The organism is Streptosporangium sp. NPDC000563 (assembly GCF_040299985.1).
In the GTDB taxonomy this organism is placed as follows: domain Bacteria; phylum Actinomycetota; class Actinomycetes; order Streptosporangiales; family Streptosporangiaceae; genus Streptosporangium.
Genome location: NZ_JBEPDA010000024.1, coordinates 1 through 57,671, shown reverse-complemented (window position 1 = coordinate 57,671; position 57,671 = coordinate 1). Strand labels below are relative to the sequence as shown.

Below are 57,671 nucleotides of genomic sequence, written 5' to 3'. Positions count from 1 at the left end.
GTCGGCCTGGCCGAGGGCGTAGGCGAGGTAGAACAACGAGCCGATGCCGCGGACGCCGAAGAACGCCGCCACGACGCGCTCGCGCGGCCCCGCCCCGCCTCTCAGCAGGGAGAGCCACCCGACCAGCGGCCGGATGACGAGCAGCAGCGACAGGCCGACCACGGCTCCCCGCCAGGTGAGCGCGGACAGTCCCCCCACCGCGACGAAGCCTCCGAGCAGCAGGAGCAGCCAGGCGGTGAACAGCCGCTCGATCTGCTCTATGAAGCCGTGCAGCACCCCGTTGTAGCCGTGGCTGCGCTCGGCCGCCCTGATGGTGCAGGCGGTCACGAACACCGCGATGAAGCCGTACCCGTGCACCAGCTCGGTGAGGCCGTAGGCCAGGAACGTCGCGGCCAGCGCCACGAAGCCGTCGCGGTGCTCGGCCAGCCGCAGGTCGGGCTTCTCGGCACGGAAGAACAGCCGCCCCAGCCCTTTGCCGATCAGCAGGCCGCACACCACGCCCGCGACGCACCGGTAGAGCAGGTCCACCAGCGCCCACTCGCCGATCCAGCCGGTCCCCCCGCTGACGGCCAGCGTGATGGCGGCGTACACCAGGGGGAAGGCCAGGCCGTCGTTGAGGCCCGCCTCGGAGGTGAGGGCGAAGCGGACCTCGTCGTCGGCCTTCTCCGAGTCGACGGGCTCGCCGACCTGAACGTCGGAGGCGAGCACCGGGTCGGTCGGCGCGAGGACCGCGCCCAGCAGCAACGCCGCCGCGAGGGGCCAGCCGAGCAGGCCGTACGCGGCGGCGGCCACGGCGAGGACGGTGAGCGGGAGCGTCCACCCGAGCAGGCGCCAGGTCGAGGACCAGCCGCGCCGCCCGAAGGGCCGGTTGATGGCCAGCCCCGCGCCCATGAGCGAGACCAGCACGCAGATCTCGGTGACGTGCTCGACCAGTGTCCGGTGAGCCACCGGATCGGGATCGGGCAGCTCCAGGGGCAGGGCGTAGAGGACCAGGCCGACCAGCAGGCAGGCGAGGGGCAGCGAGAAGGGGCGGCGGTTGAGAAGTCGCGGCAGTGTGGCCGCGAGCAGCGCGGCAACGCCCGCCACGGCGAAGATGAGGTCAGGATTGCCCATTGTCCGCGTGATCTGCCCTGGACCACGCGGACAAACCTCACGAGCAGCGCGAGGTCCGAAAAATCGGACTACGCGTCGAGCTTCTCCATGACCTCGTCGGAGACGTCGAAGTTTGCCCAGACGTTCTGCACGTCGTCGCTGTCCTCAAGGGCGTCGATCAGCCTGAAGACCTTGCGGGCGCCCTCCTCGTCCAGCGGGACGTTCAGCGTCGGCATGAAGCTGGACTCGGCCGAGTCGTAGTCGATCCCGGCCTCCTGCAGGGCCTTGCGGACCGGGACGAGGTCGGTGGCCTCCGAGACGACCTCGAACTGGTCGCCCAGGTCGTTGACCTCCTCGGCACCCGCGTCGAGGACCGCGACCAGCACGTCGTCCTCGCCCAGCTCGCCCTTGGGGACGAGCACGACACCCTTGCGGTTGAACATGTAGGACACCGAACCCGGGTCGGCCAGCGAGCCGCCGTTGCGGGTCAGCGCGACGCGGACCTCGGAGGCCGCGCGGTTGCGGTTGTCGGTGAGGCACTCGATCAGCACCGCGACGCCGCCGGGGGCGTAACCCTCGTACATGATGGTCTGCCAGTCGGCGCCGCCGGCCTCGAGACCGCCCCCGCGCTTACGGGCACGCTCGATGTTGTCGATCGGGACCGAACTCTTGCGCGCCTTGGTGATGGCGTCGTACAGCGTCGGGTTGCCGTCCGGATCGGGTCCGCCCGTCCGGGCCGCGACCTCGATGTTCTTGATGAGCTTGGCGAACAGCTTGCCGCGCTTGGAATCGAGCGCGGCCTTCTTGTGCTTCGTCGTCGCCCATTTGGAGTGGCCGGACATCGCCTAGAGCTCCCTCACCATCTCAGCGAAATATGAATGCACACCGACATCCCCGGTAAGTTCCGGGTGGAAGGACGTGGCGAGCAACGGTCCTTGACGGACCGCGACGATCCTATCCCCAGGTTCGGCCAGTGCCAGCACTTCGACCTCCGAACCCACCGATTCCACCCAGGGTGCGCGGATGAAGACGGCCCGCGTGGTGCCGCGACCGGCGAAGTCGATGTCGGCCTCGAAGGAGTCGACCTGGCGTCCGAAGGCGTTGCGGCGGACGACCATGTCGATGCCTCCGATCGTCTGCTGGCCTTCGATCCCGCCCTCGATCCGGTCGGCCAGCATGATCATCCCGGCGCAGGAGCCGTAGGCGGGCATTCCCGCCTTGATCCGCATCCGGAGTGGTTCGAGCAGCTCGAAGGTCTCGGCGAGTTTCCACATCGTGGTGGACTCACCGCCGGGGATGACGAGGCCGTCGACCGCCTCCAGCTCGCGGGGGCGCCGTACGGCGACCGCTCTCGCGCCCACCGCCTCCAGGGAGCGAGTGTGCTCGCGCACGTCTCCTTGCAGCGCGAACACGCCGATCGTGGGGACGATGGTCACCGATGGTCCTTCCGGTACGGGTGGGGTGTGCCCTACCAGCCGCGCTCGGCCAGCCGGTGCGGGGCCGGGATGTCGTCGACGTTGATGCCGACCATCGCCTCACCCAGCCCCCGGGAGACCTTCGCGATGACGTCGGGGTCGTCGTGGAAGGTGGTGGCCTTGACGATCGCGGAGGCACGCTCGGCGGGATTGCCGGACTTGAAGATGCCCGAGCCGACGAACACGCCCTCGGCGCCGAGCTGCATCATCATCGCCGCGTCGGCCGGGGTGGCGATGCCGCCGGCGGTGAACAGCACGACCGGCAGCTTGCCGGTCCTGGCGACCTCGGCGACCAGCTCGTACGGCGCCTGGAGCTCCTTGGCCGCGACATAGAGCTCGTCCTCGGGCAGCGAGCCCAGACGCTTGATCTCACCCCTGATCTTGCGCATGTGGGTGGTGGCGTTGGAGACGTCGCCGGTGCCGGCCTCTCCCTTGGAGCGGATCATCGCCGCACCCTCGGTGAGGCGGCGCAGCGCCTCACCCAGGTTGGTCGCGCCGCAGACGAAGGGCACGGTGAACTGCCACTTGTCGATGTGGTTGGTGTAGTCGGCGGGGGTGAGCACCTCGGACTCGTCGATGTAGTCGACGCCGAGCGACTGGAGCACCTGCGCCTCGACGAAGTGGCCGATGCGGGCCTTGGCCATGACCGGGATCGAGACGGCGGAGATGATGCCGTCGATCATGTCGGGGTCGCTCATCCGGGAGACGCCGCCCTGGGCGCGGATGTCGGCGGGCACCCGCTCAAGGGCCATGACGGCGACGGCACCGGCGTCTTCGGCGATCTTGGCCTGCTCGGCGTTGACGACGTCCATGATGACGCCGCCTTTGAGCATCTCTGCCATGCCGCGCTTGACCCGGGCGGTTCCGGTGACGGTCGTCTCGCTGACTTCGGGCGTGCTGCTGGACACGGTCTTCTACCTCACGACGGCTGGCTGCGGACACGGGCCGTCCGAGGACGGCCAGTACGCCTTCCATCGTAGGCGCTGGCGGCCTGCCCCCTTACCCGACGCCTTGTCGTCCTTGGATGATCTTCTTGGACAGTATGTACAGGACGTGCGCGTCAGGGGATGACGGGTTTGGCGGAGGCGAGCACGACCCAGACCTGCCCCGGGGCGAAGTTCATCGGCTCGCCCGTCTCGGTGGTGAAGACGGTGCCGTCCTTCTCGTCCGGCCGCGACCAGCGGGCCTTGAACGCCTGCCCGTCACGGAGCACGATCGCCCTGCCCTTGCCCGTGCTGTGCACCAGCGGGGTGTAGCTCTGGTTCTTGTCGTGGAACTGCGAACGCTCCGTCTTGGTGTACTGCACGACGATCGTGGGCGCGCCGAGCTGGCCGCCCTCGGCCGCCATGTCCTTCTTGCCGTCCTGCCAGACCAGCCACTTGCCCGCCGTCTCCGACCAGCCGAAGGTGAAGCGCGCCGCCGGGTACTTCACGCTGTACGTCTTGCGCGACACGCCGCCCTCGGGGGCCTCGCCGAAGGTGAACCCGATGTCCTTGGCCTTGCTCGCCTTGGGCGCCCCGGCCAGCAGGTCCTTGGTGTTGGCGAACAGGTTGTAGGGGGCGTAGCGTCCCGGCTGGCGGAAGTACGCGCCCGGCTCCCTGCTGTCGGAGACGTCGAAGAGCGGGGCCTCGGCGATGAAGGGGAGCATCTTGGTCTGCGCGCCCGAGTAGGCGAAGGCCGGTCTGCCGAACTGCGGGACGATGTGCAGGTCGGAGATGCGGGCGCTGCGGACCGGGCCGACCTTGGCCGGGATCTTCGAGGAGAAGATCGCCATCAGGCGGGTGAGGCCCGCCTCGACCTGCTCGACGTAGACGATGTCGGCGCTTTTCAGGCCGAGCTGCGGCTTGCCCGCCGAGGTGTTCTCGATCTTCACCGCGAGCACCGCCCGGCGCGCCGCGCCGGGCAGGCCGGTGAAGGGGTGTGTCGGCTCGGGCGTGGGGGTCGGGTCCGCGCTCGGCTCGCCCGCCGCGCCCGCCGGGCTCCCCGGCGAGGCCGGCCCGTCGGAGGAACAGGCCGCGACCGGTGCAAGGACCGCGACTCCCGCCAGCGTGACGGCGATCATCCGGGACACCCGCACGGCTCATCTCCTCAAGTCGGCCACTCGATCACTCAGTCAAGAATCGCCAAGAGCTTACCGGTGTCCGACTTGTCAGATACTCCAGTTTATGTGCGTCTTATTTATCCCTATTCAGCGGCCAGGGCCTTCGGGGGCACGTCGTCGATCTCGAAGAAGGCCGGATACTCGGTGTGCCCCGCCAGCCGCAGCGTGCGGGCCAGCCAGCGGCGCTGCGCCGTCCGGGTGACGCCCACCGCGTTGTTGTAGAACCGGCGGGAGTACAGGACCTTCGCCACCGCGGCGTCCAGCTCCTCGATCAGCTCCGATCCGGCCGGGGTGTCGGCCAGCCGGTCACGGAAGCGCTCCTGGTCGACGACGGCGCGCAGCGCGCGCGACAGGTCGCTCTCGGCGTGCTCGCGCTCCTCGGGACCCGCCGTACGGGCCTCGTGGGCGGCCGCGGCCAGCACCAGGCTCGTCGCCGGGTCCAGCAGCCGGGAGGCCGCCAGCTCCAGGCTGACGGCGGTCCGCCGCACCAGGGCGGCGTCCAGGGACTCGCGGGCCAGCTCCAGCCGGATGTGCAACCGGTCGAGCCGCCCCGCCCGCCAGGAGACGTAGACGGCGAGAAGCACCACGATCGCGCCCGCCACCAGGATCAGCGTGGTCGTCGTCACAGCGCGTCATTCCTCTCGGCCGGCGTACCCGCCGGCTCTCCCCCGGTTCCGACCCCGGCCGGCCCGGCGCCCGCCACCGGGCCTTCCACCGCGCCTTCCACCGGGCCTTCCGCAGGTCCGGTCACAGTGCCCGTCACGGGGTCCTCCGCAGCGTCTTCCACCGGGCCTGCCACCGCGTCCTCCTCGACCCCGGCCGTGCTCGCCACGGTCTCGTAGACCCGCAGGACGTCGCGGGCGACCGTCGACCAGTCGTACTTGCGCACGGCCTGCCGGGCGGCCTGCGACAGCCTGGCCCGGCGTTCGGGATCGTCGAGCAGCGCGGCGGCCTCGCGGGCGAGCGACGCGGCGTCGCCCGTCTCGAACAACGCCCCCGCCCCGCCGTCGTCGAGCACCTTGCGGAAGGCGGGGATGTCACTCGCCAGGATCGCCGCGCCCGCCGACATCGCCTCGGTCAGCACGATGCCGAAGCTCTCACCACCCAGGTTGGGCGCGCAGAAGACGTCGACGGTGTGGTAGGCGCGCACCTTGTCCTCCTCGCTCACCATGCCGAGCAGGCCGATCCGGTCGTGGAAGGCGGCCGGAACCCGCTCCAGCACCTCGTCCGCGTCACCGGGCCCCGCCAGCAGCAGGCGCAGCGACGGCCGCTCGGCGGCGAGCAGGGCGAACGCCTCCAGCAGCACCGGCAGGCCCTTGCGCGGCTCGTCCATCCGGCCCAGGAAGCCGATCACCTCGCCCTCGTCCCAGCCGGGGAGCCGCTCACCCTCGGTGTAGCGGCTCACCGTCACCCCGTTGGGGATGAGCACGGCGTCGCCGCCCATGAACTCGACCAGGGTCTTCCTCGCGGCGTCGGAGACGGCGATCCTGCCGCCGATCTTCTCCAGCGCGCTCATGATGACCGGCACCCCCACCGAGAAGGAACGGGAGTTGCCGTACGAGGCGTGGAAGGTGGCCACGATCGGCCCCCTCGCCACCCAGCAGGCGAGCAGGCCCAGCGAGGGGATCGCCGGTTCGTGCACGTGCAGCACGTCGAAGCGGCCCTCGCGCACCCAGCGGCGCACCCGGTTCGCCGACAGGAATCCGAACGACATCCTGGCCACCGACCCGTTGAAGGGCACCGGGACGGCGCGGCCCGCCGAGATCACGTACGGGGGCAACTCCGCGTTCTCCGCGGCCGGGGAGATCACCGAGACGTGGTGGCCGTCGGCCATGAGCGCCTCCGCCAGGTCGCGGATGTGCACCTGGACGCCGCCCGGCACGTCCCACGTGTAGGGGCAGACGATGCCGATCCTCATGCCTGGGCCTTCCTGGGCTCCAGGTCCTCGAGCCAGAGGCGCTGGAGCATGTGCCAGTCCTCGGGGTGCTCGGCGATGCCCTTCTCGAAGACGGTGGCGAGGCTCTGCGCCACGACGGCCACCTTCTCCTGCCTGCTGCCCTCGGCCGGGATCGCGATCTCCTCGTGGAACTGCAGCCCCCAGCCGTTCTTCTCGAAGTAGGGAATCGCCGGGATGAGGGCGGCCCCGGTGTGCACGGCCAGCAGGGCGGGACCGGCGGGCATCCGCGTGGCCGCGCCGAAGAACTGCACCTCGACCCCCTTCGCGGTCAGGTCGCGCTCAGCGGGAAGGGCGACCGGCAGGCCGGCGCGCAGGCGCTGCGCCAGGGTGCCGAAGGTGTGGCCGTCACCGCCGGTGAGCGGCAGCACCTCCATGCCGAGCCCTTCGCGGAAGGCCGTGTACCGGTGGAACAGCGACTCGGGCTTGAGCCGCTCGGCGACCGTGGTGAACGGATGACCCGTACCGGCGAACCAGGCGCCCGCCTGGTCCCAGTTGCCCATGTGCGGCAGAGCCAGGACCACGCCACGCCCCCTGGCGAGGTTGTCGTAGACGGGCTCGGCCCCGGCCACCCGCATGCGGGAGACGAGCTCGTCGACGGGGATCGAGGGCAGCCGGAACACCTCGTGGAAGTAGCGGAAGTAGGAGCGCATGCCGTCACGGCTGAGTGCCCGGATCGCCGGGTCACCCGGCGAGGTGCCCTTGACCCTGGCGAGGTTGGCCTCAAGTCTGAGCACCGACTTGCCGCGACGCTTCCACAGCCGGTCGGCGGCGACGCGGAAGGCCCAGGCGGTGAGCCTCTCCGGCAGGCGGGGCACGATCGTCCAGCCGGCGCCGAACGCCGCCGCGACGAGACGATCCTGGGGGGAGGGCTTGTCGGTCATCGCTCTTTCCGATCGGCGGAGGGTCAGCGGAGGGTCCGCGGCGGGGTGGAGACGGCCTGCCGGCGCACGTGCAGCAGGCGTTGGCCGACCGTCACCGCGCTGGCGACGGCGAGCAGCCAGAGCCCCGCGGCGAGGATGTAGGGCACGCCCAGACCGCCCAGACCGGCGGAGACCAGGCCCACGACCAGGCGCTCGGGCCGCTCGGCGAGGCCGACGTCACACGTCATGCCCAATGCCTCTGCCCTGGCCTTGACGTACGAGACCACCGCCCCCGCGACGAGGCAGAAGAGCGCGACCCCCGCCAGCACCCGCTGCTCGCTCACGACGAACCAGAACACCAGCCCGGAGAAGATGCCGGCGTCGCCGACCCGGTCCAGGGTGGAGTCGAGGAAGGCGCCCCAGGTGCTTCCTGAGCCCGTCATTCTGGCCATCACCCCGTCGAGGAGGTCGGCCAGCACGAAAAAGGTGATCACCATCGTACCGGCGAACAGCTCGCCCCTCGGGTAGAAGAACAGGGCCGCGGCGACGGTGCCGAGCGTGCCGACGGCGGTGACGGCGTTGGGGCTGATCCCGTGGCGGGTGAGTGCCCTGCCCAGCGGGGTCAAGAGCCTGGTGACGGCGGGGCGCAGAAGTTTCAACATCGCGCTCCGATCGTAGGCCACCCGGCCCCCGCGCGTGCGTCGGCGGTGGGGGCGGCGCGCCCCGGGGAAACGGCGTTCACCGGGGCGGCCGGGACGACCCCGACACTTAGCGATCCGGTCTCACTCTGGCAAGAGGATCCCCTCACCCCTCTTGTGATATTCGCCACATGGGTATTTGGTGAACAGACCGAGTCCACGCGATTTACCTGACTTACCCGACTTACCCGACGCGAGAACCGTGAGCACTCGGTAGCGGACCCCGGGGGTGTGGCCCCACCAGGCCGCGGCCCCTTCGGCAACGACGCGGGAGGCGATGTGGCGGAAAGAGCGACCGGCGGAACAGCGGGAGCCGCGGGGAGAGCACCCACGGCCGACCGGCCGGACATGATACGAAACGTCGTGCTGGTCGGCCATTCCGGCTCCGGGAAGACAACGCTCGTGGAGGCGCTGCTGGCCGCGACCCGGACCGTCCAGCGGCCCGGCAGGGTCGAGGACGGCACGACCGTGAGCGACTTCGACGAGGTCGAGGTGCGCCAGCAACGCTCGGTGAACCTGACCGTGGCCCCCGTGGTCCACAACGACATCAAGATCAACCTGTTGGACACGCCCGGCTACGCCGACTTCGTCGGCGACCTGCGCGCCGGACTGCGCGCGGCCGACGCGGCGCTGTTCGTCGTCTCGGCCGTCGACGGCGTGGACGGCCTGACCAGGATGATCTGGGACGAGTGCGCGGCGGTCGGGATGCCCCGCGCGGTCGTGATCACCAAGATCGACCACCAGCGGGCGAACTTCGAGGACACCCTCGGCGCCTGCCAGGACGCCTTCGGCGACGGTGTGTCCCCGCTTTACCTGCCGGTGGTGACCAACGGCAGGGTGAACGGCCTGATCGGCCTGCTGAGCCAGCGGTTCTACAACTACGCGACCGGCACCCGGACGGAGAACTCCCCCGGCCCCGCCTACGCCGACCAGATCGAGCTCTACCGGGGCGCCCTGATCGAGGGCGTCATCCAGGAGAGCGAGGACGAGTCCCTGATGGACCGCTACCTCTCCGGCGAGGAGATCGACACCAAGGCCCTCATCGAGGACCTGGAGAAGGCCGTCGCGCGCGGCGGCTTCTACCCCGTGCTGGCCGCGGGGGCGGGCGTGGGCGCCCTGGAGATCCTGGAGCTCGTCACCCAGGGGTTCCCCTCGCCGCCCGAGCACCCCATGCCCGAGATCATGTCGATCGGCGGCGAGCCCGTCTCCGGTATCACCTGCGACCCCGAAGGCCCCCTCGTCGCCGAGATCGTCAAGACCACCAGCGACCCGTACGTGGGCAGGATCAGCCTGGTGCGGGTCTTCTCCGGCACGCTGCGCCCGGACATGACGGTGCACGTCTCGGGGCACGGCCTGTCCGACCGCGGACACGAGGACCACGACGTGGACGAGCGCATCGGCACGCTCTCCTCGCCGCTGGGCAAGCACCAGCGGACGGTTCCCAAGTGCGTGGCCGGGGACATCGCGGCGGTGGCCAAGCTGTCGCGCGCCGAGACCGGCGACACCCTGTCCGACCGGGACAACCCGCTGCTGATGACGGCCTGGTCCATGCCGGAGCCACTGCTGCCGGTGGCGATCCAGCCCAGGTCCAAGGCCGACGACGACAAGCTGAGCCAGGCCCTGCAGCGGCTGGTCGCCGAGGACCCCACCCTCAGGCTGGAGAACAACCCCGAGACCCGCCAGCTCGTGCTGTGGTGCATGGGCGAGGCCCACACCGACGTGCTCCTCGACCGGCTGAGCCGGCGGCACGGCGTGGAGGTGGAGAAGACCGAACTGCGGGTGCCGCTCAGGGAGACCTTCGGCGGCAGCTGCCAGGCCCTGGGCCGCAACGTCAAGCAGACCGGTGGCCACGGCCAGTTCGCCGTCTGCCACCTGGAGGTCGAGCCCCTGCCGTCCGGCGGCGGCTTCGAGTTCGTGGACAAGGTCGTCGGCGGTGTGGTGCCGCGCCAGTTCATCCCCTCGGTGGAGAAGGGGGTCCGCACCCAGATGCAGCGCGGCGTGCTCGCCGGCTATCCCATGGTGGACGTGCGGGTCACGTTGTACGACGGCAAGGCCCACTCGGTCGACTCCTCCGACATGGCGTTCCAGATCGCCGGGGCGCTCGCGCTGAAGGAGGCCGCGGCCAAGGTGCCCATGCTGCTGCTCGAACCGGTGGACGAGGTGTCCGTCCTGATCGCCGACGACCACGTCGGCGCGGTGATGTCCGACCTGTCCTCGCGCAGGGGCCGCGTGCTCGGCACGGAGCCGGTGGGCGTCGGGCGCACCCTGGTCAGGGCCGAGGTGCCCGAGCTGGAGATCACGCGATACTCGATCGACCTGAGATCCATGTCGCACGGGACGGGGACGTTCCAGCGGGTCTTCCTGCGCTACGAGCCGCTTCCGCCGCATCTGATGGACAAAATCACCGGCTGACAGAGCGGTGACGGGTGTGCCGGACGGTGCCCCACCTCACAGGAAGGGCGCATCGTCCGGCACACGCCTCACATCATGCACTCGTATAACGGAGTCATCACGAAAGGATTTCGTTTTTCCGGTCAGAGCACACCGGTGCTGGTGCCACACTGGGGAACCATGCGAAACGGACGCCCTCTTCTGGCCGCTGCCGCCCTCGCCGTCCTGACCACGGGGGCCGCCTACACCTTCGGTCCCGAGGCCGCACCCGCCCGGCCGAAGGGCGACAAGAGCTCGGCGGCCTCGTCCGAGACGGCCGGCGCGACGACCGCCGCCTCGGCGCGCTGCGACGTCGACGCGAAGTACCCCAAGCGGCAGCTGCGCGGAGTGTGGATCGCCACGGTCAAGAACATCGACTGGCCCTCGCGCACCGGCCTGTCCCCGGCCCGCCAGCAGGCCGAGTACGTCAAGATCCTCGACGACGCGGTCAAGCGGCGGTTCAACGCGGTGTTCGTCCAGATCCGCCCCGCCTCCGACGCGCTGTACAAGTCGGATCTGGAGCCGTGGTCGCAGTATCTGACCGGCACGGTGGGCAAGGACCCCGGCTGGGACCCGCTGCCCTTCCTCGTCGCCGAGGCCCATCGGCGCGGCCTGGAGTTCCACGCGTGGTTCAACCCCTACCGCGCGTCCGCCGACGGCGACCTGTCCAAGCTGCCCGCGAGGCACCCCGCCCGGCTCCACCCCGAGTGGATCGTGAAATACGGGGGTCTGGCCTACTACAACCCCGGCCTGCCCGCGGTCCGCGACTATGTCACCAAGGTCGTCAAGGACGTGGTGACCCGCTACGACGTCGACGGGGTCCACTTCGACGACTACTTCTACCCCTATCCCGTGGCGGGCGCGAAGTTCGCCGACGACGCCGCCTTCGCCAAGTACGGCAAGGGCGCCACGCTCGCCGACTGGCGCCGCGCGAACGTCAACAAGCTGATCGCGCAGGTCGACAAGACCGTGCACGAGGTCAGGAACAGCGTGAAGTTCGGTGTCAGCCCGTTCGGGATCTGGCGCAACAAGGCCGAAGACCCCAGCGGCTCGGCCACCGGCGGCATGTCCGCGTACGACGCCATCTACGCCGACGCCCGTCACTGGATCAAGAAGGGCACGGTCGACTACGTCATCCCGCAGCTGTACTGGCCGCGCGGGCTCAAGATCGCCGACTACGACGTCCTGATGCCGTGGTGGGCCAACGAGGTCAAGGGCACCGGCGTGCACCTCTACATCGGCCAGGGCCTGTACCGTGTCGGCGCCACCGACACGGCCGCCTGGACCAAGCCCGGCGAGATGTCCTCCCACCTCACGCGCAACCGCAAGTACGAGCAGGTCACCGGTGACGTCTACTTCAGCGCCAAGCAGCTCGCCACCAACCCGCTGGGAGCGATCGACCGCGTCGCCAAGGACCACTACAGCCGCCCCGCGCTGCTGCCGCTGATGAAGGACCGCGGCGGCCAGGCTCCGGCCAAGCCCGCCGACGTGCGGCTCCAGGGCACCTCCCTCGGCTGGAAGAGCTCTCCTGACGCCCGGTCGTACGCGGTCTACCGGATCGCCTCGGGCAAGCCCGGAGACTGCGCCATCGCCGACGCCCGCAACCTGGTCGCGGTCGTGCCCGCGGCGGCCGGCGACCGCCAGACCTTCACCGCGACGGGTGGCGGCACCTACCTGGTCACCGCCCTGGACCGCCTGCAGAACGAGAGCGATCCCACCACGGCCAAGAACGGGACCTGAGAACCCGATCCCCGCCGGTCTCCTGACACGCTGGACCGGTGACACGATCTTGCCCTACGGTTCCAGCACCTGGCAGGAGCCTGAAGGGGAGGTCGTTCGTGAAGCGGACGCTTGTCGCGCTCGCGGTGGTGCTGGGCCTGCTGTGGCCGGGGGCCGCGCAGTCCGCCACTCGAGTGGACGGACGGGTGGTGCTGATCGGCATTCCCGGCCTGCGGTGGAGTGACCTCAGCCCCACCGGCACCCCGAACCTGTGGCAGCTCGCCGGGCGGAGCGCGGTCGGCTCCCTCTCGGTCCGCACGGTCGGCAGGGTCACCTGCCCCTACGACGGGTGGCTGACGGTGTCGGCGGGGGTGAGGTCCGCGGTCGGCCACGGCTGCGGACTCCCCCCGCTGCCCGAGCCCGACGCGGCGGGCGCGGTCATCCCCGGCTACGAGTACCTGCACCGGGTCGCCGGCCAGCGCAACGCGGGCGCCCTCGGCGAGGCCGTTCACGCCGCCGGTGAGTGCACGCTGGCGATCGGCCCCGGGGCCGCGCTCGCGCTCGCCGACCGCTCGGGCAGGGTCGACGTGTACGCCCCCTCCCCCGCCCAGATCCGCGCCGACGCGCTCACCGGGTGCCGGGTGATCGCCGTCGACGTCGACGACCTCATCAGGCCGTACCTGACCGGCGACCGGCTGCCCCGGGAGGAGGACGGGCTCACCGCGCGGGAGCGGGCCGCGGCGCTGCGCCTCGCCGACGCCAAGACGGGGGCGGTGCTGAGCATGCTGCCCGAGGACACCCGCGTGCTGCTGGCGGGCCTGTCCGACCACGGCGGCAACCCGCACCTGCGGGTGGCGATGATGCGTGACGCAGACGTCTCCGGCCGCTTCCTGGGCGCGGCCTCCACGCACCGCGACGACACCACGATCCTGCCGGACATCACCGCGACGATGCTCTCCCTGACGGGCGTCGCGGCGCCGCCGGGCGTGATCGGGGTTCCCTGGCAGGCCGCCGAGAGGCGCACCGGCGGCACCGAGACGGCGCGGGTCGCGCTGGATCGGGCCGACGTGGCCGGGGAGACGATCAGAAACGTGGGCGGGATCTTCTTCACCACCGTCGCGGTGCTGCAGGTCGCGTTCTACCTGGTCGCCTTCCTGCTGATGCGCCGCAGGCGAGGGTTGAGCGGCGTCCGCGTCGCCGCGGTCGCGCTGGCCTCGGTGCCCGTGTCGACGTACCTGGTGAACCTCACCCCCTGGCATCACGCGGGCTCGCCGGTGCTCGCGCTGGTCGGCGGAATCACCGGATGCGCGTTGCTGCTGGCCGCGACCGCGCTGGCGGGGCCCTGGCGCCGGGCGCCGCTCGGGCCGCTGGCGGTGGTGGCGGGGGTGACCGCGGCGGTGCTGGCGGGCGACCTGCTGACCGGGACGACCCTGCAGCTCAACAGCGTGATGGGCTACAGCGCCGTGGTCGGAGCCCGCTACTACGGGCTGGGCAACATCCCGTTCGCGCTCTTCGCCACCTCGGTGCTGCTGTTCGCCGCCACGATCGCGCACCGGCTGACGCGCGCCGACCGCGCCGACCGCGCGGACGCGCCGGTGGACCGGCCGGCTCTCGGCGATCACGCCGATGCCCCCGTGGTGGATCGACCCGCGCACGAGGGCGCCACGGTCGCCGTCGTGTCGGCTCACCCGATGGGCGGGAGCCGCGCGAGCGTGGTCGCGGCCGCCGTCGTGGCGGCGCTGGGCGGTTTCGCGATGATCCTGGGCGGCTGGCCGGGCGTGGGCAGCGACTTCGGCGGGGTGATCGCGTTCGTGCCGGGCATCGCGGTGACCGCGCTGCTGATCGCGGGCAGGCGGGTCTCGATCGTCAAGCTGGGCGCGTTCTGCGTGGCGGGCGGCGTCATCGTGATGTCCATCGCCTACCTCGACTATCTGCGTCCCGCGGGCTCGCAGACGCATCTGGGCCGCTTCGTCGGCCAGGTGTTCACCGGGGAGGCCCTGGAGGTGATCGGCCGCAAGTTCGGCGCGATGCTGGGCACACTGCTCAACCCCAACCTGATGCCCGTCGTGATCGCCGCGGTGGCCTTCCTCGTCTACGCGCTGCTCCGCCCGGAGCAGGCGAGCGCGGGGGTGCTGCCCGCCGCGTTCGCGCACTCCCCCGCGCTGCGGGCAGGGCTGATCGGCACCCTGGTCAGCGGGGTGGTCGGCATGCTGGTCAACGACTCGGGGGCCGCGGTGCTGTCCATGGCGCTGGCGCTCGCCGTGCCGCTGACGCTGTCGGCGGGCATCAAGGCGCTGGACGAGGACGTGCCGCGCTACGAGGAGCCGGGCCAGCAGCCGGCGAGCAACTCCCTGGTGTCGCGCAGCAGCTGAGGAAGCACCCTGGTCTGGCCGACGACGGGCATGAAGTTGGTGTCGCCGCCCCACCGGGGCACCACGTGCTGGTGCAGGTGGGCGGCGATCCCGGCGCCCGCCACGCCTCCCAGGTTCATGCCCACGTTGAAGCCCTGCGCGCCGCTCGCCTTACGCAGGGCCACCAGCGCCCGCCGGGTGAAGTCGGCGAGTTCGAAGGTCTCGGCCTCGTCCAGGTCGGTGTAGTCGGGCACGTGCCGGTAGGGGCAGACCATCAGGTGGCCGGAGTTGTAGGGGTAGAGGTTGAGCAGTGCGAAGACCTTCTCTCCCCGCGCGACGACCAAACCGTCCTCGTCACTCATACGGGGGATCTCACAGAACGGGCAGCCGTCCTCGGGGCCGGAACCCGCCGGTTTACCCTCCCCCTTGATGTACGCCATCCGGTGGGGGGTCCAGAGTCTCTGGAACGCGTCCGGTGTCCCCGCTCCGTGCTGCGCCTCCGGCTCGTTGCTCATGGCCGCCAGCATATTGCCACGCCGATTACCGTCGTCTCGCGCCTCCCCCCGGCCTTCCCGAGCCTCCGAGAAGGCCCGCCGGGCTAAAGGCCCGTGGGCGCCTCAGGCCCCCGTGGAAAGTTTCCGAGCCCTCCACGGGAGACCTTCCGCCGCCCAGGGGGCTCAGACCTGGACGCGGCGCTCGATCGCGTCGACGATCTCGGCGATCGCCTCGTCGACCGGCACCCCGTTCTTCTGCTCGCCGTTGCGGAAGCGGAAGGAGACCGCGCCGTTGGCGATGTCGTCGTCGCCCGCCAGGAGCATGAAGGGCACCTTGGACTTCTGGGCGTTGCGGATCTTCTTCTGCATGCGGTCGTCGGAGGCGTCGACCTCGATCCTGATGCCCCGCTCGCGGGCCTTCTTGGCCAGGTCCTGGAGGTAGGGCGCGTGGGCCTCGGCGATCGGGATGCCGACCACCTGGACCGGCGCGAGCCAGGGGGGGAACGCGCCGGCGTAGTGCTCGACCAGGACGCCGAAGAAGCGTTCGATCGAGCCGAACAGCGCCCGGTGGATCATGACGGGCTGCTGCCGGGAACCGTCGGTCGACTGGTACTCCAGCTCGAAGCGCTGAGGCAGGTTGAAGTCGAGCTGGATCGTCGACATCTGCCAGGAGCGGCCGATCGCGTCACGGGCCTGCACGGAGATCTTCGGCCCGTAGAACGCCGCGCCGCCCGGGTCGAGCACCAGCTCCAGCTTCTCGGACTCGGCGACCTCGCGCAGGGTCTCGGTCGCCTCCTCCCAGTCCTCGTCGTTGCCGACGAACTTGACCGGGTCCTTGGTCGACAGCTCCAGGTAGAAGTCGTCGAGGCCGTAGTCGCGCAGCAGGTCGAGCACGAAGCGCAGCAGCGACTTCAGCTCGTCGCGCATCTGCTCGCGGGTGCAGTAGATGTGCGCGTCGTCCTGGGTGAGACCCCGCACGCGGGTGAGGCCGTGCACCACGCCGGACTTCTCGTAGCGGTAGACCGTCCCGAATTCGAACAACCGCAGCGGCAGCTCCCGGTAGGAGCGTCCGCGCGCCCGGAAGATCAGGTTGTGCATCGGGCAGTTCATCGGCTTGAGGTAGTACCTCGCGCCTTCCAGCTCCATGGGGGGGAACATGCCGTCGGCGTACCAGTCGAGGTGACCGGAGATCTTGTAGAGGTTCTCCTTGGTGATGTGCGGGGTGTTGACGAAGGAGTATCCCGCCTCCTCGTGCCGCCTGCGCGAGTAATCCTCCATCACGCGGCGGATCACGCCGCCCTTGGGATGGAAGACCGGCAGGCCCGAGCCCAGCTCGTCGGGGAAGGAGAACAGGTCGAGCTCGGCGCCCAGCTTGCGGTGGTCGCGCTTCTCGGCCTCCTCCAGCAGGTGGAGGTATTCGTCCTGCTTCTCGCGCGACTCCCACGCGGTGCCGTAGATCCGCTGGAGCTGCGGGTTCTTCTCGCTGCCCCGCCAGTAGGCGCCGCCGGAGCGCATCAGCTTGAACGCCGGGATGGACCGGGTGGTCGGCACGTGGGGGCCGCGGCACAGGTCCTTCCAGCGCAGCTCACCGGTCTTGGCGTCGAGGTTGTCGTAGATGGTGAGCTCGGCGCCGCCCACCTCGACGCTCTCCTCCTCGGCCGCGCCGCCCTTGAGGCCGATCAGCTCCAGCTTGTACGGCTCCGAGGCGAGCTCCTCGGCGGCCTGCTCGTCGGAGACGGGCCTGCGGGAGAAGAGCTGCCCCTGCTTGACGATCTCGCGCATGCGCTTCTCGACGCGCTTGAGATCCTCGGGGGTGAACGGGTCCTTGACGTCGAAGTCGTAGTAGAAGCCGTTCTCGACCGGCGGGCCGATGCCCAGCCTGGCCTCGGGGAAGATCTCCTGGACGGCCTGGGCCATGACGTGCGCGGTGGAGTGGCGGACGATGGCGCGCCCGTCGGGGCTGCCCGCGGGAACCGGCTCGATCACGTCGCCCTCGGCCACCGGGGCCGCGAGGTCCTTCAGCTCGCCGTTGGCGCGGGCGGCGACCACCGAGCGGCCGTCCGCCTCCAGCGCCTCTCCGTACGTCGTGCCTCCCGCCACCACACGCGCTGCTCCGGCGATGGTGACACGAAGTTCTGGCACGGCGGACACTGTTGCTCCCTGGGAGAGGTCGACGAATGGTCTGGGAATCGATGCTACCGGTGTCGGCAACGCGATTTCTCAGGCGTCGCGGCTCCGGCGGTAGCCCAGGGAGGTCAGCTCGGCCCGGGTGCCGCGGAAGACGTTGCGGTCGAGGGGCCTGTTCGAGTGCTGGTGGATCGTCCACCTGTCCCACGGCCTCGGCACCTCCGGCCTGCCCCGGGGGTGGTCGGGCGCGGCGATCCACAGCGGATAGGGCTCCAGCCCGGCGCAGTTGCCGCTCCGCGCGAACGACAGGAACGTGTAGATCACCGGCTTGACCCCGGCGAGCGCGACGACCGCCTGGCACCAGACGCGGGCGAACCGCGCCACCCGGTGCGCCGGTAGGTGATCGTTGGTCTCCAGGTCGAGGGCGAGCAGGTCCCCCCTGCGCAGCCCCGCCCGCCGCACGATCCGCAGGAAGTGCACCGCCTGCGCCTCCGGGTCTCCCGCGGGACGGGCGAAGTGGTAGGCGCCGCAGACGATCCAGCTCTCGCGCATGCCGTTCCAGTTGGTGGCGAACCACTTGTCGGTGAAGGTGCTCCCCTCGCTGGCCTTGGCGAACGCGAAGGAGACCCCGCCCCTCGCGTGCGCGCCCCAGTTGACGGCGCCCTGCCAGTTCGACACGTCGATCCCCTGCAACATGGCCGCCAGGCTAACCGCCGGACGGCACGGGGCACACGCCCGACGCTCCCTCGGCGTACTGCCATTGCGGCTGCTTTGGCTAGGCTTGGTCGGCGTGAACGCAGCAGCCCAGACCTCCGGCGCCTACGCGGCCGGCATCGCGACCATCACCTCCGGCGGAACCGTGCTCGACACGTGGTTCCCGTCCCCTCGGCTGGGCGAGCCCCCCTCGCCGGGCACCACGCGGCTGACCGAGCGGGAGGCGGCCGAGGAACTCGGTTCCGAGGTCGCCGCACTCCTCGGCCCCGACGAGGACCGCGGCGTGGAGGTGGTCGCGGTGCGCACCGGCATCGCGAAGCTGTCGGAGGCCCCCGCCGACGCCCACGACGCCTACCTGCGCCTGCACCTGCTGTCGTCGCGCCTCGTCCAGCCGCACGGCCAGAACCTGGACGGGCTGTTCGGCCTGCTCAGCAACGTGGTGTGGACCAACCACGGGCCGTGCGCCGTCGAGGGCTTCGAGCAGGTGCGGCTCCGCCTGCGCGCCCGGGGTCAGGTGACCGTCTACGGGGTGGACAAGTTTCCCCGGATGGTCGACTACGTGCTGCCCACCGGCGTCCGGATCGCCGAGGCCGACCGGGTCCGTCTCGGCGCGTACCTGGCGAGCGGCACGACCGTGATGCACGAGGGCTTCGTCAACTTCAACGCCGGCACGCTCGGCACCTCCATGGTCGAGGGCCGCATCTCGGCGGGTGTCGTCGTGGGCGACGGGTCGGACGTCGGCGGCGGTGCCTCGATCATGGGCACCCTGTCCGGCGGCGGCAAGCAGGTCATCTCCATCGGGAGGCGCTGCCTGCTGGGCGCCAACAGCGGCGTCGGCATCTCCCTGGGCGACGACTGCGTCGTGGAGGCGGGGCTCTACGTCACCGCCGGGACCAAGGTGGCCCTGCCGGCGGAAGGGCCCGAGGGACGGGTGGTCAAGGCGTCCGAGCTCTCCGGCGCCTCCGGTGTGCTGTTCCGCCGCAACTCCACCTCGGGCGCGGTCGAGGCCGTGCCCCGTACGGGGACGAGCGTGGAGCTCAACAGCGTCCTGCACGCCAACGACTGACCGCCTGGTCGTCGGCTCTCGTCCGGGAGCGGCTCCGGGAGCCGCTCCGGGAGCACGGCCCGCCGTCCTCGCGAGGCGCGGGGACGCCTCTCCGGTTCGTCCCGCGCGGGGCTCGCGGATGTTCGTCCGCGGGCCCCTCAGCTGACAGAGTGGCCCCACGGGTCCGCTGGGGCCCGCTTGAGCCACTGGGGCCGCTTGAGTCACTGGGGCAGCCGGGGCCGCTGGGGCCACGACCCTCACGCCCGAACGGGGGCGGTCCGCGCTGGAAGGATTCGGATGACCGGTCAGGGGATGGCGGGCGACGGTGAGATCGGTGGCAGCGGTGGCAGCGGTGAGAACGGTGAGAACACGGCCGGGGCGGTGGCCCGGTGGGTGACCGGGCTGTTCGCGCCGCAGGTGCTGGTCATCGGGCTGCCTCCGCTCGTCGGGCTGATGGCGGACGGCTGGCCCGGTGCGGTCTGGGGCCTGGTGGCCTCGGCCCTGTGCGGCGGGATCCCGGCCCTGGTGATCCTGAACGGGGTCCGTTCCGGACGCCTCGACTCCCACCACCTGGTCGACCGGTCGAGCCGTACGGTTCCGCTGCTGGTCGCGGTCGCCTCGGTGGTCGTCGCGCTGACGCTGCTGATCCTGCTGGGTGCCCCCCGGCTTCTGGTGGCCACGGTGACCGCGATGCTGGCCGCGCTCGCGGTGACGGTCCCGATCACCTTCCGGTGGAAGATCTCCTTCCACGCGGCCGTGTCGGCGGGCACCGTGGTGGTGCTGGCCCATGTGCTGCCCGCCGCGCCCACGCTGGTCGCGGGCGCGCTCGTCGTGGCGACGGTGTGCTGGGCGCGCGTCAGGCTCACCCACCACACACCCGCCCAGGTCGCCGCGGGGACCGCCGTCGGGGCGGGGACGGCGTGGGCGGCCCTGAGCGCCTTCGGCGTCTGAGCGGGACCGCCCCCTACGTGGGTGGCGGGGGAGAAGGAGCCCTCAGAGGATCGGCGTCGCCGACGGCCGCTCGCGGGGCGCCGGGCGGCAGGGGCGTGGGAGCCTTCACAGGAGGCTCTTGAGGAACTCCCGCGTCCGGGTGCCCGGGGAGTACTCGGCGGCGACGAAGTCGGTGACCCCGGCCTTGGCGAGCGCCTCGATCCGCGCCGACACCTCGTCCTCGTCTCCGACGATCGCCACATCCGCGGGCCCTGCGGCGCCCTCCCTGTCGAGCATCGCCCGGTAGGACGGCAGCTGGCCGTAGATCTCGAATCGCTCGGCGGCCAGTGCCCTCGCCGCCTCGGCGTCGTCGGTGACACAGACGGGCAGCGCGCACACGATCCTCGGCTCGGGGCGCCCCGCGGCCCGCGCGGCCTCGGTGACGGCGGGGGCGACGTGCTCGGCCACCGTCTTGGCGCCGGTCATCCACAGCACGGTGCCGTCCGCCACCTCCCCGGCCAGCCTGAGCATCCTCGGGGCCAGGGCGGCGATGAGCACGGGCATGTCCCTCGGCCCCGGCGTGTTCAGGCCCAGCCGTGCCGTGAGGGTCTCCCCCTCGAAGGAGACGTTCTCCCCGCGTACGAGCGGTATCAGGATCGACAGGTACTCGCGCATGTGGCGGGCGGGCCGCTCGAAGCTCATGCCGTAGATGCCCTCGATCACGATCTGGTGCGAGAGACCGATACCGAGGGCGAGCCGCCCGGCGAGGGCGGCGTTGACGGTGAGCGCCTGCTGGGCGAGGACCGCCGGGTGGCGCGGGTAGGTCGGGACGACGGCGGTGCCGAGCTCGATCCCCGGCACCTGGCTTCCGGCCACGGCGAGCGCCGTCAGGGCGTCGAGGTCGAACGTCTGGGACATCCAGACGGAGGAGAAGCCGTCGTCGGCCCCGCGGGCGATGCTTTCCCGTACGTCACCGAGCGCGTCCGGCTTCTGGGAGCCGCTGAGGAACAGTCCGAATCGCATCGTTACCGAACTCCGTTCTAGGAAGTTTCGCCCAGTCTAGATCGCTCGCGGCGAACACACGGCGACCCGGGCACGGCGAGTCGGGGACGCACGGCGCGAGGCCGGGGAGGGCTCACGGGAGTTCGGTGAACCGCTCCACCTGCTCGATCTTGCCCGCGATGACGATGACGTCCCCGTACCCGAGTACGGTCCCCGCGTCGGCGTAGGTGAACTCGTCGTACTGGCCCTTCACGCACACCACGGTCACGCCGTACTTGCGCCGCAGGTTGGACTCGCCCAGGGGCACGCCGACGTACTCGCGGGGCGGACGGGTCTTGACCACCGCGTAGTCGCCGTCCACCTCCATGTAGTCGAGCATCCGCCCGTTGAGCAGGTGGGCCAGCCGCTCCCCCATGTCGTGCTCGGGAAGGATCACGTGATGGGCGCCGACACGCTCCAGGATGCGGCCGTGCTCGCGGCTGATCGCCTTGGCCCAGACGTCCTCGATCTCCAGCTCGACGAGCAGGGACGTGGTGAGGATGCTGGACTCCAGGTCGGTGCCGATCGCGACCACGGCCCGGTAGAAGTCGGGCACCCCCATCTGCCGCAGCGCCTCGATGTCGGTGGAGTCCGCGACGACGACGTGGGTGAGCTTTCCCGCCAGGCTCTGCACCACCTTGGGGCGGTTGTCGATCGCCAGCACCTCGGTGCCCCTGCGAAACAGCTCGACCGCGAGGGAGCTGCCGAAGCGGCCGAGCCCGACGACCACCACCGGGTCGTTCCTTCTGTCAGCCAACGATCGTCCTCTTTCGGGAGTCCGCGGCCACGGGGGTCCGCCAATGCGAGGAGCCCGGAGGCGGACGACAGCCTCCAGGCTCCTCTATGCGTCTCACTGCGCGGGCCATCAGGCCCGAATTCGCCCGATTCTATCTCAGGGGAACTCCAGAAGGGTTTCCTCACCGCCCTCGGACTCCCCCGCGGATCCCGCGAGGGTGTCGAGAACCTGCTCGCCGTACTTGGCCAGCTTGTTCTCCCCCACCCCGCTCACCGTGCCCAGCTCGGCCAGGGACGAGGGCGCCCTGGTCGCGATCTCGCGCAGGGTCGCGTCGTGGAAGATCACGTACGCGGGCACGCCCTGCTCCTTCGCGGTGGCTCCGCGCCAGGCGCGGAGCAGCTCGAACACCGGGACCGCCTCCGGCGGCATCTCGACGGGCTCGGCCCGGCGCGAGCTGGAGGCCGCCGAGGACCGGGAGGCCTTGGCGGCGCGCGGCGCCCTCTCCGGCTCGCGCCGCAGTGGCACCTGGCGTCTGCGGCCCAGGACCTCCGCGCTCGCCTCGGTCAGCACCAGCGTGCCGTAGTCGCCCTCGACGGCGAGCAGTCCCTGCGCCAGCAGCTGGCGGACCACGCCGCGCCACTCGGCCTCGCTCAGCTCCGTGCCGATGCCGAACACCGTCAGCCCGTCGTGGTCGTGCTGGATGACCTTCGCCGTCTTTTTACCGAGGAGGATGTCGATGATCTGACCGGCGCCGAACTTCTGGCGGCGTTCGCGCATGAGCCGGAACACGGTCGACAGGACCTTCTGCGCGGCGACCGTGCCGTCCCACGACTCCGGGGGCGACAGGCAGGTGTCGCAGTTGCCGCAGGCGGTGCCCTCCTGGCCGAAGTAGGCGAGCAGCCGCACGCGGCGGCACTCGACCGCCTCGCACAGGGCGAGCATCGCCTCCAGGTGGGTGGCCAGGCGGCGCCGGTGGGCGTCGTCGCCCTCGGAGGTGTCGATCATCTTGCGCTGCTGCACGACGTCCTGGAGGCCGTAGGCGAGCCACGCGGTGGAGGGCAGGCCGTCGCGCCCGGCCCTGCCGGTCTCCTGGTAGTAGCCCTCGACGGACTTGGGCAGGTCGAGGTGGGCGACGAAGCGCACGTCGGGCTTGTCGATGCCCATGCCGAACGCGATCGTGGCGACCATGACGAGGCCGTCCTCGCGCAGGAAACGCGCCTGGTTGGCGGCGCGGACGCGGGCGTCGAGCCCCGCGTGGTAGGGCAGCGCCTCGATGCCGTTCTGCACCAGGTACTCGGCGATCTTCTCGACCGAGTTGCGCGACAGGCAGTAGACGATGCCCGCGTCGCCCGCGTGCTCGGTGCGCAACAGCTCCAGCAGCTGCCGCTTGGGCTCGTTCTTGGGGGCGATGCGGTACTGGATGTTGGGGCGGTCGAAGCTCGCCACGAAGTGGCGGGCCTCTTCCAGGTTCAGGCGGGAGGCGATCTCGGCGTGGGTGGCCTTGGTGGCCGTCGCGGTCAGCGCGATGCGCGGCACGTCGGGCCAGCGCTCGTGCAGCGCGGACAGGGCGAGGTAGTCGGGCCGGAAGTCGTGCCCCCACTGGGCCACACAGTGGGCCTCGTCGATCGCGAACAGCGAGATCACTCCGCTGTCGAGCAGCCGCAGCGTCGCGTCGACCCGCAGGCGCTCCGGCGCCAGGTAGAGCAGGTCCAGCTCTCCGGAGAGGAAGGCCGACTCGACGGCGCGGCGCTCCTCGAAGTCCTGGGTGGAGTTGAGGAACCCGGCCCGTACGCCGAGGGCGGTCAGGGCGTCGACCTGGTCCTGCATGAGCGCGATGAGCGGTGAGATCACCACTCCCGTGCCCTTCCGCACGAGGGCGGGGATCTGGTAGCACAGCGACTTGCCGCCACCGGTCGGCATGAGCACGAGGGCGTCGCCTCCGGAGACGACATGCTCGATGATCTCCTGCTGGCCCTCCCGGAACGAGTCGTAGCCGAAGACGCGCTGCAGGACCCGCGACGCGTCGCTCGCCTCGGGGCCGTTCTCGGGGGAAGCCATCGGGACAGTGTACGAGGATCTTCCCGCCGGTCGGCGACGAACAGGCCGCGAACGCGGACGTCGCCCGGCACCGCACCAGGCCATACCGGGCCATACGGAACCCGGGGCGTCTGGGTGGGGCGGGCCGTGTGCCGGTTCGGCGGTGACGGAGCGATCCAGCGGGGATGGACCGGTTCGGCAGAGCCAGGGAGCGGGGAAAGGTGCCGCCGGGAGGGTCGGTCCTCCCGGCGGCACCGGCTTGTTTCCCTGCCGTCTTATTTCGGCTGCTTTGTCTCGGCCTTCCTCCGGGTCTCCCGCGGGATCACGGGTTGACGTTGATCGTGAAGGTCGACGTCGTGTTCTTGATGTTCTGGAAGTTGTCGCTCATCCGGAGGTTGTTGAACGTGGCCGAGCCGACCGCCGGCCCCTGGCCCGGCTCGGGCATCTCGTTCGCCCAGACGGCCCAGCCGGACTTGGCGTCGAAGGCGTCGCCGCTCTTCCTGGCACCGGTGATCGAGATGTTCGTGAAGATCGTGTCGGTGACCGGGTTCTGCGGCTGGCCGCCGACGTAGTTGGTCTGGAACATGATGCCGCCGTAGGTCGGGTCCACGATGTCCACGTTGCTCACGCGGATGCCCTGGAAGACCTTGGAGGCGGAGAAGACCCAGATCGCCGGGAAGACCTGCTGCCCCCAGAAGTGACCGCCGGCCCGGACGATCGAGATGTTCTCGAACCTGGTGGGCGGGCTGGCGCCGAAGCCGTTCATCGGGTAGCCGAAGTCCAGCGAGCTGATCGTGATGCCGGAGTAGACGAGCGTGTCGGCGATGTAGATGTTCCTGAAGACGTTGTCGTACCCGCCGTAGACCGCGACGCCCGCGGCCCGCCAGGTCAGGATCGACGTCAGGTTCTCGTAGACGTTGCCGCGCATGTCGGCGCCGCCGGCGTCGATGGCGGAGAACAGCGCGAAGCTGTCGTCTCCGGTGGCGCGGGCCTCGTTGTTGCTGACGAGGTTGTCGGTGCTGCCGTTGGTCATGTTGATGCCGTCGGCGAACATGTTGCGGATGCGGGAGTTCTTGATCGTCACCCGGTCGGTGTTGGCGCCCCAGTAGAGGCAGACCATGTGCTCGTTCCAGATGTTGTCGATCACCACGTCGGCGACGTTGGCGAAGTCGAACACCTTGCCCGGCCCGTCGATGCGGGAGGTGTAGTTGCCGAAGTAGGCGAAGTTCGCGAAGGACGAGCCGTTCGCGCTGGCCTCGGCGCGGAAGCCGATGTCGGTGTTGTCCTGGTTGCCGGGCGCCCGGAACTGGGTGTACCAGGGACCGGCGCCGACGACCTTGACGGCCTTGCCGTAGACCTGGAACTTGCTCGCCGTCTGGTAGGTGCCCGCCGGGAGATAGACGCCGACCAGGGTGCCGGTGGTGTCCATCCGCACCCGGTCGAGGGCGTTCTGCACGTCCTGGTGGGTGAAGCCGGTGGGGGTCGTGTACCTGGCGGGGTCGGGGTTCGCGATCGGCGAGACCTGCTCGGTGTTGATGAAGTCGATCGCGTACGTCGTGGTGTTGGCGGGGTCCTTCTGCAGCCTGATCTTGCTGCCTGCCGGGACGGTGGTCCCCAGCATGACGTTGGCCTCGTCGTAGATGTGCCGCGGCCCGCCGGAGCCCGGCGAGTTGCCGGGGCCGGCCTCGGGACCGTACAGCCAGGCGTACTTGGACGTCAGGTTGATCGGCTTGAGGAAGGTGCCGTTGACGTAGATGTTCAGCGTCGAGTCGATGCCGCCGCCGCCCGGGGCGTCGGGGATGGAGAAACGGGTGACCAGGGTGTTGGTGCTCGCCTTGGTGGTGAACTCGACGTAGCTGCCCGTGCTGTTCAGCGTCACGGCCCTGCGGCCCGACGCCTCACCCGCCACGTCGCCGATGGTGCGGTTGGGACCGACCACCGCGGCCCCGCCGCCGACGACGGCGTCCTCGGCCTCGTACATCTCGTACGGCATGTTGGCGCCACGACCGACGAAGAGCGGCTGGACGGTGGTGTTGTTCGCCCGCTTGACCGGCAGCTCGTTGGCGTCGTCGGCGAGGACGGTCCTGACGGTGTACTTGCCGTTCGCCGCCGTCCAGGTGCCCAGGTTCACCGGGCTCGTGGTGGCACCCGGCGCGATCACGCCGCTGTGGGAGCCGGTCAGGGTACGGACGACGGTGCCCGCCTCGTTGAGCACGGTGAGGGTGATGCCGTGGGCGCCGCTCGCGGAGGCGAGTGTGCCCTGGTTCTTGATCGCCACCGAGAAGGTGACGACACTGCCTCCGGCCGGGTTGCCGGGGGTCCAGCCGGTCGTGGCGACCAGGTCGGAGGTGTCGACCGGCCTGACCACGAGCGGGGCGGAGCTCGTGAAGGTGTTGTTCGACTCGTTCTGCTCGATGACGGTGTCGTCCTCGTCGACCTTGGCGCTCAGCGGGTAGCTGCCCGCGTCGCGGGGACCGGCGGCGGCCGACACCGTGACGGACGCTCCGGCGGCCAGCCCGGCGACCGAGGCGGTGCCGACCTTGGTGGTGCCCAGGTAGAAGTTGACGTTCGTCGCGCCGGAGGCAGCGGAGCCGCCGTTGCGCACCGTGGCCGAGAGCGTGACGGAGTCGGTCTCGACGGGGGACGTGGGGGACGCGGTCACACCGGTGATCGTCAGGTCCGGGTTCGGCGCCGGGGTGCCGATGACCTGGAACTCGGCGACCTGCCCGGCGGGGGCGCCGGTGTTCGAGGTGAACCTGAGCTGGACGTCGGCGTAGGCGCCGCTGACCGGGATCGTCACCGTGTTACCCGAGGCGGGGTCGAAGGTGTGGTTCGCCGCCGCGGCCAGGGTGGTGAAGGTGGTCGAGCCCTGTCCTCGCCCGAGAACCTGGATGTTCTGCGTGCGCGTCGCCCAGACGCTGTCGGGGTTCAGCTTCACCACGACCGAGCTGAGGGTGGCGTTCGCGCCGAGGCTCACGGTCAGCGTGTTGGGGTAGCTGCCGCCGTTGCCCTCCCAGTAGGTCGCCGTGTCGTTGTCGTTGGCGTTGGCGGCCACGAAGGTGAAGACCGAGGAGGAGGCGGTGATCGCCTTGCCGACGGCAAGGTTCGACCCCGGCGGGGTGCTGCCCGCACGGGTGACGGTGTTGCTGTTTCCCGACTGGTTGCCCGCGGCGTCCTTGGCCTTGACGTGGTAGGAGACCGTCGCGGTGGCCGGCTGGGTGTCGGTGTAGGTCAGCACGTTGCCCGCGACGCTGGCGCGCAGGGCGTTGTTGGCGTAGACGTCGTATCCGGTCACGCCGACGTTGTCGGACGAGGCGTTCCAGGTCAGCCTGATCTGGCCCGAGCCCGGCTCGGTGTAGGCCAGGTTCGACGGCGTGCTCGGCGGTGTCGTGTCACCGCCGGAGCCGGGCCCGTACACCTCGAACTCGGAGAGCTGACCGGCGGGCCAGCCCGTGTTCGCGGTGATGTTCAGCCGGAGGTAGCGGGCGCTGGTCGTGGCGAAGTCGATCGTCACCGTGTTGCCGGTCGCCGGGTCGAAGGTGCGGCCGGCGGAACCGGCGACGGTCGTGGTGGGCGTGGCGCTCGTGCCCGCCAGCACCGACAGGGTCTGCGTCCTGGTGTTCCAGGCCGCCGCGGGCGGCAGCTTCAGGACGACCTGGTTGACGCTGGTCACGGCTCCGAGGTCCACCTGAACCCACTGCGGGAAGGTGTTGTTGCTGCTCTCCCAGTAGGTGGTGGCGTTGCCGTCGGTGACGTTGCCCGCGCCGTAGGGGGCGTTGACACTGCTGGAGGAGGCCGCCTTCCCCACCGCCAGGTTGGGGCCGGCCGCCGCCGAGGCCGGTGCGGTGACCGCCCCGGCCAGAGCGAGCAGGCTGGTCGCGGCCGTCGCCGCCATCAGCCGTAACGCCAGGTAGTGCTTTCTCATCGCGTTCCTCTATCTCTCGTCTGGGACGACAGGGTCGGGAGGGAGGCCGCGGCCTCCGCCACGCGACGCGCTCGGCACCCGGGGGTGCCTCGCCCACAAGGCGCCGATACCCGGTCCTCTTGTTCCGGGTCCTCGGAATCCGGCGGGCCGGCCGGATGATCTGTGCCGGCCGAGCCGTGAGCCGTGCCTCGTTCGTCGCTGGGGGGTGCTGGTCGCCGTTACGCCGGAGTCCTTCCTGCGGAGGTGGCCGGCGGGACGAGCGACGGTGAACGTCGGATCTTTCTGTGGGTTCCGGACGGGAGGTGTCCGGGATCGCGGGCCCTGACCGGTCGCGGCCCGGGGCGCTCCGCCGGGCGCGGGCCACGGCACCCTGCCGTCAACGGCCGTCGACTGCCGTCGACTGCCGTTCAGGTCGGCGCGAGGGCGATGAGTGTCGCAACCGGCTGCCAGGGCGGCGACCGGCCGCGCGATGCCGAGGACGACGTCACCTGGGACCTCTCCGAAGGGGTGGGAGAGATGCGCCGAAGCAGCACATCACTGCCGCAAGTTGCGGAGAATAGAGAGAATTTAACGGTACTTTGCAATATTTTTGCACTGCGCTGGCCAAAGGTTACATACGCGCTACGGCCGCGTCAACGGGTCGAGAAGGCCGGTTCACCTTGCCCCGGACCCTTCTGTGCTGCCCGGCCGGCCACCTGTCCCGGACGCCGAAGAGGACCGCCCACGCTGGGGGCGGTGAGAGCACCGCGAAGGCATAGGGTGGCCCACTGGAGTGGTCAGTCGGGCTGAAAGACATCCCGGGTCGTGACCGTGTCGAGTCGTGGCGATTCAAGGACGAGGCGACCGGGCGGTCGCCTCCTCGCGGAGCTGCCGGTTTCGAGGCGGCCGTGGAGGATGCCGACGAGCCGGTGGGCGAGCTGTCGCAGTACGGTCTCGCGGGCCGCTCCGTAAACTCTGATCCTGCCGCGGAGCACTGCCTTTCGGCGGGGCCCAAGGCCACAGGACACAGAGGTGCCCACCCGTCAGACGGCTGCCGACCAGCGAGTCCGCCTACGGCGACCCGCTACGACCGATGAGGACACACGTGCCGGCGATTCGGCGAATCACCACGCGAAATGCTCGGTTCCAGCAGTGGGAGTCCCTGCTCACCAACCGCAACAAGCGGACCCGGGCCCGCGAATTCCTGGTCCAGGGGGTCCGTCCGATCTCGCTCGCGGTGAAACACGGCTGGCCCGTGCACGCGCTCATCCACAACGGGCAGCGCGACCCGTCGAAGTGGCTGGAGGAACTGCTGCGCACGGTGCGGGTCGAGCGGATCGCGATGGATCCCGAGATGCTGGCGGATCTGGGCGAGAAGAACGAGGCACCGCCCGAGGCCGTCGCCGTCGTGGGAATGCCCGCCGACGACCTCGGCCGCATCGCGGTCGGGGACGACTTCCTGGGCGTCGTGTTCGACCGCCCGACGAGCCCCGGCAACATCGGCAGCATCATCCGCTCGGCCGACGCCCTGGGCGCGCACGGGCTGATCGTGACGGGTCACGCGGCCGACGTGTACGACCCGAAATCGGTCAGGGCGAGCACGGGCTCGTTGTTCTCCCTGCCCGCCGTCCGGGTGCCCGCGCCGAGCGACGTGCTCGGCTGGGTGGCCGCGCAGCGTGACCGCGGTAAGCCGATCGTCGTGGTGGGCACCGACGAGCACGGCGACCGCGACGTCTTCGACTTCGACTTCACCCAGCCGACGCTCCTGCTGGTCGGCAACGAGACCAGCGGGCTCAGCGGCACATGGCGCGAGGCGTGCGACGCGATGGTGAGCATCCCCATGGCCGGGGCGGCGAGCTCGCTGAACGCCGCGAACGCGGCCACCGCGATCCTCTACGAGGCGTCCCGGCAGCGGATCACCGCTGCGAGGACCGGCCGGCGGCGGTGAGGTCGGCGGCGGCGAAGAAGGCGACCGCTCTGGTACCGATCCGCATCAGCTGACGGGGGCGGACACCCGCCCCCACGGGCACGCGACGGCCACGGACGGCCACGGCGACCACCGTGTGCGGCGGCAGGACCTCTCCCAGCGCCGCCGTCATCGCCGGCAGATTCTTGTCCTGACGGCCTCCCTGCCAGTTGGTCTGCTCGTCGTAGGGCGGATCGGTGATCACGATGTCCGGCTCGTGACCGTCGATCGCCGCGGCCAGCTGGGCGGGATCGAAGACGTCGGCCCGCCGGAGCCGGTGAGGCACCGGGCCGCCGCCCGCGGCCAGCCGGCGGGCGAGCCGCTCCGCCGCCTCGGCGGCCTGCGCGTAGCCGGGTTTGCCGAAGCGTTCCGCCCGGTCCGCCAGTTCCGCCGCCCTGCTTCGCAGCCCGGTCTCGGTCAGCAGGCCCAGGTTGGCCCGTGCCGTACCGAGTGCGTCCTCGGAGAGGTCGGAGGCGAGCAGCGCCTTGACGCGCGGGCGCTGGAGGAGGGCCAGCACGGTGAGCAGGTAGCCGCTCCCGCAGCAGGGGTCCCACACCACGGCCGGATCCGCGCCACCACGCAGAGCCAGGGCTCGCTGGAAGATCTCGGCGGCGAGCCGTACCGGGAAGGCGGGCATGCCGGGGGCGGAGTGGAGAACGGAGCCGCCGGCGAGGTCGCTGTGATCCACCCGTGTCGTCTCGTACAGGTATGCCAATCCGCCCGTCCTTGTCGTCGAGGCCCTCAGGTTATCCCTGCCGCGCCTTGATCCAGCGGAGGGGAGAACAGCCCGCACGCCCGTTTTCGGCCGTTCCCGCCACTTGGGGCACGAACGGAGGAGCTCGGGGCGCCCACCTGATCGCATGAGGGTCCGGAAGGCCGGAGGCCCGCCCGGGCCATCTCGATCACGGCCCGCCGCGCGGGCCCTTCCTGGACAGAGGAAAGCCCCTCGGCTGGTGTCAGCCGAGGGGCTCTGACCTGCTTCTTGCTAGTGTGGGCGATACTGGGATCGAACCAGTGACCTCTTCGGTGTGAACGAAGCGCTCTCCCGCTGAGCTAATCGCCCGCCCTGTGCGGCCCCTCACGGTGCCGACGTGGAAAACCATACAGCAATCCGGGAGCACTCGCGAAGCGGTGTTCGCCACTAGAATGATCTTGAAAGACGACACGGTCGGGAGGCAAAGGTCTGAGGATGCATCCGGCGGGGGGCTACGGTGTCATAGCATCGTCCTGATCCGTAGAAGCACCGAACGACCCGCGCTCGACCCGAATCACCCGAGACGCCCCGCCGGGGAGTCGACGGTGACCAAAACGAGACGCAAAACCCTTGCAAATACGGCCCTGTTGGTGATGTTTAGCCAGGTAGATGCCCAAATGTCGCGCTGTGATGTGTGTTACAGAAGGGCGTGGAGGCGGAATCTTTCCTACAGGTTTCTTTGTTCCGCGTGGTAGCTCGCGAGGGACGAAGCCGTTCGTAGCAGTGAGAGCAGTGAAAGCCCCGCAGAGGGGACCGACGACGAAAAAGGTTTGGCTGACGATGAACAGCTCCACCGTCTCTGCCGAGCTAGGCCTTCGGCTTGTGGTCCCCGACCGTACCACCGTCCCCCTGCTCGCCGGACTCAGCTATACGGCCGGTGATCCGTACGCGATCAGGATGGCCTTCCACGTGGGCAACGACGAGCCCGTCGAGTGGATCTTCGCTCGCGAGCTGCTGACGGTCGGCATCGTGCGGCGGGTCGGCGACGGGGACGTCCAGGTGTGGCCGGCGCGCGCCGACGGCGAGCGCACGTTGCACATAAGCCTCACCTCGCCGTTCGGCCAGGCTCTGTTCGAGGTGCCGCTGGCCCCGCTCACGGAGTTCCTGCACCGGACCTACGAGCTGGTCCCCGCCGGTCGCGAGACCGACTTCATGGACCTCGACGCCGAGCTCAGCAACATGCTCTGGAGTTCCTGACCCGCGCCCCGCAGGGGGCTGCCCGGCTGTCGGAATCGTCCGCGGCGCTCCGCCCCCAGGCCGGGGAGCACGTCAGGTTCCGGATCTGAGCAGGTCCCGCATCCGGGCGATCTCGATGCCCTGGCCGGCCACGACGTCCTTGGCGGTGGCCAGCATGGCCCGGTCGGCGCCCTCGCGCAGCTGGAGCCCGGCCATCGTGACCGCCGCCTCGTGATGAGTGATCATGAGGGTGAGGAAGAGCGTGTCGAAGACCGGCCCTCTGGCCGCCCTGAGCCGGTTCATCTCCTCCAGCGGGAGAGTGTGCGCGTCGTGGCCGCCGTGTTCGCCCGGAGTCCTTCCCACCGTCTTCAGCCATGAGGTCATGGCCGCGATCTCGGGCCGCTGCGCGGCGGTGATCCGCTCGGCGAGCCTTCGCAGGGAGGGGGACGACGACCTGGAGGGCACCAGCTCCGCCATCTCCAGCGCCTGCCGGTGGTGCGGGATCATGCCCTCGGCGAACCTCACGTCGGCCGCGGTGACGCGCGCCTCGGACTCCCCCAGCCTCTCGCCCGGTCTCGCCGTGCGACCGCTCTCCCCGGGGCCACCAGGAATGATCACGGGCGCGCCGGATTCGGCGACGAGCGGGGCAGGCCGCTCCGATCCGGTCTCCGCGCATCCACCGAGAACCGATGCCACCATGATCATGGCGATAACCTGACTCGGCACACGCATCCTCCGCATAGCTTCAATAATGGGGCAAGTGGACCGACATATTGGGGGCACCGTGCGACCGATCGTGGCATTCGGCCTGGCCGGGTTACTTCTCGTGGCCGGGTGCGGGGCGGACCCGACCCCCGCGGCCTCGCCGCCGTCCGCCGCCACCTCGGCCCCTCCGGCCACGCCGGAGGAGAGCCCGAGTTCCACGGGGCAGACGACCTCCGCTCCCGGCGTCTCCGGTGACGGCATCCACAGCGACAACATCACGCATGTGGCCAACGTGCCTCCCGGCGCCCCGCTCGACGGGCCCCAGGCATGGGGGACCGACCTGGCCTTCCAGGGGGACTACGCGTTCGTCGGCAACTTCGAGGGCTTCACCGTCTTCGACATCTCCGAGCCGTCGAGCCCCTCGGTGGTCAGCCGGGTGCTCTGCCCCGGTGAGCAGAACGACATCTCGGTGAGCGGGGACCTGCTGTTCCTCTCGATCGACTCCGTCCGGGCCGGCACCGAGTGCGACGCCCAGCGCGGAGAGCCGGAGTCCGACGGGTTCGAGGGCATCCGGATCTTCGACATCTCGGACAAGAGCCACCCGAGGTTCGTCTCGGCGGTCCGTACCGACTGCGGTTCCCACACGCACACCCTCGTGCCCGGCAAGAGCTCGGACAAGGTCTACCTCTACATCTCCTCCCCCGGCCCGGAGCCGGAGTCGACGACCTGCCCCGCGCCGCACAACAAGCTCTCCGTGGTGGAGGTGCCCGTCAAGGCTCCGGAGACCGCCAAGGTGGTCTCGAAGCCGGTGCTCTCCGGTCAGCTCCCCGAGGACGGGATCGGCGGCTGCCACGACCTCACGGCCTACCCCGAGAAGGACCTCGCCGCCGCCGCCTGCTTCGGTGACGGGTTCCTGCTGGACATCGCCGACCGGGTCAATCCCAAGGTGCTCCAGCGCGTGAGCGACAAGCAGAACTTCTCCATCTGGCACTCGGCGACGTTCAACAACGACGCCACCAAGATCGTATTCGGGGACGAGCTGGGCGGCGGCGTCAGCGCGACCTGTGACTCCAACACCCCGAAGACCAAGGGCGCCAACGCGGTGTACGACCTCGGCAAGGACAGCAAGCTCACGCTCCGCGGCTACTTCAAGATCCCGAGGGAGCAGGCCGCCGACGAGAACTGCGTCGCGCACAACGGGTCGCTGCTACCGGTGCCGGGCAAGGACATCATGGTCCAGGCGTGGTACCAGGGCGGGGTGTCCGTCTGGGACTTCACCGACGCGGACAAGCCCCGGGAGATCGGCTTCTTCGAGCGGGGCCCGATCCCGGGGCTCGGCGGATCCTGGTCGGCGTACTACTACAACGGCCACATCTACTCGAGTGACATCACCAGGGGCCTGGACGTGCTCCGCATCGACGACCCGCTCACCGATCCGGCCTCCAAGGTCAGGATCAAGGAGCTGAACGCGCAGACCCAGGTGTCCTACTAGCCCCGTTTCCCCCCGCGCCACATCGTCGCGCCTCAGCGGCGATGTCCGATCGACGCGGTCCGATCGACGCGGCGGGTGAGCCCTCGCGTCGATCGGGGGGCGCGTGCGGGACACGGGATCGGCGGGCAACCGGACGACCGGCTCCGGGGAGCGTACGCTCACCGGAGCCGGGACCCGGGACCCAGGGGTCGCTCAGGGGTCGAGGTCGGCGGCGGAGCGCTCGGCGAAGACCCGCATGGCCTTGGCGGTGATCGGGCCGGGCGCGGCGGGCAGCACGGTCTGGTCGACCGCGCGGATCGGCTGGATGTCGCGGGTGGTGGAGGTGAGGAACGCCTCCTCGGCCTCGTACAGGGCCGAGAGCGGGACGTCCTCCTCGATGCCCCCGCACCACTCCAGGGCGAGCGCGCGGGTGACCCCCGCCAGGCAGCCCGAGGCGAGCGTGGGGGTGAGCAGCCTCCCGTCGCGTACGACGAAGACGTTGCTGCCGGTGCCCTCGCAGAGGTCGCCCGCGAGGTTCTCGAAGATCGCCTCGCCTCCGCCCCTGGCCTTGGCGTAGAACAGCGCCTTGGCGTTGTCGCCGTAGGAGGTGCTCTTCACCCCGGCGAGCGCGCCGCGCTCGTTGCGCGGCCAGGGCACGACGGTGACGTCGGCGGTGGCCGGGAACGGCTTCTGCTCGTCGACGATCACCACGGTCGTGCAGCCCTGGTCGCCCCGGTCGGAGCCGAGCGGTCCCGGGCCGCTGGTGTAGGTGACGCGGACGCGGCCGAGCTTCCAGGGCGGGGCCTCGGCCAGGCAGGCGCGGACCCCGTCGGCGATCGCCTCCACGTCGGGGTCGGGCAGATCCATCCGCCGCGCCGAGAGCGTGAGCCGGTCGAGGTGGCGAGTGAGCGCGAACGTGGTGCCGTTCACGCACTTGATGGTCTCGAACACCCCGTCACCGACCATCAAGCCGTGATCGAACACCGAGACGGTGGCCTGATCCGGAGCGACAAGTGCCCCGTTAAGCCATATAGGTACGTTCATCCGACTCCTTCTGAACCTGATGTTGATGCCAGCGCGATGAGCCGGGAGGCCTTCAACTCGGTCTCGTCCCATTCGCGTCGCGGGTCGCTCCCCCAGGTTATGCCCGCGCCCGTACCGAAACGGATCTCGTCGGACGACAACCAGAACGTGCGGATTCCCACGGCCAGGCAGGCCCGCCGCCGGTCGGCGTCGACCCAGCCCACGGTTCCACAGTAGGGCCCGCGCGGCTCGGGTTCGAGCTCATCGATGATCCTCAGAGCCGAGGATTTCGGGGCTCCGGTCACCGAGCCCGGCGGGAAGGTCGCGGAGAACAGGTCCGGCCACCCGTACTCCGGCGCGAGCCGCGCCCGGACCGTGGAGACCAGGTGTACGAGACCCGGGTGCTCCTCCACCTCGCACAGGGCGGGCACGCTCACCGAACCGACCACGGCGACCTTGCCCAGGTCGTTGCGGACGAGATCGACGATCATCACGTTCTCCGCGTAATCCTTCTCCAGCAGATCCCCCGCGGTGACCCCGGTTCCCTTGATCGGCCCGGACTCGACCACGTCGCCGTTCCTGGACAGGAAGAGCTCCGGGGAGGCCGACACGACGGCCAGTCCCGGCAGGCTCACCGTGGCGGCGTAGGGGGCGGGGTTGCCCTCCGCCAGCCGTACGGCCAGGGCGAGCGGGTCGGGCTCCTCCCCCGCCGGGAGCGGCGCGGTCAGCACCCGGCAGAGGTTGGCCTGGTAGACCTCGCCCCGCTCGATGTGGGCGCGGATGCGCCGCACGCCGTCCTCGTAGGCGGCCCGGTCCAGGGAGGTGCGCCACGACGACGGGTGCGGGCCCCGCCAGGGGCCGCGCGGCGCGGGCAGCGGTGCCCTGCGGACGTCGCCGAACCGGGCGCACGTCACCTTGCCCTCGTAGTCGACCACGACGGCCCACCATCCCTCGCCGTCCAGCGCGGCGAGATCGGTGGTGAGGTCCCGGAGACCGGTCGCCAGATATCCGGTGATATGCGCAAAAGAATCATGCACTTCCCTATTGTCCCGCCGCTCCGGCCAGCAGCCGTACCAGGGTGCGGGCGGCGGGCAGGGGGTTGGGCGGCAGGGCCGCGTAGACGGTCCTGCGCGGGGCGAGGTCGCCCAGGGAGCGGAGCACCAGATCGGGCGGCACGGCGGAGGCCGCGATGGAGGGCACGAGCGTGACGCCGAGCCCTGCCGCGACGAACCCGAACTTGCCCGTCCACTCACCGATCCTGACCGTGGCGCGAGGCGCGAACCCGGCGCGGGCGCAGGCCGCGACGAGCGCGGTGGCCCGGCCGGGCGAGGGCGCCTCGATCCAGGCCTCCTCCCGCAGCTCACGCAGGTCGACGATCTCCTCCGCCGCCAGCCGGTGGTCGCGGGGCAGCGCGACGAGCAGTTCGTCGCCGACCAGCTCGACCAGCTCCATCTCCTCCTCGCCCCCTTCACGGGGCGGCTCGGACAGGTGGTCGCTGATCACCGCGACGTCCAGGTCGCCCTCGCGCATGCGCCGCAGCAGGCTCCCGCTCGGCCCTTCGATCGGGACGAGCTCGACCCGGGGGAAGTCCTCCCGGAACGCGCGCAGGGCGCCCGGCACGAGCGCGACGTTCGCGGTGGCGAACGCCCCCACCCGCAGCCGCCCCCGGTAGCCGCCGTAGATCCCGGCCAGCTCCTCCTCCGCCCTGGTCAGCCGGTTCAGAACCACCTGGGCGTGGTGGTGCAGAGCCTCACCGGCGGGCGTGAGCCGCACCCCGCGCGAAAGCCGCTCGAACAGCGGGCCGCCCGCCCGGTTTTCGAGCGCGGCGATGCGGCGGGACACGGCGGACTGGGTGTAGTTGAGCCTGACGGCCGCCGCGGTGAACGATCCGGTGCGGGCCACGGTGTCCAGCAGGCGCAACGCCTCGACGTCGAACACATTCCTCCCTTGCATGGCTTACATGCAATCTAGTCATTTGTGGAATGCCTCGCCGGTTCGTAGCGTGGAGCGCATGATCTCCTTTCTCGGACTGGGGCGCATGGGCGCCCCGATGGCCCGGCGACTGGTGAAGGCCGGGTACGAGGTGACGACATGGAACCGCACTCCCCGCACGGTCGAGGGCGCCGCCTCGGCGGCGTCACCCGCCGAGGCCGTGGCCGGGGCGGAGCTGGTCGTCACGATGCTCAGCGACCCCACGGCGGTGCGGCGGGTCCTCACGGACGCGGCACCCGGACTGCGGGCCGGGACGGTGGTCGCGGAGATGTCGACGATCGGGCCCGAAGCGCTGGCCGGACTGCGCGACCTGCTTCCCGCGGGGGTGGGACTGGTCGACGCGCCGGTCCTGGGCAGCGTACGACCGGCCAAGCACGGCACTTTGACGGTGCTGGCCGGGGGGCTGCCCGAGGACCTGGCCCGCTGCCGGGAGGTGCTGGGAGTGTTCGGCTGGGTGCGTGAGGTCGGCGGCCCCGGCGCGGGCGCGGCGATGAAGATCGCCGTCATGAGCGCGCTGGTGCCCGCCCAGGTGCTGCTCGCCGAGACCCTCGCGTACGCGAGGGCGATCGGGGTGGACACCGCGGATCTGCTGGAGGTGCTCGGCCGCACGCCGCTGAGTGCCCTCGTCGAACGGGTCCGCCCGGCCGTCGAGGGCGGCCCGCATGAGACGCGCTACGCCCTCGGCCTGGCGGCCAAGGACGTGGGGCTGGCCGCGCACGGGACCCAGACACTCGCCGCCGCGGCCGGGAGGAGACTGGCGGACGCCGCCGCGGCCGGGCTCGCCGAGGCGGATCTCACGGCGATCTTCCCGCACGTCGCCGCGTCCGGTCCCACAGGGGCGGGCCGGACGGGCGACGCGGATCAGGCGGTGAAGGTGGAGCTAGGCGTGGAGGCGAGATCCATCGGGGCCACCGAAAACGTCGGGGAGGGAGAGCCGGGCCGTGTCGGCGTGCGGAAACTGAACCCGGCCACGGTGCCTCCCACCAACGGGCTCTACTCCCACGCCACCGAGGCCGCCGGCCTGCTGTTCGTCTCGGGGCAGGTGGCGCTGGACGAGGAGGGGAAGGTCGTCGGCGAGGGGGACATGACGCGTCAGTCCGAATACGTGATGGACCTGCTGTCACGCGTCCTCGCCGATCGGGGCTGCACGTTCGACGACGTGACCCACATCCGGAGCCATCTGACCGATATGTCGCTGTTGCGGGAGTACGCGGCCGTGCGCGAGCGCCACATCACCGGCGAACCCCCGGCCAGCACCACCGTGGAGGTCTCACGGCTGTTCCGGCCGGGGCTGCTCATCGAGGTGGAGGTGATCGCCGCCATCCCCGCGAGCCGGTGACGGCGGCCGCGCCCACCGGCCGCGTCGGCGGGCCGGGAGCCACCGGCCCGTGACCGCTCCCGGCCCGGCTCCGTACCGGCTCTACGACAGGCTCTACGACAGAGGGCCGGTGACCGTCTCCGCCGCGGCGACGATCGCGTTGGCCGCGACGAGCTGGACCACCGTCTCGATCTCCGGAGCGAGGAAGCGGTCGGGGCCCGGCCCGGGAACGGACTGGCGCACGACGTCCACGACGGCCGCGGTCGCCGCGGCCGGCCGCAGCGGGGCGCGCAGGTCCAGGGCCCGCGCGGCGGTGAAGACCTCCACCGCGAGCACCCGGGTGAGGCCGTCCACCGAGCGGCGCAGCTTGCGCGCGGCCGACCAGCCCATGGAGACGTGGTCCTCCTGCATCGCGGAGCTCGGGATGGAGTCGACGCTCGCGGGCGCGGCCAGGCGCTTGAGCTCGGAGACCACCGCCGCCTGGGTGTACTGGGCGATCATGTGGCCGGAGTCGACGCCGGGGTCGTCAGCGAGGAAGGCGGGCAGGCCGTGGTTGCGGGCCACGTCCAGCATGCGGTCGGTGCGGCGTTCGGAGATGCTCGCCATGTCCGCGACCGCGATGGCCAGGAAGTCGAGCACGTAGCCGACGGGGGCCCCGTGGAAGTTGCCGTTGGACTCCACCCGGCCGTCGGCGAGGACCACCGGATTGTCGATCGCGGAGGCCAGCTCCCGCCCGGCGACCAGGGCGGCGTGCGCCAGGGTGTCGCGGGCGGCCCCCGCGACCTGCGGGGCGCACCTGAGGGAGTACGCGTCCTGGACGCGGGTGCAGGTGCCGTCCCGGTGGGAATCCATGATCTGCGAGCCGTCGAGCAGTGCCCTGAGGTTGGCGGCGCTGGCCGCCTGCCCGGGATGCGGGCGCAGGGCCTGCAGGTCGGCGGCGAAGACACGGTCGGTGCCCAGGAGCGCCTCCACGCTCATGGCCGCGCTCACGTCGGCGGTCCTGAACAGGCGGGTGAGGTCGTCCATCGCCAGGATGAGCATGCCGAGCATGCCGTCGGTGCCGTTGACGAGCGCGAGCCCCTCCTTCGCCGCGAGCTCCACCGGCTCGATCCCCGCCTGCTTGAGCGCCTCCGCGGCGTCGGCCCGCTCCCCCGCGGCGTCGCGGACGACACCTTCGCCCATGATCGTGAGGGCCACGTGAGAGAGCGGCGCGAGGTCGCCGGAGCAGCCGAGGCTTCCGTACTCGTGCACGACGGGGGTGATCCGCGCGTTGAGCAGGCCCTCCAGCACCCTGGCCGTCTTCGGGCGCACGCCGGTGCGGCCGGTGGCCAGGGTGTGCAGGCGCAGCAGCATCATCGCCCGGGTGACCTCGATCTCGACCTCGGGACCCGAGCCGGCGGCGTGCGAGCGTACGAGGGATCGCTGCAGCTGGGCGCGGAGCGAGGGGTCGATGTGCCGGGTGGCCAGCGCGCCGAACCCGGTGGAGACGCCGTAGGCGGGGGTGGGGCTCTCGGCCAGCTCGTCCACCCGGGTGCGAGCCGCCGCCATGGCGGCCAGGGCGTCGTCGCCGAGGCGTACCGGGGCACCGTGCCTGGCGACCCTGACGACCTCCTCGAAGCTCAGCGGCTCCGGCCCGATGGTCACGACATCGTTGTCGCGCATACTGCCAACTCTCTCGCGTAGGGTGAGTCGTGGTAACTGGTGAAACCATAGCTGGCTCCTTACATCTCACGATAGCGGCCGTATTCGGTTTGGGGAGTCGCCGGGTATTCGCTAGAGTTCTCACAGTGAGTCCGGGCCGGTCCCGGAAGCACGCGGAAGTGGCTCAGTGGTAGAGCATCACCTTGCCAAGGTGAGGGTCGCGGGTTCGAATCCCGTCTTCCGCTCGGAAAAGGGGCATCCGCCCCCCACTCGGTGGAGTGGCCGAGAGGCGAGGCAACGGCCTGCAAAGCCGTCTACACGGGTTCAAATCCCGTCTCCACCTCTGGTTTTCAGCGAGGACGATTAGCTCAGCGGGAGAGCGCTTCCCTGACACGGAAGAGGTCACAGGTTCAATCCCTGTATCGTCCACCATCCGCCACGGAACATGGCGAAACGGCCGTCGACGCCCCCGATCGGGGTCGTCGACGGCCTTCTTTTCGTTCCAGGTCGAGCTTTCTGTTCCGGGCCTGTTCCGGGCCGACCTCCATCGGCCCGGCCGGGTTTCCTGTTCCTGCCCTCGCCGCCATCGGCCCGGACGGGCCACCCGCCGCCCGCTTCGCCCGGCGAGCACCCGGCCCGGCTCGTCCGAGCGGTTACGGGCCGCCCACGGATCGGGGTGTGATCAGGCCCGACTCGTAGGCGAGGACGACGAGCTGGGCACGGTCGCGGGCACCGGTTTTGGTCATGGCGCGGCTGACATGGGTCTTGGCGGTGAACGGGCTGATCACCATGTGCGCGGCGATCTCGTCGTTGCTGAGGCCCCGGCCGACCAGTGCCACGACCTCCCGCTCGCGCCTGGTGAGGACCTTCATCGCGCCGTCCGCGCTCACGTCGGGGCGCCGGGAGACGTACTGGTCGATCAACTTGCGGGTGATGGCGGGCGAGAGCAGGGCGTCGCCCCGCGCGGCCACGCGGACACCGTGCAGCAGGTCCTCGGGTTCGGTGTCCTTGACCATGAATCCGGCCGCGCCCGCGCGCAGGGCGTCGAAGACGTACTCGTCGAGCCCGTAGTTGGTGAGGATGACGACGTGCACACCGGTCAGGTCCGGGTCGGCGGCGATCCGCCTGGTCGCCTCGATACCGTCGAGGACGGGCATCTGGATGTCGAGGAGCACGACGTCGGGAACGTGCCGGGCGGCCAGTTCGACCCCCCGCAGCCCGTCGGCCGCCTCGGCCACCACCTCGATGTCGTCCTCGGCGTCGAGCAGGGCGCGAAATCCGGCGCGGATGAGCGCCTGGTCGTCGACGAGCAACATGCGGATCACCGGGCGCCCTCCGGCGAAAGCCCGGCGCGGGCGCGCGTCACGCGGAACCGTCCACGGGAAGTTCGGCGCGGACGCTGAAACCGCCCTCGCTGCGGGGGCCGGCGCGCAGCCTCCCGCCGAGCGCGGTGACCCTCTCGCGCATGCCGCTCAGCCCGACCCCGGGCGTCGGTACGGCACCGGGATCCGCCCTCCCGTCGTCGTCGATCTGCACGGTCAGCTCCTTCGGGCCGTAGGTGATGCGCACCGACGCCGCCGCGGGACCCGCGTGCCTGGCGGCGTTGGTGAGCGCCTCCTGGACGATCCGGTACGCGGTGCGGTCGACGTCCACCGAGAGCGGCCGCCGCTCCCCGTCCACAACCACGGTCGCGGGCAGGCCCGTCGCCCGCGACCGTTCGACCAGCTCGGTGAGTCGGTCGAGCCCGCTGACGGGCGGCTCGTCGTCGCGCAGCACCTCCAGGGTGGCGCGCAGCTCTCTCATCGCCTCCCCGCCGGCCTCCTGGATGGCGAGCAGCGGCGCGGACACCTCCTCACCTCGCTTGCGGGCGAGGTGGACCGCGACCCCGGCCTGTACCTTGATCACGGAGATGCTGTGGGTGAGCGAGTCGTGCAACTCCCTGGCGATCCTCAGCCGTTCCTCGTCCGCGCGGCGGCGGGCCGTCTCCTCTCGGGTGCGCTCGGCCTCGGCGGCGCGTTCCTCCGCCCGCCTCAGGTCGTCCCGGCGGTGGCGGGAGACCACACCCATGACGCCGGCGGCGACGAACCAGCCGACCAGCAGGCCGGTGGACTGCTGAGGGAGTCCCCCGGCCCCGGTCCCCGACGACAGGCCGGCCACCAGATCACCGCTCAGGAAGACGACGCTCGCGGCCACCGCGGCGGCACGGTGACCGGTCAGTACCGCGGTGTGGACGGCCACCAGCACCGGGAAGGCCGTCGGAGGCCCGACACCGGTCCTTACCGAGTAGGCCGTCATGCACACCGCGGTGACCAGCGCGACCACGACGGGAAGGCGGCGGCGGACAGCGAGCGGCAGGGTGCCGGCGAGCAGCAGCGCGTACTCGACCGGCCCATGCGGACCACCCTGCTCCGACCCGACCAGCGTCGCGACCACCAGCAGCAGGGCGATCCCCCCGGCGAGTGCCGCGTCGGGCACCTGATCGCCCTCACCGCGCACCCCGCCGCCCCAGGTGCGTACGCGATCGCGCCATCCGTACGCGTGCCCCCGCGGTCCGCGCACGTGCCCGCGCCATTCGCGTATGCGACCCATGCCCGAACAGTAGACCGGGCGCCGCCTCCTCCGCCTCCTCCGCGGAGAGGGGACCGGAGCTACTCCCGCTGGAGTAGGCCCGGGATCGCTACGCCCCCGGTGGCGGGCGCGAGAGCATCCGCCGATGCGACGCCCGGGATCGGGCCGGTCGGCGACCATCGACTCACCGACCGGCCGACGACCGCCGGCCTGACCATCGGCCATCGCGTCGGCGCGGGCCGGCCGGAGGCAGAACCCGGCCGCCGGAACCACCTCGCTCCGGAACACCGCCGCCGGATTTTCCGACGGCGGCATTCCGGCCGACCATCACGAAGGGAACGACGGTAGATGGCGAACACCTTCCGATACGTGACTCCCGTTACGCCCGAGGCCGCGACCGGCCGGATCGCCGCCGTCTACGGCCAGGCGGCCACCGACTTCGGCCTCGCCAGGATGCCGGTCCTCATGACGCTCTCCCCCGTCCCCGGCCTGCTCGCCGCGACCTGGGCGCTACTGCGCGAGTCGCTCGTGGCCGGACCCGCCTCCAGGACCGGCAGGGAGGTGGTCGCGCTCGGCGTGTCCATGGCCAACCGGTGCCCGTACTGCGTGGCCGCGCACACCACCCTGTTGCACGCCACCGGCGACCACCGGCTGGCCGAGGACATCTCACGCGGCGACACGCCCGCCGACCCCGGGCACGCCGCGCTCCTCGGCTGGGCGACGGCCGCCCGAACACCCGGCGCGGCGGGCCCGGAGCCGGCGCCGTTCCCGGCTGAGCACACCGCCGAGTACGCCGGCACCGCCCTGACCTTCCACTTCATCAACCGCATCGCCTCTGCCCTGCTGACCGACAGCATGCTGCCCGGCAGGCTGCAGGATTCCCGGCTGGTCCGCAGCCTGAGCGGCAGGGTGCTGGCCCGCACCGTACGCAGGCGACTGCCGGCCGGTGAGAGCCTCCCCTTTCTGGCGGAACCACCCGCGCTCCCGGAACCCGTCTGGGCGGCGGGCACACCGGTGGGTACCGCCTTCGCCGCGCTTCGGGAGGCGGCGGGCGCGGGCGGGGCGCTGCTCGGCGAGCGGGCCCGCGCGGCCGTGCTGGAGACGGTCGGCGCATGGGACGGCGAGCATCCCGCGATGGGTGGCGGGTGGCTGGACGGGCCGTCGGCGGACCTGACCGGCTCCGACCTTCCCGGGGCGAGACTCGCCCTGCTCACCGCGCTGGCACCGTACCGCGTCACCGACGCCGATGTCGCGGCCTGGCGAGTCACCCACCCCGACGACGCGGACCTGGTACGGCTCGTCGCGTACGGCGCGATCACCGCTGTCGAAGGCGTCGAGGCGTCGATCCGCCGGGATCTGCCCGAGCCGTCCGGAACAAGATCGCGGCCCGCGCCGCCGTCGCCGTGACAACGGCGCACGACGACGTGATCGGCCTCGAAGGGTGGTTCGAGCCCTTCGGCCCGTTCACCCGTGCACCACTCTCTCGCCGGTACCCGAGAGCCCTCCGATGCACCCGGGGCGCCGCCGGGCCGGGTGAGCCCGGCGGCGCGGTTCTCAGCGGTCGGCGGGCGGCGACTCCAGCGACTCCAGCGACTCCAGCCAGCCCTCGATGGCACGGGCCATCGAGGGCGACCTGTCCTCCAACATGGTGTAGTGGTCACCCTCGACCTCGCGGAGGACGTGGTCGGTGTGCCAGGAGGCGCGCCAGTCGTCGGTGACGGGTATCTCGCCGTCGAAGCCGGTCAGCGGGGTGTCCGGGTGCAGGAACAGGATGGGCGCGCGTACCTCGCCCACCGTGCTCTCACGGAACAGCCGGTAGTAGCGACCCATCGCCGCCAGCCGTGCGCTGGTGAACGGGCCGAACGACGCCTCCCTGTCGAACATGCCCCGCACCAGTTGCATGCCGATGTCGTCGATGACCTTGTCGTCGGGCATGAAGGTGTCCAGCAGGACCAGTCCTCGCGGGTTGATCCCGATACTCTCCAGGTAGCCGACGGCGGCGTGCGCGAAGATACCGCCCGCGCAGTAGCCGAGGACCACGAACGGCTCGTCCCCCGCGGCCCGGCGTACGGACTCCGCCCACACCCGCACCGCGGCGTCGACCGTGCCGGGAAGCCTCTCCTCCTTGGCGAAACCGGGCACCGTGAGCGCGAAGAGGTCCCGGACACCGCGGAAGTTCGCGGCGAGCCGGGCGAACTGGGTCGCCCCGCCCAGCGCCATGGGGGTGCTGAAGCAGAACAGCGCGGGTGTGCCGGGCCCGGAGGCGAGCTTGACCGGCGGCGGGATCTCGTCGAGCTCCTCGACCGAGGAGAAGGATGGACGCAGGTCGGCCATCGCCCGCAGCAGCCCCATGGCCTCGTGCATCTTCCCCGCGCGGGCGGCCTCGTGGAACAACGCGCTGGGGGTCTCCGAGGGGTCCGCACCGCCCGGCGCGTTCTCCCCGGCACCGTCCAGGCGGGCCGCCAGCTCGCCCAGGAGGTGTTTTGCCAGGTCGGAGGGGTTGGGATAGTCGAAGATCACCGTCGCGGGCATCCGCAGCCCGGTCGCCTTGACCAGGCCGTTGCGCAGTTCCATGGAGGTCAGCGAGTCGAAGCCGGCCTCCAGGAAGTTCTGGTGCGCGTCGACCGCCTCGGGGCCGGGGTGACCGAGCACCCTGGCGGCGTGCGCCCGTACCGCCTCGCGGAGCACGTCCAGTCGCTCCTCCTCGGGCAGCCCGGAGAGCCTCGCCGTCAACGGCGCTCCGTCCGTCTCCTCCTCGGCGTCGCCGTCGTCGAGGATCGCGGTGACCTCGGGAAGGGCGCGCAGCAGCGGGCGGGACCTGGAGAGGGTGTACGCGGGGGCGAACCGGCTCCAGTCGATGTCGGCCACCACCAGGTGGGACTCGTCGTGGTCAAGGGCCTGGCCGAGCGCGGCCGTGGCCGAGGAGGGCTCCATGGCACGCACGCCGAGGCGGCGCAGCCGGGAGCCGACCTCGTCGTCCACCATGCCGCCGCCGCCCCAGGCACCCCAGGCGACGCAGGTGGCCGCCGTTCCGCGGGCGCGGCGCCGAGCGGCCAGCGCGTCCAGGAACGCGTTCGCCGCGGCGTACGCCGCCTGTCCCCCCTGCCCCCACACGGCGGCCCCCGAGGAGAACAGCGCGAACAGGTCCAGCGGCCGGTCGCCCAGCAGTTCGTCCAGGTGACGCGCGCCCACCACCTTGGCCAGCCCGACCTCGGCGAACTCCTCGACCGTGGTGCCGGGCAGCGGCGCACCGTCCCTGACGACGCCGGCCGCGTGGACCACCGCGCGCAGCGGGTACTCGGCGGGCAGCGAGTCCAGCAGGCGGCGGAGGTCCTCGCGGTCGGCGACGTCGCACGCGGCGATCGTGACCGTGACGCCCAGGGCCGCGAGCTCGGCCTCCAGCTCGGCGGCGCCCTCGGCGGCGCGGCCGCGCCGGCTGGTCAGGAGCAGGTGCTCGACGCCCCGGCCCGCCAGCCAGCGGGCCACGTGCGCGCCGACCCCGCCGGTTCCGCCGGTGACGAGCGCGGTGCCGCTCAGCCGCCGGACACCGCCGGAGCCGGAGGCGCTCTCGACCGCGCCGAGCGGTGCCCGCACCATCCGGCGGGCGAGGATCCCGTTCTGCCTGACCGCCAGTTGTTCCTCTCCGCCCGGCGCTGCCAGCACGCCGCAGAGGCGGTCGACGGCCCGCTCGTCCGGGGAGGGGGGCAGATCGACGAGGCCGCCCCAGGTGTCCGGGTGGTCCAGGGCGAGGACGGTGCCGATCCCCCAGACCTGCGCCTGGAACGGGGCGGCGTCCCCGCTTCGTCCCGGCTCCGTCCGGGAGGTCTGCTCGGCCCCCGAGGTGCCGGTGTCCACCGCGCCGGAGGTCACGGCCCACAGCGGCGCCGTGACGCCCGCGTCGCTCAGGGCCTGGACGAGGGTGACGGTCGCCGCCGTGCCGCGTGAGAGTCCCGGGTGCACCGGGTGGAGGTGTTCGTCCAGCGCCAGCAGGGAGAGCACACCGGTCACGGACTCGTCGGCGAGCCGGTCGCGCAGCGCCGAGGTGAGCGCGGCGCGGTCCTGCCCGCCCACCTCGAAGGGAATCACCCGGGCGCCGTTCCTGGCGAGCCCCGCGACGACCGCGGTCGTCGCGGGGGCGTCGTCCGCGGGCAGGGCGACCAGCCACGAGCCGGTGAGCGTGCCACCCGCCGGCTCGCCGACCGGCCGCCAGGCCACCCGGTAACGCCACGAGTCGATCGTGGCCCGCTCCCGCGTGCGCCGACGCCAGGAGGACAGCGCGGGCAGCATCTCGTTCAGGACGTCGGGAGCGACCCGCAGGTCGTCGGCGAGGCTCAGCGTGTTCCCGTGCTCGACGGCCTCCCAGAAGGCGGTGTCCACCGGGTCGGCGGCCGGGGCCCGTACGGCCGGCGAGGACTCCAGCCAGTAGCGCCGCCGCTGGAAGGCGTAGGTCGGCAGGTCCACCGGGCGGGCTCCGGGATACAGGCCGGACCAGTCGACGGTGACGCCCCGGACGTGCAGCTCGGCGGCGGAGGCGAGGAGCCGGGGCAGCCCGCCCTCGTCGCGGCGCAGGGTGCCGGTGACGACGGCGTCGTGGCCGAGCGCGTCGAAGGTCTCCTGCAGGCCCATGGTGAGCACCGGGTGCGGGCTGGCCTCGACGAACACGCCGTACCCCTGCGCGGCGAGCGCGCGGACGGCGCCGTCGAAGCCGACCGTGCGGCGCAGGTTGGTGTACCAGTACTCGGCGTCGAGGCCGGTGGTGTCGATCCAGTCGCCGGTCACCGTGGAGATCATCGGCACCTCGCCCGAGCGGGGCTCGATCGGCCCGAGATCACGGAGCAGGCGCTCGCGCAGCTCCTCGACCTGCGCGGAGTGTGAGGCGTAGTCGACGGGAACCTTCCTGGCCCGCACGCCCTCCCCGGTCAGCTCGTCGATCAGCTCGTCGAGGGCGTCCGGGACGCCGGAGACCACGACCGAGCGGGCCCCGTTCACCGCCGCGACGGAGATCCGGTCCCGCCAGGGCTCCAGCCGCGCGGTCAGCTCATCGACGGGCAGCCCGACGGAGACCATGCCTCCGCGCCCGGCGAGCACGTCGCCGATGGCCCGGCTGCGCAGGGCGGCGACGCGGGCGCCGTCGTCGAGGGAGAGCGCCCCGGCGACCGTGGCGGCGGCGATCTCCCCCTGGGAGTGGCCGATCACGGCGTCGGGGCGGATTCCGTACCCGCTCCAGAGCCTGGCGAGCGACACCATGACCGCCCACAGCACCGGCTGGACCACGTCCACCCTGTCCAGCGGGGGTGCCCCCGCCTCCCCGCGCAGCACAGCGGACAGCGACCAGTCCACGAACGGTGCCAGTGCCCGCTCGCAGTCGGCGAGGTGCGCGGCGAAGAGGGGGGAGGTGGCGAGCAGTTCCGTGGCCATCCCGGCCCACTGCGAGCCCTGGCCGGGGAAGACGAACACCGTCTTGCCCGGCGTCCCGGCCACCACCCCGGTGACCGTGCCGGCGGCCTCTTCGCCCGAGACCAGCCCGCGCACGCCGGCCAGCAACTCCTCGCGGTCGCGTCCCACCACCACGACCCGGTGCGGGAAGGCGGTGCGCGCGGCCAGGGCGAGGCCGATGTCGGCGACCGGCCGTCCCGGGTGGTCCTCGGCGTGGGCGAGAAGCCGGTCGAGCTGTGCTCGCAGGACGGGCGCGCTCTTCGCCGAGACCGCCCACGCCGCCGCGCCGCCCGGCAGCGCGAGCATCGGTGCCGGCTCCCTAACCTCCCCCGGCTCCCCGGACGCGCCTTCGGCGGCCGGGGCCTGCTCGACGATCACATGGGCGTTGGTGCCGCTGACGCCGAAGGAGGAGACTCCCGCACGGCGGGGCCGGTCCACGTCGTCCGGCCACTCGACGGGTTCGGTCAGCAGCCGGACGTTCCCCGCCGTCCAGTCCACGTGGGAGGAAGGCTCGGACACGTGCAGGGTGGCGGGCAGGACACCGGCGCGCAACGCCATCAGCATCTTGATCACGCCCGCGACCCCGGCGGCCGCCTGGGTGTGGCCGATGTTCGACTTGATCGAGCCCAGCCAGAGCGGCCGGTCCTGCGGACGGTCCCCGCCGTACGCGGCGAGCAGGGCCTGCGCCTCGATCGGGTCGCCGAGGGTGGTCCCGGTGCCGTGCGCCTCGACGGCGTCCACGTCGAACGCGGCGAGACCGGCGTTGGCCAGCGCGCGGCGGATGACCCGTTGCTGGGACACCCCGTTCGGGGCGGACAGGCCGTTGCTCGCACCGTCCTGGTTGACCGCGGAGCCGCGGATGACCCCGAGGATCGGGTGGCCGTTGCGGCGCGCGTCGGACAGCCGTTCCAGCAGCAGCATGCCCGCGCCCTCACCCCACCCCGTACCGTCGGCGTCGTCGGAGAACGCCTTGCAGCGGCCGTCTCGCGCGAGACCCCGCTGGCGGCTGAACTCCACGAAAGCCTCGGGCGTGGCCATCACGGTCACCCCGCCGGCCAGGGCGAGCGTGCTCTCCCCGCGCCGCAGCGACTCGCACGCCCAGTGCAGCGCCACCAGGGACGACGAGCACGCGGTGTCGACGGTGACCGCAGGACCCTTGAGCCCGAACACGTAGGCGACCCGACCGGAGATCACGGCGGTGGAGTTGCCGGTCAGCAGGTGGCCCTCCACCCCCTCCGGCAGCGCGTCCAGGCCGGTGCCGTACCCGCTGGAGAAGGCACCGACGAAGACACCGGTCTGGCTGCCCTTCAGCGAGGTCAGGTCGACGCCGGCCCGCTCGAACGCCTCCCACGACACCTCAAGAAGCAGCCGTTGCTGTGGGTCGGCGGCGAGCGCCTCACGCGGCGAGATGCCGAAGGAGCCCGCGTCGAAGTCTCCGGCGTCGTAGAGGAAACCGCCCTCGCGGGTGTAGCTGGTCCCCGGCCGGGTGAGCTCAGGGTCGTACAGGGTCTCCACATCCCAGCCCCGGTCGCCGGGGAACTCCGAGACGCCGTCGCGGCCCTCCGCGACGAGCCGCCACAGCTCCTCGGGGCTGCGCACGCCCCCGGGGAACCGGCATCCCGCCGCGATGACCGCGATCGGCTCGCGGTCCTTGGCCTCCGCCTCGCGCAGCCGCTGCTGGGCCTGCTGGAGGTCCGCGGTCACCCGCCGGAGATAGCCGAGGAGCTTCTGCTCGTCCGCCACGTCACGTCACCTTCCCCACACGTCGAACCGGGCGCCCACCACTGGGGCGTTCGGTACGGAGAGACCGTTCATCACGGCAGGAACATTCGGGAACACGGGGCTCAGAGCCCCTTGTCGATCAGTGCGAACAGTTCGTCGGCGCTCGCCGACTCCACGCCCTCGCCGACGGCCGCGCCTGCTCCGTCCGGCTCGGGCCTGTCTCCGCGCCACTGGGCCAGCAGACCTCCCAGACGTGTGGCGATCGTGAACCGCGTCTCCTCGTCGGGGGTGATCTCGGTGAGCACCCGGCCCAGCCGGTCGAGTTCCCGCAGGACCTGTGCCTCGGTCGGCGCCTCGTCCGGCACCAGTTCCGCGCGCAGGTAGTCGGCGAGGGCGGTCGGGTTCGCGTAGTCGAACACCAGCGTGGCGGGCAACCGCCTGCCGGTCGCGGTGTTCAGCCGGTTGCGCAACTCGACCGAGGTGAGCGAGTCGAAGCCCATCTCGTCGAAGGCCCGGTCGGCCTCCACCTGGTCGGTGGAGGTGTGGCCGAGCACGGCGGCGACCTCGGCCCGCACCAGGTCGAGCAGCATCCGGTGACGGTCGGCCGCGGGGAGCGCGGCCAGTCCGGCGAGCAGGTCCGCGCCGGTCTGCCCGCCCCCGGCGGCCGTCGCGGTACGGCGGGCCGGCGCGCGCACCACACCCCGCAGCAGCGGCGGCAGCCGGTCGCCCTTGGCCGCCAGCGCCTTGGCGTCGAGGCGGATCGGCACCAGCGCCGACTCCGGCCTGCCCGCCGCGGCGTCGAGCAGGGCCAGGCCCTCCTCCGGTGTCAGCGGCACGACACCGTCGCGGGCCATCCGGCCGATGTCGGCGTCGGTGAGAGTGCCGAGCATGCCGCCGACCTCGGCCCACGGGCCCCAGGCGAGCGAGAGCGCGGGCAGTCCCCGCGCGCGCCGCAGCCCGGCCAGCGCGTCCAGGAACGCGTTGGCCGCGGCGTAGTTGCCCTGCCCGGTGCTGCCGAACGTGCCGGCCACCGACGAGAACAGTACGAACGACGACAGGTCGAGGTCGCGGGTCAGCTCGTGCAGGTTCAGCGCGGCGTCCGCCTTGGGGCGCAGCACCCTGTCCACCCGGTCGGGGGTGAGTGAGGCGATCGTCCCGTCGTCCAGTACGCCCGCGGCGTGCACCACCGCGGTGAGCGGGTGCTCGGCGGGCACCCCGGCCAGCAGCTTCGCCAGGGCGGTCCGGTCGGCCGCGTCGCAGGCGACGATCTCGACGTTCGCCCCCAGGTCCGTCAGTTCGGCACGCAGCCGCTCCGTCCCCTGGGCGGCGGGACCGCCACGGCTGGTCAGCAGGAGGTTGCGGACGCCGTGGGCGGTCACGAGGTGGCGGGCGACGAGGCCGCCGAGGCCGCCGGTGCCGCCGGTCACCAGCACGGTGCCGTCCTGGGCGAGCGGGACGGGCAGGGTGAGCGCGACCTTGCCGACGTGTCTGGCCTGCGACAGGAAGCGGAACGCCTCGGGGGCGCGGCGGATGTCCCAGGCGACCACCGGCAGCGGCCGGATCGCCCCCCGCTCGAACAGGTCGAGGAGGGCACGCAGCATCTCCCCGATCCGGTCGTACCCGGCCTCGACGAGGTCGAAGTCGCGGTAGCGGACGCCGGGATGCTCGGCGGCCACGGCCTCGGGCAGGCGAACGTCGGTCTTGCCCATCTCCACGAACCGGCCGCCGCGCGGCAGCATCCGCAGCGAGGCGTCGACGAAGTCGCCCGCCAGCGAGTTGAGCACCACGTCGACCCCTCCCCCGCCGGTCGAGGTGAGGAAGGAGGATTCGAAGTCCAGGGTGCGCGAGGAGGAGATGTGGGCCTCGTCCAGCCCCATGGAGCGCAGGACGTCCCATTTGCCGGTTCCGGCGGTTCCGTAGACCTCGGCCCCGAAATGCCGGGCGAGTTGCACGGCCGCCATGCCCACTCCGCCCGCGGCGGCGTGGATCAGCACCTTCTCCCCCGCCTTCAGGGCCGCCAGGTCCACCAGCGCGTAGTACGCGGTGAGGAAGGCGACCGGCGTCGACGCGGCCTGGGCGAAGGTCCAGCCGCCGGGCACGGCGACCAGCTGGCGGTGGTCGGTGACGGCCAGCGGGCCGAACGCGCCGCCGTCGAACATGCCCATCACCCGGTCGCCCTCGGCGAACGCGGTGACGCCGGGACCGACCTCCACGACGCGGCCCGCTCCTTCGAGGCCCATCGCGCCCGCCTCGCCCGGATACATGCCGAGCGCGTTGAGCACGTCCCGGAAGTTCACCCCGGCGGCGCGGAGCTCGACCCTGACCTGTCCCGGTGCCAACGGGGCGACGGCCGCGGGCGCGTCCAGGAAGGCCAAATTCTCCAGGGTGCCCTTGTCCAGGCTGTCCATCCGCCAGGAGGCGGCGCCCTCGGGCGGCACGAGCCCGGCGCCGGTCGCCCGGACGAGCCTGGCGGCCAGCACGGCTCCTCCTTCCCTCAGCGCCACCTGCGGCTCGCCGGTCGCGAGCGCGGCGGGGAGCCGTCCCGCCGACGCGACGTGACCGTCCAGGTCGGCCAGGACGAACCTGTCCGGGTTCTCCGCCTGGGCGGAACGGACCAGGCCCCACACCGCGGCACCCACGACGTCACGGGCGCTCTCCCCGGACCCGGCGGAGACCGCTCCCCGGGTCACGAAGACCAGCCGGGAGTCATCGAGGCGGTCGTCGGCCGACCAGGCCCGAGCCAGGTCCAGGGCCCGCTGGACGGCCGAGCGGACGGCCCCCGCCACGGCCTCCGTGCCGGTTTCCGTGTCGATCTCGGTGTCGGTGTGGGGTCCGGCGGCGTGAGCGTGGTCATGAGCGGGGATCCCGCCGACGCTCTCCGCGCTCACGAGGACGACGTCGGGAACGGGCGCACCGGAGTCGAGGGCCGCGACCAGCTCCTCGATCCCGGCGTAGGAGGCCGGGAAGATCCCGGCCGCGCGCAGCGCCTCCCCCGTGGCCGGGACGTCGCCGCCGAGCAGCGCCCACTCCCGCACCGGTACGGTCCCGGCCTCGACCGGGACCCACTCCACCCGGTGCAGCGAACGCCCGGGGTCCGTGCGTGCGCCGGCGAGGTCGGCGGAACCGATGGGCCGCAGTACGAGCGAGCCGATCGACACGACAGGACGCCCGGCCTGGTCGGCCGCCTCCAGACGCAGCGAGTCGCCTCCGGTCGGCACCACTCGCACCCGCAGGCCTGACGCTCCGGCGGCGTGCAGTTCCACCTCCGACCACGTGAACGGCAGCGCGGCGTGCTCCGTCGAGGCGTCACTGAGGGCGAGGGCGTGCAGGGCGGCGTCCAGCAGGGCCGGGTGGACGCCGAAGAGGGCGGCGTCGGCGGCGACGCCCTCGGGCAGCGCGATCTCGGCGAACACCTCGTCGCCACGCGTCCAGGCCGCCCGCAGGCCGCGGAAGGCCGGACCGTAGCGGAGGCCGAGGTCGACGAGCCGGTCATAGAGGCCGTCCGTCTCCACCGGCTCGGCACCGGACGGCGGCCACTCGCCGAGGTCGAAGTCTCCGGCGGTGCCCGAGGCGGTGAGGAGGCCGGTGGCGTGCCGGGTCCACGCCTCGTCGGCCGCGGTCTCCTCGGCACGTCCGTAGACGCTGATCGCACGGGCCCCGGAGTCGTCGGGCGCGCCGAGCACGACCTGCACCTGGACACCGCTCTGGCCGGTCAGGACCAGCGGGGCCTCCAGGGTGAGCTCCTCGATCCTGTCGCAACCGACCTGGTCTCCGGCGCGAACGGCGAGTTCCACGATCCCGGTGCCGGGGAACAGCACCGTCTCGCCCACCGCGTGGTCCGCGAGCCACGGGTGGGTACGGGCCGAGAGACGGGCGGTGAACAGGTGCCCACCGGAGTCGGGCAGCTCGACGGCGGCCCCCAGAAGGGGGTGACCCGGCGTGTCGAGGCCGACGGACTCCGGGTCGCCGGAGGTGGGGACGTGCAGCCAGTAGTCGCGGTGCTGGAAGGCGTAGGTGGGCAGTTCGACCCGGCGTGGTCTCCCCACTCCGGCCGCGGTGGCGGCGTCGGTGAAGAACGCCTCCCAGTCAACGGCCACCCCCCGCGCATGCAAGGCGCCCAACGCCGTGACCAACTCCGAAGCCTCACCACGATCCCGGCGCATCACCGGCACGAACACCGCCCCAGACCCCACCCCCGAACCAGCCGCCGCCGGCCCATCGCCGGAAACACCACCGGACCCGTCACCGGCCAGGCACTCCTGCCCCATCGCCGACAACACCCCGTCCGGCCCCACCTCCACGAACGTCTCCACCCCCGCAGAAACCAACACCCCCACCCCATCGGCGAACCGCACCGCACCACGCACCTGCTCCACCCAGTACTCCGGCGAACACAGCTGCTCGTCGGTGGCGGGCTCCCCGGTCAGCGTCGAGACCACCGGGATCCGCGGCGGGTCGTAGGACAGCGTCGCCGCCACCGCCCGGAACTCCTCCAGCATCGGATCCATCAACGGCGAATGGAACGCGTGCGACACCCGCAACCGCCTCGTCCGCACCCCCCGCTCCTCCAGGGCGGCGGCCACCTCCAGCACGGCCTCCTCGGTACCGGAGATCACCACCGACGCGGGACCGTTCACCGCCGCGACCGACACCTCCTTCTCCCGCCCGGCCAGCAGCTCGACGACCACCTCTTCGGAGGCCCGCACCGACACCATCGCCCCACCGGAGGAAAGCGCCTGCATCAACCGCGCCCGACCCGCCACCAACACACACGCGTCCTGCAACGACAGCACACCGGCCACATGAGCCGCCGCGATCTCCCCGACCGAATGACCCGCCAGCACATCCGGCGCCACTCCCCAGGACTCCACCAGCCGGAACAACGCCGTCTCCACCGCGAACAACGCAGGCTGCGCCCACCCGGTCCGATCCAGCGCCTTCGCCGCCGCAGATCCCGGCTCGGCGAACAGCACCTCACGCAACGACCCCTCAAGCAGCGGATCCAGCTCCGCGACCACCGCGTCCAACGCCGCCGCGAACACCGGGAACCGCCCATACAACTCCCGGCCCATCCCGGCCCGCTGACTGCCCTGACCGGTGAACAACACCGCCACCCGGCCATCACCCACCCGACCCCGCACCACACCCGAACCACCGGCTACCGCCGACAACCCGGCCACCACACTTCCACGGTCCCCGCCCACCACCACCGCACGATGATCGAAGGCGGACCTGCCGGTGGCCAGTGAGTACGCGATGTCCAGCGCCCTCAGGTCCTCGCGCTCCTCCACGAACGCCGCCAGGCGGGCGGCCTGCGCGCCCAGCGCCTCCTCACCGCGCGCCGACACCACGAACGGCAACGGCAATCCCCCGGCGAGCTCCGCCGTCGGAACCGGCAGAGCCCCCTCGATCTCGGTGTCGACGGGGGCGGGGGCCTGCTCGATGATGACGTGGGCGTTGGTACCGCTGATACCGAAACCGGAGACTCCCGCGCGGCGCGGGTGGCCGTTCTCCGGCCACTCGACGGGCTCGGTGAGCAGCGACACCGCACCCGCCGACCAGTCGACGTGCGGGGTGGGCTCGTCGACGTGCAGGGTCCTGGGCAGCAGGCCGTTCCGGAGGGCCATCACGACCTTGATGACGCCCGCGACCCCGGCGGCGGCCTGGGTGTGGCCGATGTTGGACTTCACCGAACCCAGCCACAGGGGACGATCGGCCGGGCGGTCCTGACCGTAGGTGGCGAGCAGCGCCTGGGCCTCGATCGGGTCGCCGAGCATGGTGCCGGTGCCGTGCGCCTCCACCGCGTCGACGTCGGCGGCCACCAGTTCGGAGTTGGCGAGCGCCTGGCGGATGACGCGCTGCTGGGAGGGTCCGTTCGGAGCCGACAGGCCGTTGCTGGCACCGTCCTGGTTGACCGCGCTGCCCCGCACCACCGCCAGCACCGGATGACCGTTGCGACGCGCGTCCGACAGCCGTTCCAGCAGCAGCAGGCCGATCCCCTCGGAGAAGGCGGTGCCGTCGGCGGCCGCGGCGAAGGCCTTCACCCGGCTGTCGGGGGCGAGGCCGCGCTGACGGCTGAACTCAACGAAGATCTCGGGGGTGAAGATGATCGTGACGCCGCCGGTGATGGCCATGGCGCACTCGTCCCTTCTGAGGGACTCGCACGCCATGTGCAGGGTCACCAGTGAGGACGAGCAGGCGGTGTCGGCGGTGACCGCGGGTCCCTCCAGGCCGAGGGTGTAGGAGATCCGCCCGGACATGACGGCGGTGGAGGTGCCCGTCAGCAGGTGACCCTCGACCCCCGCGGGGAAGACCCCCTGGCCGATGCCGTACCCGCTGGAGGCCGCGCCGACGAAGACGCCCGTCCGGCTGCCCTTCACCGTGGCGGGATCGATGCCCGCCCGTTCCAGCAGTTCCCATGAGGTCTCCAGCAGCAGCCGCTGCTGCGGGTCGGACGCCAGTGCCTCGCGCGGGCTCATCCCGAAGAAGCCCGCGTCGAAACCACCGGCGTCGGCGACGAACCCGCCCTCGCGGGCATAGGTGGTGCCGGGGGTGTCCGGGTCGGGGTGGTAGAGCCGGTCCAGGTCCCAGCCCCGGTCCCCGGGGAACCCGGACATGGCGTCCTTCCCGTCCGCGACCAGCCGCCAGAGTTCCTCCGGGCTGTTCACCCCACCGGGCAGGCGGCAGCTCATGGCCACGACCGCGATCGGCTCGCGTTCCCTGGCCTCCACCTCACGCAGGCGGCGTCGGGTGTGCTGCAGGTCGGCGGTGGCACGCTTGAGGTAGTCACGCAGCTTGTCGTCATTCGGCATCGGACGTCAACCAGCCTCGGGGCAGTAGGGATTCGTCATGGGGTGCGCCGTCGGGAGGCGCCGTCAAAAGACACCGTCGGGAGGCGCCGTCAGGAGGCGCCGAGTTCCCCGTCGAGGACCGCGAAGAGCTCGTCGTCGGTGACCGACTCGAAGTCCTGCCGGGGCTCGGTCTCCACCGGGTCGCCGTGCGTGTCGTCCCACTTGCGGAGCAGCGCCCGCAGCCGGGCTGTGATCTTGTCGGTGTCCCCGCCGTTCCTCGCGTACAGGAGGGTCTCCAGCCGGTCGACCTCCGCGAGCACGGACGCGGAGGGGTCGGCGGCGGGCGGGGCGATCTCGTCCCTGATGTGCTCGGCGAGCACGCCGGGGTTGGGGTAGTCGAAGACCAGGGTGGTCGGCAGGCGCAGCCCGGTGGCGCCACCGAGCCGGTTGCGCAGTTCGACGGCGGTGAGCGAGTCGAACCCGAGCTCCTTGAACGCCCTCTCGGGTTCCACCGAGTCCACGCTCGTGTGCCCGAGCACCCCGGCGGCCTCGGCGCAGACGAGCTTGACGAGCGCGGTCAGCTGCTCGTCCTCCGACAGACCCGCCAGGCGCTGTTCGAGACCGGAGGCGCCGGGGGTGACGCCTCCCACGGTCCGGACGACCCGGCGGGCGGGGGCCCGGACGAGACCCCGCAGCAGCGCGGAGCGCAGGCCGTTCTCGCCGCGCAGCGCGGCGAGGTCGAGGTTGATCGGCACGAGCAGCGCCTCGTCGAAGGCGCGGGCCGCGTCGAACAGGGCCATCCCCTCCTCCGACGACAGGGCGACCAGTCCTGAACGGGCCATCCGCTCCACGTCGGCGTCGGCGAGGTGGCCGGTCATGCCGCTGCGCTGGTTCCAGAAGCCCCAGGCCAGCGAGAGCCCGGCCAGCCCCTGAGCCCTGCGGTGCGCCGCCAGCGCGTCGAGGAAGGCGTTGGCGGCGGCGTAGCCGCCCTGCCCCGCCCCGTCCAGCACCGCCGCGGCCGAGGAGAACATCACGAACGCCGACAGGTCCATGTCACGGGTGAGCTCGTGCAGGTTCCACGCCGCGTCCACCTTCGGCCGCAACACCGCGTCCACCCGCTCGGGAGTCAACGTCTCGATGACACCGTCGTCGAGGACGCCGGCGGTGTGCACCACCCCCGTCAACGGCCGATCCGCGGGAATCCCCGCCAACACAGCCGCCAACCCCTCACGATCGGCCACATCACACGCCACCACACTCACCCGCGCCCCCAACCCCACCAACTCCGCCTCCAACTCCGCGACCCCCTCCGCCCCACGCCCCCGCCGACTCACCAACACCACATGACCCACCCCACACACCCCCACCAGATACCGCGCCACCAACCCCCCCAACAA

At 71.5% G+C, this 57,671-nt stretch carries 37 protein-coding genes and 4 tRNA genes (1 of these 41 running past the window's edge); 13 read left to right on the top strand and 28 right to left on the bottom strand.

The window, feature by feature from the left end; all coding sequences use genetic code 11:
* The 9 genes from ABT352_RS34205 to pgsA form a co-directional block, all read right to left on the bottom strand.
* Positions 1–1,113 carry the 5' portion of a cation:proton antiporter gene (locus tag ABT352_RS34205; RefSeq protein ID WP_350949152.1) on the bottom strand. The gene continues 165 nt to the left of window position 1, outside the view, so 1,113 of the gene's 1,278 nt are visible here — the first part of the coding sequence; it begins with the start codon at positions 1,111–1,113; its stop codon lies beyond the left edge, outside the window.
* A 68-nt stretch (positions 1,114–1,181) separates the two neighbouring features.
* Positions 1,182–1,934: a YebC/PmpR family DNA-binding transcriptional regulator gene (locus tag ABT352_RS34200; RefSeq protein ID WP_350949151.1), complete on the bottom strand. Its 753-nt coding sequence runs from the start codon at positions 1,932–1,934 to the stop codon at positions 1,182–1,184.
* A gap of 3 nt (positions 1,935–1,937) precedes the next feature.
* Entirely contained in the window at positions 1,938–2,528 is a 591-nt protein-coding gene (gene pdxT / locus ABT352_RS34195; protein WP_350949150.1) for a pyridoxal 5'-phosphate synthase glutaminase subunit PdxT, read from the bottom strand.
* A 32-nt stretch (positions 2,529–2,560) separates the two neighbouring features.
* The gene (gene pdxS, locus ABT352_RS34190) at positions 2,561–3,475 is read right to left on the bottom strand and encodes a pyridoxal 5'-phosphate synthase lyase subunit PdxS (RefSeq protein ID WP_350949149.1); all 915 of its coding nucleotides are present in this window, start codon (positions 3,473–3,475) and stop codon (positions 2,561–2,563) included.
* Between the two features lie 152 nt (positions 3,476–3,627).
* On the bottom strand, positions 3,628–4,644 hold the full coding sequence (locus ABT352_RS34185) for a DUF3048 domain-containing protein (RefSeq protein ID WP_350949148.1): 1,017 nt from the start codon (positions 4,642–4,644) through the stop codon (positions 3,628–3,630).
* Positions 4,645–4,751: 107 nt separating this feature from the next.
* Positions 4,752–5,294 (bottom strand): LemA family protein, encoded by a 543-nt coding sequence (locus ABT352_RS34180; protein WP_350949147.1) that lies wholly within the window; start codon positions 5,292–5,294, stop codon positions 4,752–4,754.
* Positions 5,291–6,586 (bottom strand): glycosyltransferase family 4 protein, encoded by a 1,296-nt coding sequence (locus ABT352_RS34175; protein ID WP_350949146.1) that lies wholly within the window; start codon positions 6,584–6,586, stop codon positions 5,291–5,293. The genes ABT352_RS34180 and ABT352_RS34175 overlap by 4 nt, the downstream gene beginning before the upstream one ends.
* A complete protein-coding gene (locus tag ABT352_RS34170) occupies positions 6,583–7,506 on the bottom strand; it encodes a phosphatidylinositol mannoside acyltransferase (protein ID WP_350949145.1) in 924 nt (307 codons plus the stop codon). Before ABT352_RS34170 ends, ABT352_RS34175 begins: the two co-directional genes overlap by 4 nt.
* Positions 7,507–7,529: 23 nt before the next feature.
* Positions 7,530–8,147 (bottom strand): phosphatidylinositol phosphate synthase, encoded by a 618-nt coding sequence (pgsA, locus tag ABT352_RS34165; protein ID WP_350949144.1) that lies wholly within the window; start codon positions 8,145–8,147, stop codon positions 7,530–7,532.
* A gap of 315 nt (positions 8,148–8,462) precedes the next feature.
* On the opposite strand from pgsA, the gene ABT352_RS34160 reads away from it, so the two are divergent.
* The 3 genes from ABT352_RS34160 to ABT352_RS34150 all read left to right on the top strand — a co-directional run bounded on the left by ABT352_RS34160 (position 8,463) and on the right by ABT352_RS34150 (position 14,704).
* On the top strand, positions 8,463–10,595 hold the full coding sequence (locus tag ABT352_RS34160; protein ID WP_350949143.1) for an elongation factor G-like protein EF-G2: 2,133 nt from the start codon (positions 8,463–8,465) through the stop codon (positions 10,593–10,595).
* Between the two features lie 159 nt (positions 10,596–10,754).
* Positions 10,755–12,353 (top strand): glycoside hydrolase family 10-like protein, encoded by a 1,599-nt coding sequence (locus ABT352_RS34155; protein ID WP_350949142.1) that lies wholly within the window; start codon positions 10,755–10,757, stop codon positions 12,351–12,353.
* 98 nt (positions 12,354–12,451) lie between these two features.
* Positions 12,452–14,704: a hypothetical protein gene (locus ABT352_RS34150; protein WP_350949141.1), complete on the top strand. Its 2,253-nt coding sequence runs from the start codon at positions 12,452–12,454 to the stop codon at positions 14,702–14,704.
* On the opposite strand, the gene ABT352_RS34145 is transcribed toward ABT352_RS34150, so the two are convergent.
* The 3 genes from ABT352_RS34145 to ABT352_RS34135 all read right to left on the bottom strand — a co-directional run bounded on the left by ABT352_RS34145 (position 14,647) and on the right by ABT352_RS34135 (position 18,000).
* Positions 14,647–15,198 carry an HIT family protein gene (locus tag ABT352_RS34145; protein WP_350949140.1) on the bottom strand — a complete coding sequence of 184 codons (552 nt, stop codon included), beginning with the start codon at positions 15,196–15,198 and terminating at the stop codon, positions 14,647–14,649. The two genes, ABT352_RS34150 and ABT352_RS34145, sit on opposite strands and share 58 nt — an antisense overlap.
* Before the next feature lie 162 nt (positions 15,199–15,360).
* Complete coding sequence (gene thrS, locus ABT352_RS34140; protein WP_350949139.1) at positions 15,361–17,328, bottom strand: threonine--tRNA ligase; 1,968 nt, start codon at positions 17,326–17,328, stop codon at positions 15,361–15,363.
* A 69-nt stretch (positions 17,329–17,397) separates the two neighbouring features.
* Positions 17,398–18,000 carry a glycoside hydrolase family 25 protein gene (locus ABT352_RS34135; RefSeq protein WP_350949138.1) on the bottom strand — a complete coding sequence of 201 codons (603 nt, stop codon included), beginning with the start codon at positions 17,998–18,000 and terminating at the stop codon, positions 17,398–17,400.
* 94 nt (positions 18,001–18,094) lie between these two features.
* On the opposite strand from ABT352_RS34135, the gene dapD reads away from it, so the two are divergent.
* Positions 18,095–19,084: a 2,3,4,5-tetrahydropyridine-2,6-dicarboxylate N-succinyltransferase gene (gene dapD, locus ABT352_RS34130; RefSeq protein ID WP_350949137.1), complete on the top strand. Its 990-nt coding sequence runs from the start codon at positions 18,095–18,097 to the stop codon at positions 19,082–19,084.
* A 276-nt stretch (positions 19,085–19,360) separates the two neighbouring features.
* On the top strand, positions 19,361–20,014 hold the full coding sequence (locus tag ABT352_RS34125) for a phosphatase PAP2 family protein (protein WP_350949136.1): 654 nt from the start codon (positions 19,361–19,363) through the stop codon (positions 20,012–20,014).
* Positions 20,015–20,119: 105 nt separating this feature from the next.
* On the opposite strand, the gene ABT352_RS34120 is transcribed toward ABT352_RS34125, so the two are convergent.
* The 4 genes from ABT352_RS34120 to ABT352_RS34105 all read right to left on the bottom strand — a co-directional run bounded on the left by ABT352_RS34120 (position 20,120) and on the right by ABT352_RS34105 (position 27,732).
* A complete protein-coding gene (locus tag ABT352_RS34120) occupies positions 20,120–21,016 on the bottom strand; it encodes an LLM class F420-dependent oxidoreductase (RefSeq protein ID WP_350949135.1) in 897 nt (298 codons plus the stop codon).
* A 112-nt stretch (positions 21,017–21,128) separates the two neighbouring features.
* On the bottom strand, positions 21,129–21,791 hold the full coding sequence (locus ABT352_RS34115) for a potassium channel family protein (protein ID WP_350949134.1): 663 nt from the start codon (positions 21,789–21,791) through the stop codon (positions 21,129–21,131).
* A 135-nt stretch (positions 21,792–21,926) separates the two neighbouring features.
* Positions 21,927–23,828 (bottom strand): DNA helicase RecQ, encoded by a 1,902-nt coding sequence (recQ, locus tag ABT352_RS34110; protein ID WP_350949133.1) that lies wholly within the window; start codon positions 23,826–23,828, stop codon positions 21,927–21,929.
* A gap of 301 nt (positions 23,829–24,129) precedes the next feature.
* Positions 24,130–27,732, bottom strand: a complete 3,603-nt coding sequence (locus ABT352_RS34105) for a galactose-binding domain-containing protein (protein WP_350949132.1) — start codon at positions 27,730–27,732, stop codon at positions 24,130–24,132.
* A 1,084-nt stretch (positions 27,733–28,816) separates the two neighbouring features.
* Between ABT352_RS34105 and ABT352_RS34100 the strand changes: the two genes are divergently transcribed.
* Entirely contained in the window at positions 28,817–29,659 is an 843-nt protein-coding gene (locus ABT352_RS34100) for a TrmH family RNA methyltransferase (RefSeq protein ID WP_350949131.1), read from the top strand.
* Here ABT352_RS34100 and ABT352_RS34095 read toward each other — a convergent pair.
* Together ABT352_RS34095 and ABT352_RS34090 are read right to left on the bottom strand one after the other, a co-directional pair.
* A complete protein-coding gene (locus ABT352_RS34095; protein WP_350949130.1) occupies positions 29,628–30,392 on the bottom strand; it encodes an rRNA methyltransferase in 765 nt (254 codons plus the stop codon). The genes ABT352_RS34100 and ABT352_RS34095 overlap by 32 nt on opposite strands.
* Before the next feature lie 276 nt (positions 30,393–30,668).
* A tRNA-Val gene (locus ABT352_RS34090) sits at positions 30,669–30,740 on the bottom strand.
* Between the two features lie 471 nt (positions 30,741–31,211).
* Here ABT352_RS34090 and ABT352_RS34085 point away from each other — a divergent pair.
* On the top strand, positions 31,212–31,628 hold the full coding sequence (locus ABT352_RS34085) for an SsgA family sporulation/cell division regulator (RefSeq protein ID WP_350949129.1): 417 nt from the start codon (positions 31,212–31,214) through the stop codon (positions 31,626–31,628).
* A 72-nt stretch (positions 31,629–31,700) separates the two neighbouring features.
* Here the strand turns inward: ABT352_RS34085 and ABT352_RS34080 are convergent, their stop codons facing one another.
* A complete protein-coding gene (locus ABT352_RS34080) occupies positions 31,701–32,306 on the bottom strand; it encodes a DUF305 domain-containing protein (protein WP_350949128.1) in 606 nt (201 codons plus the stop codon).
* 85 nt (positions 32,307–32,391) lie between these two features.
* Here ABT352_RS34080 and ABT352_RS34075 point away from each other — a divergent pair, with 85 nt between their 5' ends.
* On the top strand, positions 32,392–33,804 hold the full coding sequence (locus ABT352_RS34075; protein WP_350949127.1) for an LVIVD repeat-containing protein: 1,413 nt from the start codon (positions 32,392–32,394) through the stop codon (positions 33,802–33,804).
* Between the two features lie 192 nt (positions 33,805–33,996).
* Here ABT352_RS34075 and ABT352_RS34070 read toward each other — a convergent pair whose 3' ends face one another.
* Genes ABT352_RS34070 through ABT352_RS34060 form a run of 3 tightly spaced genes read right to left on the bottom strand, consistent with a single transcriptional unit; the run spans position 33,997 to position 36,759 of the window.
* Complete coding sequence (locus tag ABT352_RS34070) at positions 33,997–34,827, bottom strand: aminotransferase class IV (RefSeq protein WP_350949126.1); 831 nt, start codon at positions 34,825–34,827, stop codon at positions 33,997–33,999.
* Positions 34,824–35,843 carry a chorismate-binding protein gene (locus tag ABT352_RS34065; RefSeq protein ID WP_350949125.1) on the bottom strand — a complete coding sequence of 340 codons (1,020 nt, stop codon included), beginning with the start codon at positions 35,841–35,843 and terminating at the stop codon, positions 34,824–34,826. The genes ABT352_RS34070 and ABT352_RS34065 overlap by 4 nt, the downstream gene beginning before the upstream one ends.
* A 4-nt stretch (positions 35,844–35,847) precedes the next feature.
* Positions 35,848–36,759, bottom strand: a complete 912-nt coding sequence (locus tag ABT352_RS34060; protein WP_350949124.1) for a LysR family transcriptional regulator — start codon at positions 36,757–36,759, stop codon at positions 35,848–35,850.
* A gap of 58 nt (positions 36,760–36,817) precedes the next feature.
* Here ABT352_RS34060 and ABT352_RS34055 point away from each other — a divergent pair, with 58 nt between their 5' ends.
* Positions 36,818–38,137, top strand: coding sequence for an NAD(P)-binding domain-containing protein (locus tag ABT352_RS34055; protein WP_350949123.1), 1,320 nt, complete (start codon positions 36,818–36,820; stop codon positions 38,135–38,137).
* A gap of 93 nt (positions 38,138–38,230) precedes the next feature.
* On the opposite strand, the gene hutH is transcribed toward ABT352_RS34055, so the two are convergent.
* Positions 38,231–39,778 (bottom strand): histidine ammonia-lyase, encoded by a 1,548-nt coding sequence (gene hutH / locus ABT352_RS34050; RefSeq protein ID WP_350949122.1) that lies wholly within the window; start codon positions 39,776–39,778, stop codon positions 38,231–38,233.
* 152 nt (positions 39,779–39,930) lie between these two features.
* Between hutH and ABT352_RS34045 the strand changes: the two genes are divergently transcribed.
* From ABT352_RS34045 to ABT352_RS34035, 3 genes are all read left to right on the top strand, one after another.
* Positions 39,931–40,002, top strand: a tRNA-Gly gene (locus ABT352_RS34045).
* 27 nt (positions 40,003–40,029) lie between these two features.
* Positions 40,030–40,100, top strand: a tRNA-Cys gene (locus ABT352_RS34040).
* Between the two features lie 14 nt (positions 40,101–40,114).
* Positions 40,115–40,189: transfer RNA gene (locus ABT352_RS34035), tRNA-Val, on the top strand.
* A gap of 221 nt (positions 40,190–40,410) precedes the next feature.
* Here ABT352_RS34035 and ABT352_RS34030 read toward each other — a convergent pair.
* Together ABT352_RS34030 and ABT352_RS34025 are read right to left on the bottom strand one after the other, a co-directional pair.
* The gene (locus ABT352_RS34030; RefSeq protein ID WP_350949121.1) at positions 40,411–41,082 is read right to left on the bottom strand and encodes a response regulator; all 672 of its coding nucleotides are present in this window, start codon (positions 41,080–41,082) and stop codon (positions 40,411–40,413) included.
* A 37-nt stretch (positions 41,083–41,119) separates the two neighbouring features.
* Positions 41,120–42,346: a sensor histidine kinase gene (locus ABT352_RS34025; protein ID WP_350949120.1), complete on the bottom strand. Its 1,227-nt coding sequence runs from the start codon at positions 42,344–42,346 to the stop codon at positions 41,120–41,122.
* Between the two features lie 348 nt (positions 42,347–42,694).
* On the opposite strand from ABT352_RS34025, the gene ABT352_RS34020 reads away from it, so the two are divergent.
* Positions 42,695–43,732: a carboxymuconolactone decarboxylase family protein gene (locus ABT352_RS34020; RefSeq protein WP_350949119.1), complete on the top strand. Its 1,038-nt coding sequence runs from the start codon at positions 42,695–42,697 to the stop codon at positions 43,730–43,732.
* 147 nt (positions 43,733–43,879) lie between these two features.
* On the opposite strand, the gene ABT352_RS34015 is transcribed toward ABT352_RS34020, so the two are convergent.
* The 3 genes from ABT352_RS34015 to ABT352_RS34005 all read right to left on the bottom strand — a co-directional run.
* A complete protein-coding gene (locus ABT352_RS34015) occupies positions 43,880–49,504 on the bottom strand; it encodes a type I polyketide synthase (protein ID WP_350949118.1) in 5,625 nt (1,874 codons plus the stop codon).
* 101 nt (positions 49,505–49,605) lie between these two features.
* Positions 49,606–56,295, bottom strand: coding sequence for an SDR family NAD(P)-dependent oxidoreductase (locus ABT352_RS34010; protein WP_350949117.1), 6,690 nt, complete (start codon positions 56,293–56,295; stop codon positions 49,606–49,608).
* Positions 56,296–56,384: 89 nt separating this feature from the next.
* Positions 56,385–57,671, bottom strand: a 1,287-nt coding sequence (locus ABT352_RS34005; RefSeq protein WP_350949116.1) for a type I polyketide synthase, incomplete at its 5' end; no start/stop codon positions are given.

What these genes read in the sequence shown, in the direction of transcription:
- ABT352_RS34120 (WP_350949135.1), bottom strand. Translation starts at nt 21,016, where the DNA reads ATGCGATTCGGACTGTTCCTCAGCGGCTCCCAGAAGCCGGACGCGCTC.
- ABT352_RS34145 (WP_350949140.1), bottom strand. Translation starts at nt 15,198, where the DNA reads ATGAGCAACGAGCCGGAGGCGCAGCACGGAGCGGGGACACCGGACGCG.
- ABT352_RS34200 (WP_350949151.1), bottom strand. Translation starts at nt 1,934, where the DNA reads ATGTCCGGCCACTCCAAATGGGCGACGACGAAGCACAAGAAGGCCGCG.
- ABT352_RS34025 (WP_350949120.1), bottom strand. Translation starts at nt 42,346, where the DNA reads ATGGGTCGCATACGCGAATGGCGCGGGCACGTGCGCGGACCGCGGGGG.
- ABT352_RS34155 (WP_350949142.1), top strand. Translation starts at nt 10,755, where the DNA reads ATGCGAAACGGACGCCCTCTTCTGGCCGCTGCCGCCCTCGCCGTCCTG.
- ABT352_RS34085 (WP_350949129.1), top strand. Translation starts at nt 31,212, where the DNA reads ATGAACAGCTCCACCGTCTCTGCCGAGCTAGGCCTTCGGCTTGTGGTC.
- ABT352_RS34175 (WP_350949146.1), bottom strand. Translation starts at nt 6,586, where the DNA reads ATGAGGATCGGCATCGTCTGCCCCTACACGTGGGACGTGCCGGGCGGC.
- ABT352_RS34010 (WP_350949117.1), bottom strand. Translation starts at nt 56,295, where the DNA reads ATGCCGAATGACGACAAGCTGCGTGACTACCTCAAGCGTGCCACCGCC.
- ABT352_RS34055 (WP_350949123.1), top strand. Translation starts at nt 36,818, where the DNA reads ATGATCTCCTTTCTCGGACTGGGGCGCATGGGCGCCCCGATGGCCCGG.
- pgsA (WP_350949144.1), bottom strand. Translation starts at nt 8,147, where the DNA reads ATGTTGAAACTTCTGCGCCCCGCCGTCACCAGGCTCTTGACCCCGCTG.
- ABT352_RS34125 (WP_350949136.1), top strand. Translation starts at nt 19,361, where the DNA reads ATGACCGGTCAGGGGATGGCGGGCGACGGTGAGATCGGTGGCAGCGGT.
- ABT352_RS34105 (WP_350949132.1), bottom strand. Translation starts at nt 27,732, where the DNA reads ATGAGAAAGCACTACCTGGCGTTACGGCTGATGGCGGCGACGGCCGCG.
- hutH (WP_350949122.1), bottom strand. Translation starts at nt 39,778, where the DNA reads ATGCGCGACAACGATGTCGTGACCATCGGGCCGGAGCCGCTGAGCTTC.
- ABT352_RS34070 (WP_350949126.1), bottom strand. Translation starts at nt 34,827, where the DNA reads ATGAACGTACCTATATGGCTTAACGGGGCACTTGTCGCTCCGGATCAG.
- ABT352_RS34170 (WP_350949145.1), bottom strand. Translation starts at nt 7,506, where the DNA reads ATGACCGACAAGCCCTCCCCCCAGGATCGTCTCGTCGCGGCGGCGTTC.
- recQ (WP_350949133.1), bottom strand. Translation starts at nt 23,828, where the DNA reads ATGGCTTCCCCCGAGAACGGCCCCGAGGCGAGCGACGCGTCGCGGGTC.
- ABT352_RS34135 (WP_350949138.1), bottom strand. Translation starts at nt 18,000, where the DNA reads ATGTTGCAGGGGATCGACGTGTCGAACTGGCAGGGCGCCGTCAACTGG.
- ABT352_RS34080 (WP_350949128.1), bottom strand. Translation starts at nt 32,306, where the DNA reads ATGGTGGCATCGGTTCTCGGTGGATGCGCGGAGACCGGATCGGAGCGG.
- ABT352_RS34060 (WP_350949124.1), bottom strand. Translation starts at nt 36,759, where the DNA reads ATGCAAGGGAGGAATGTGTTCGACGTCGAGGCGTTGCGCCTGCTGGAC.